The following is a 54,083-nucleotide window of genomic DNA, read 5'->3' on the forward strand; positions in this document are numbered from 1 at the left end:
CAACGCGCGGCAGCCGCCATCTCCCAATACTTGCGTTGTGCGCGGTGTAGAAAGCCCTGTGGCAAGCGCCGTGCCCGTGACACGCAGATCCGCTAGCGTAGATACGGCACGCCGATTCCCGTGGCGACCACCGACTAGGGGTATTTTGCCATCGTCTGTTACGCCGGTGCGGGCGACCTGCGTGGTGCGAAGCAGGACGGCGGATAGATAGGAGCGGCGCGTCCACGTTCGCGCGTTGCCCGAGCGTTGCGCTCACGACTCTCCATGTTGTCGCTGTGTAGCCATCTCAACACGGTGACATTGGGGGCAGAACAACGGTCGGCCATCGCGCGCCTCGACAACCGTGGGATGCAGTCCTGACGCGCGCGCGGAAGTGCTGCAAACCGGCGCCCGAACGTCGGCGCTCTAGATCGAGGACACTTAGGTCTTCTCGGGCGGAACGGACTGAGACTGTGCCCCGGCTGACGCCGCGCGTTGTGACTTAAGCGCTTCCGCTTTGGCCTTGGCCGCGGCGATGCGCTCCTCGCGGCTCACCTCGGTGACGCCCGCCGGCGCAGTTCCGGCTGATGCGGAAGCCGGCGCGGGAGTAGCAGATGCAACGCCACCGGCCGTCGCGGCGGCCGGTGGGCTTGGCGCGGCGGGAGGTGCCTTGGGAACCGGCGCCTGCCCAAGAAACTCTTGTCGCAAGTACTGTTCGACGGCCTGCCGGATCCGATCGAGCTGGTCGGCCTTGCCGGCGACCGCGTCCGTGACCCACGCCTTGTCGAGCCGATACGTCACGAGGCGCTTGCCCTGTGCGAGGTACACTACGAAGTGCCCGTGACCGTCCTGCAACACGAGCGTCCGAACCCGGACCCCGAGGCGTTCCGCGATCGGGGCAACCTGATCGAGTACCCACTTCTGCAACTCCGTCACGGGACGAGCGGTCAGCGTTTCCGCGGTCGACCGCCCGGCCAGCGGGTCCGTAAAGGCCAGGCGGGCGCTCACGCCGGTGGCCCAGCGCTTCCGAAACGCGTCGAGGAGCTCGTCTTTCGCGGAAGCTAGCGCGACAAGGACGGAAAAGCCCCAGATCGTCAGGATCGCGAACAGTAACGACCAGTACGTCAGAAACTTGCTGAGCGTCATCGACCCGGCAGCGGCTTCTTGAAGCGCGCCCGCAGCTCGTCCTTCGCGTCGACCAGCGCCACGAGCACGGAGAATCCCCAAATCGTCAGGATCGCGAACAGCAGCGACCAGTAGGTCAGAAACTTGCTGAGTGTCATCGACGCCCTCCCGCGGATGATTCGTCCGGGGCAATCGCACCCGCGGTGGTTCCCGAGCCCCCAGCCGCGCGCGGCGCGCCAGTATTCGTATTGGCGCCGGACGCACGCGCCTCCTCCTCGGATCGCGCGGCGAACACGGACAGGAGGTACGGCTCCGCCGCGCGCAGGGCGTGCGCCCGGTGGCTGATCCGGTTCTTCTCGTCGAACGACAACTCCGCCATCGTCCGCCCGTCGGGCATCGCCACGAACACCGGGTCGTACCCGAACCCGCGGCCGCCGCGCGGCGTCCATGCCACCGTTCCTTCACAGGTGCCTTCAAACACGCGGGTCTCGCCGTCGGGAAGCGCGATGGCCACCACCGCGCGATAGCGCGCGGTCCGCAGGCCGTCCGGCACGCTCGCGAGCAACTCGAGCATCCGCCGGTTGCGATCGTCATCGTTCGCGTCGTCGCCGAGGAACCGGCGCGAGCGGGGACCCGGAGCGCCGTCCAGCGCGTCGACCTCGATCCCGGAGTCGTCCGCGAGCGCCACGAGGCCCGTGGCCGCGGCGGCCGCCGCGGCCTTGCTCGCCGCGTTCTCGGCATAGGTGGTTCCGCGTTCCGGCAGCTCGCCCACCGCACGATACGCGTCCAGGGTGAGGATGTCGAGGTCCAGGTGCGCGTAGATCGCGCCGATCTCGCGGGCTTTCCCCGCGTTTCGCGTCGCCAGGAGCAACCGGTCGCGCCTCCGCGGGGAGCCGGGGACAGTCACGGCGTCGTGAGCGCGTCTGCGAGGACGTCACGCTGCCGCGCGATGAGGGTGACGATCCCACGCTCCGCCAGCGCCATCAACGCCGCGGCTTCCGGTTTCGTGAACGGGCCCCCTTCACCGGTCCCCTGCAGTTCCACGAACTTCCCCGATTCCGTCATCACGATGTTCATATCCACGCGGGCTCGAGAGTCTTCCTCGTACGTCAGGTCGAGCACCGGGGTGTTGTCGATGATACCCACGCTCGTCGCCGCGACGAACTCCTTGATGGGCAGCTTCGGGACGGCCCCCGTGCGCTTCAGCAGCAACAACGCGTCCACGAGCGCGACGAACGCGCCCGTAATCGCGGCGGTGCGCGTACCGCCATCGGCCTGCAACACGTCGCAGTCGATCTGGATCGTCCGTTCCCCGAGGCGCGCCAGATCGACCGCCGCGCGCAGCGATCGTCCGATGAGGCGCTGGATCTCGTGGGTGCGGCCCCCGACGCGTCCGGTCGTCGCGTCCCGAGGACTCCGGTCGTGGGTCGCGCGCGGCAGCATCCCGTATTCGGCCGTGACCCACCCCTGCCCGCTGCCCCGCATGAACGGCGGCACCTTCTCGTCCAGGCTGGCGGTGCAGATGAGCCGGGTGTCGCCCAGTTGCACCAACACCGACCCTTCCGCGTACTTGTTGTACTTCCGAGTCAGCATCAGAGGCCGGAGCTCGTCCGCACCTCGACCGTCGCGACGCGCCATCGTGAGCTCCTTCAAGAGGGATGGGTCGCGGGTACCTTCGGGGCGGCGCGTGAACGCTCCTCCGGCGGCCGTCGCGCGCCCAGCGGGCAGGATCGCGGTCAGTGAGACGTCATCTGGGACTGTTCGGCCAGAAACTTCTCGATGCCCCGGGCGATCGCTTCCGCGATCCGCTGGTCGACCGCCGGATCGCGGAGCATCGCTTCTTCTTTGGGGTTACTGATGAACGCAGTCTCGACGAGGATCGCGGGCATTTGCGTGTTCACGATCACGTAGAAGCGCGCGGTCTGCAATCCGCGGTCCTGCTCCCCGAGCGCCCGCGTCACCTCGGCCTGCACGAGCTCGGCCAACGCGCGGCTCTGAGGCGTGTAGTAGTACGTGGTCGTGCCCTGCACGGTGGGGTCGGCGCTGGCGTTCGCGTGGATGCTCACGAACACGATGCCGCCGTAGCGCTGCGCGAGATCCGGGCGGTCCTCAAGCGCGACGGTCGTGTTATCGGTGCGCGTCAGCACCGTGTGGGTCCCCTGGCGCTCGAGCGCATCCTTCACCATGCGCCCGATGTTGAGCGCGACGTCCGCCTCGTGCGTACCTTTCGGGCCGATCGCGCCCGAATCGTCGCCGCCGTGCCCGGGATCGATGATTACCGCAGGCGGCGGAGGGCCCTCACGCCCCGCGTCGGTGAACCCGATCACGACGGTCCGCCCGCCGTCAGCGGTCGTCATCGTATATGCGATCTTCCGGTTTAGGTGCACCAGCACCCGCGTGAGGTTGGGGTGCAGTCCAAACTGGGAGACAACGACGTTGCGAATACCCCCGCTGCCGATCTCGACGTCGGTCCGCCGGTCTCGAAACACCCCGTCGGCGATGTCGATCGCGAGGCGGTCGGGGTACGTCCACTGGTGCACCGTGACCGTCGCGCGCTGAGACGCCCGGATCACGAGCTGTCCGCTGACGTCGTCGTATGTCACCGACTGCACGTGGAACGCCCCGGGTCCGTCGGCAAACTCAGGGAGCGCCGGCAGCGCGACCGGCTCGGGCGTTCCCCCGGCGCTCGTCGACACCTGCGCCGAACCGGAATCGCCCGCGGTGCCCGACGCCGCAGGAACTGTGGCAGGAGCAGCCGCGGTCACCGCCCCGCCCGCAGCCGAAGACGCCGGGCCCTGGGCGCCGTGTCCGACCTGCCCAGTCCCCGTGGCCGTGCCGCTTGGCGCGGCGCCCGCCGTAGCGGTCCCGGACGGCGCCGCTGCCGCCGGCGGCGAACTCGACGGGTGCGTCCCAGCGACGCCGGGAGCCTGGGGTGCCGCGCCGGCGGACACTCCCGCGGTCGGCGCCGTCGGAGCGGGCGCGCTCGCGACCGGGGCCCCGGCGGCCCCCAGCGCGAGCGTCACCGTACCCGGGCTCGTCGCGATCTGAAACGGCAGGGGGTGCGCGAGATCGAAGACGAGTCGCGTCACGTAGGGTCGCACGTGAAACTGGGCGGTCCGTACCCCGATCACCGGCCCGGACCCGATCGCGGTGTCAGGGGTCTTCAACCGGATGACGGCGCTTTGCAGATCAACCACGAGCCGCTCCGGTCCGTGTAACACGCCGCCGTCCGCCCGCACGGGTCCGGTCGCCGACACGGTCACGGTCAGGCCGTCCGCGTCGCCGCGCCACACCAGCCCCGTAATCTGAGAGACCGCGTCGAGCGTTCCGTCCTCGTCGTGCTGCTTCACGTAGGCGCCGAGACCGCGCAGCACCGACGCCACCGGTCCAACCACCATGCCGCCTTGCAGTGAGGGCGCCACCGGGAGATCCCAGCGGGAGTCGCCTGCGGTAACGGTCGTTTGGCCGACGACGAGCCGGAGCGTCGCACCCGAAACGCCGCGAACGATGAGCGTCCGCGTCGGCGCATCCCACTGCGTCGATGCACCGAACGCCTGCACGATCGGGGCAAGCGGCGCCACCACGGCGCCGCCCCGTACCTCGGCCGGCTGAGGGAGCGAAACCGCAACATCATTCACGATGACGCGAATCGGCGCGGTTTGAGCGGACGCGAAGTGGGGTACCGCAAACAACAGCGACGCGAACGCGAGAGCGGCCCACCACAGCTTCATACAGTCCTCCGACGAAAAGTGCGATCCGAGCGGCCTGCCGCGGAGCGCCCTATTCGCCCTGGACCTTGAAACTCCTGCGGCCGAGGGACGTCGGGCCGGGCGAGCACGGTCGACGTCCAGCGGCCGCGCGGGTCAGAGCAGCCGACGCGGGTCGAGTGCGTCGCGCAACCCGTCCCCCACGTAGTTGATGGACAGCACGGCAAGACAGATCATCAATCCCGGGAAGATCGCCATGTGCGGCGCCATGTCGAGGTAGTTCTGCGCGTCGTACAGGAGGCGGCCCCACGTCGGGATGTCGGGCGGGAACCCCAGTCCCAGGAACGACAAGGTGGACTCGGCAATGATCGCGGACCCGACCGACAACGTGGCCGACACGATGACCGGGCTCAACACGTTCGGCAGGATGTGCCGGAAGATCTGGGAGAGCGTCCCGACCCCGAGGCTGCGGGCGGCCTCGATGAACTCCTTTTCCTTAACGGCGAGGAACCCGGCACGCACAAGCCGTGCCGTCGGCATCCAGTTCAACCCGCCGATCACGCCGACGATCAACCAGAAGATGCCGAACTGCGGCCCGAACGTCCGCGCCAACATGTCGCGGTACAGGTAGATGACGAGCAGGAGGAGCGGCAGCGACGGCAGCGAGATGAACACATCGGTGATCCGCATAAGCACGTGGTCCGCGGTCCGCCCGAAGAACCCCGAGATCGCGCCCACGAGCGTGCCGACCGTCACCGACATCAACATCGCCGCGATGCCCACGGCGATCGAGATCCGCCCGCCGTACAGCACCCGCGCGAGCATGTCCTGGCCGAGGTCGTTCGTCCCGAGCGGGTGCGCCGCGGACGGCGGCGCCATCGCCGCGTGAAAGTCGATCGTGTTGATCCCGACGTGATAGACGGCCGGGCCGATCAGCGTCGCCGCGACGAGCACGAGGAACACGGCACCGCCCGCCATCGCGAGGCGGTGCCGCCGGAACCGGCGCCACGCGTCTCCCCACATCGTTCGCGCGGGGCGCGGCCGAGTCGGGATGGCGGCCCGCGTCGCGGGCGGGGCCGCGGCGACGCCGACGACCTGCTCGGGGCGGGTGCTAGCCATAACGGATCCGCGGGTCCAAGAGGCCGTAGAGGACGTCGGCGGCGACGTTGAAGAGCACGACGAGAATCGCATAGACGAACGTGATCGCCATCACGACCGGCGTGTCGCTGTTCTGTATCGACGCGATCAAGAGCGAGCCGATCCCCGGCACGCGGAAGATCTGCTCGGTGATCACCGCGCCGACGAACACCGCGGGCAGGCCGAGCGCCAGCAGCGTCACGACCGGGATCAGCCCGTTGCGAAGGACATGGCGGATGATGACCTTGCGATGCGCCAGCCCCTTCGCGCGCGCCGTGCGGACGTAGTCCTGTCCGACATTGTCGAGCATCGAGGACCTGACGAACCGCACCAGCCCGGCCGAGTTGAACAACGCGAGCACCCCGACGGGCATCAGCGCCTGCTTCACCATGACGACGGGATCCGTCACCTCCACGTTGTAGATAAACGGCAGCCATCGCAGCCGCACGCTGAAGATGATGATGAACAGCACGCCGGTAAAGAACGTCGGCAGGGAGAACCCGATGAACGCAAACGTGGTGGCGAGTTGGTCGAACAGCGAGTATTGCTTGATCGCCGAGAGGACGCCGATCGGGATCGCGAGGATCACCGCCACGAGATACGACGAGCCCACCACCCACAGGTCGGTCGGGAGGCGCTGCAGGATCAGTCGGTCGACCGGCACCCGGCTCGAGAACGAATACCCCCAGTCTCCGTGCAGGAACGCGACCGCCCACTTCACGTACCGCACCGGCACGGGCTGGTCGAGCCCCAGCTGGTGCCGGATGTTCATGCGCACCTCCGGCGGGATGTCCGGGTTCGCCGCGAACTGGCTGAGCGGGTCCCCCGGCGCGAGCGCCAGGATGCCGAACACCACCATGCTGATCAGCACCAGCGTGGGGATCGACGTGAGCAGCCGCCGTCCGATGTACCGTGTCATGCGGGCGTCACGCGCGCGTCGGGTCCGCCTCCCAGGTTACGCCTTCCGCCGCCAGTCGGCGATGTTGCGCGTCTCGTCATCGAACGGTGACATGTTCGGCCCGACGTCCAGGCTGTTGACGTGTGCCGACACAGCCTTCCGGTCGATCAGCGTGATCGAGATCCCTTGGTCGACGACGCGGTCGTTCATCTTGATCCACAAGTCGGCGTTCTTCTTCGGGTCGAGCTCGGCCTGCGCCTGATCGAACCATGTGTTGTATTGCTTGTCCACCCACCGCGCGATGTCCAGGCCGGACCAGTCGTTCGATTTTTGGGCCACGTCCTTGGCCACGTCGCCGCTGTAGAAGCGGCCCATGTACGAACTCGGGAACGGCGAGAACGTCGCCGTAAACATTTCGACGTCCGTGTAGAAGTGGGCGTACGTGTCGTTGTTGCCAGGCGAGCTGCTGAAGAACACGCCGGCATCCACGGACTTGAGCGTCGTCGCCACGCCGAGTTGCTGCCAGCCCGCCTTGACGATCTCCTGCTCCTTCTGCCGGAGACTGTTGACGCTCGTCTGGTACGTCACCTGCATCTTGACCCCGTTCTTCTGGCGGATGCCGTCCGGCCCGCGCTGCCAGCCCGCCTCGTCGAGCAACTGGTTCGCCTTGGCGATGTCATAGGCGATCTTCGTATTCTTCGACGCCACGCTCGTCGGGGTCGTCAGCGTATTCGCCGTTGCGTCTCCTTCGAGGCCGTACAGTTGCTGCGCGATTGTTTGCCGGTCCACGCCGAGCGCCAACGCTTGCCGCACCTTCACATCCGTGAGGAACGGGTGGGGCGCCTTCACCGAGGAGCGCTCGCCGCCCACGTCCTTGTTCGGATCCGTCTGGTTGCAGAAGATCTGTTCGACGCCACCGCCCGCGCCCGTGAGCAACTGCCCCTTCCCCTCCCCGATCATGTGCTGCAGCACGGGCCACTCGACCTGGAGGTTCCACGCGTAGTCGTACTCCCCGGTCTCGAACACCGCGCGCGCCGCCGACGTCGCGTCCCCGCCGCCCTTCATCTGAACCTGGCTGAACGCGGGCTTGTTCGGATCGCGATAGTTCGGATTGATCGCGTACACGACGAGGTCGCCGGGCCGGAAACTGTCCACCACGTACGGCCCGGTGCCGAACGACTTCAGGTTATACGGCGCGTTGCGCGCGTTGCTCCCGACGTACGCATCGAGCGCGTGGCGGGGCACGATGCCGCCGGTCTCCCCGACGAACGGCAGATACCACGCCGGCGTCGGCGTCTTGAACGTGATCTTGACCGTGAGCGGATTGATGGGCTCCACTTTCGCGATGTTGACATAGGAACCGTAGGTGGTCGCTGCGGTCTGCTTGTTGGAGACGAACTGGTAGGTGAACACGACGTCGTCGGAGGTAAACGGCCTGCCGTCGGCCCACTTGATCCCCGACCTCAACTTGTACGTCACCGACTTGCCGTCCGCGGACACGAGACCGTTCGCGCGAGACGGTACTGTGGCCGCGAGCATCGGGGTGAAGTTCAACGCCGCGTCCACCGTAAGCAGTGGTTCGACACACATCCGGGCGGCGTGAAAGTCCTTCGTCCCCTGGGCCAGATGCGGGTTCAAGATCGTGGGGGCCTGCCAGTAGAGCAACTTGACCACGCCGCTCGACCCTCGCCCGCCGGCGGCCGCCGCCCGCGCCGGTTGCGCGGTCGAGGCGGCGAGTATGGAGCTGATCCCGCTCGCGGACACGCCGAGGGCCATGAGCCTCACGACGGCTTCGCGCCGGGTGAGCCGATGGTTTCGGAGGTCGCGGCGGAGCAAGCTGATGTCTCTCTTGCCCATTCCTGTCACCCCTTTTGGTTGTCGTCGAACCGGCCGGATCGTGTTCTTAGGAACGCGTCCCGCATATCCTACGCGCTAGCGTCCCACGGAGTTCGAGGTGTTACTAAGGACTCCTGCGGCCCCCCCCAAACACGCGACAGGGGCCCGCACCGGCCGGCACCCCCGGCCGAAGCGGACCCCAGCTCGTCCCCTTTCGATGATCCCGGCACTCCACGCCGGCGGCGGTCCTAGGCCTTCCGCCTCCAGTCGGCGATGTTCCACGTCTCGTCGTCGAACGGCGTCATGTTCGCCCCGGTGTCAAGCGTGTTCGCCCGCGCGGAGACGAGTTTCCGATCGATCAGCGGGATGGCCACGCCCTGTTCTACGACCCGGTCGTTCGCCTTGATCCACAGATCTGCGTTCTTCTTCGGGTCAAGTTCGTTCTGCGCCCGCTCGTACAGATCGTTGTACGTCTTGTCCACCCAGCGGGTGCAGGCGATTCCGGACCAATCGTTCTCCTTTTGCGGGATGTCCTTGGCCGCATCTCCCGTGTAGAACCGGGCCATGTACGCGCTGGGGAACGGCGATCCGAACCCGGTCGTGAACATCTCCACGTCGGTGTAGAAGTGCGCCCACGTATCGTTGTTCCCGGGCGAGCTGCTGAAGAAGACCCCGGCATCGATCGACTTGAGCGTCGTGGCCACGCCGATCTTCTCCCACCCCGCCTTGATGATCTCCTGTTCCTTCTGGCGGAGCGAGTTGACGCTGGTCTGATACACGACCTGTAGCTTCACGCCGCCCTTCTGCCGAATGCCGTCGGGACCGCGCGTGTACCCGGCCTCGTCGAGCAGCTGGTTGGCCCGCGCCAGGTCGAAGGCGATCTTCGTGTTCTTCGACGCCAGGTTCGTCGGCGTGGTCAGCGTGTTCGGGGTTGCGTCGCCCGTCGTCCCGTACAGCTGCTGCGCCATCGTCTGGCGGTCCGAGGCGAGCGCGAGCGCCTGCCGGACCTTCGGGTCTGTGAGGAACGGGTGCATCGACTTCACCGAGGACCGTTGGTCGTCGACGACCTTGTTGGGATCGGACTGATTCAGATAGATTTGCTCAACGCCACCGCCCGCGGCGGTGAGAATCTGGCCCTTACCCCCCTTGGCAATGTTCTGCAGCACCGGCCACTCAACTTGGAGGTTCCACGCGTAGTCGTATTCGCCCGTCTCCAAGGCCGCGCGCGCGGCGGACGTGGCATCCCCGCCACCTTTCATCTGGACCTGACTGAACGCGGGTTTGTTCGGATCGCGGTAGTTCGGGTTGACGGCGTACACGACGAGGTCGCCCGGCCGGAAACTGTCCACCATGTACGGCCCGGTGCCGAAGGACTTCGTATTGAACGGCGCGTTCCGCGCGTTGCTGCCGATGTACGCGTCGAGCGCGTGCCGCGGGAGGATCATCCCGTTGATGCCCACGAATGGCAGGTACCACGCCGGCGTGGGCGCCTTAAAGGTGACCTTCACGGTGAGCGGATTCACCGGTTCCACCTTCGCGACGTTCACGTAGCTGCCGTACGTCGTCGCCCCGGTCTCCTTGTTGGCGACGAACTGGTAGGTAAACACCACGTCGTCGGACGTGAACGGACGTCCGTCCGCCCACTTGACACCCGGCTTCAGCTTGTACGTGACCGATTTGCCGTCGGCCGCAATTTGGCCGTTGGCGCGGGATGGCACCGTGGCCGCCAGCACGGGGGTAAATCGCCCACTCGCGTCGACCGACAGCAGCGCCTCGCAGCAGAGGTGCGCGGCGTGGAAGTCCTTCGTGCCCTGGGCCAGGTGCGGGTTCAGAATCGTGGGCGCCTGCCAGTACAGCAGCTTGAGCACACCGCTCGCGCCGCGCCCGCCTGCGGCTGCGGCCCACGCGGGCTGCGGCGTCGGCGACGCCAGCACAGCGGTGATGCCACCCGCCGACACCCCCAACGCGACGAGGCGGGCGATCACGTCGCGGCGGCTCAGGCGCCCTTGCCGGAGGTCGCGGACGAGCAGATCGAAGTCCCTCTGTCTCATACCTGCACCTCTTCTTCTGCCGTCGTCTGCACGACACAGGATGTCTCAAACCAAGACACCGCCACATCCTGTCCCACGCACCAAGTTGAGCCCCGGAGTTCGAGGTGTTACTAAGAACTCCTGCGGACCGCCGGACGGCACCCCGGGGTTCCGGCGGCGGACGCACCGCCCGTTCGCGACGCGCAGGGGTGAGCGCAGGCGCCGGCCAACACAACACAGGCTGCGGCGCGAACACGGTGGAGGCGGACGATGCTGCTGGCAGGCGACATCGGAGGGACCAAAACCGCCCTCGGGATCTTCACCCCGGATGCGGGACCGCGGTCGCCACTGGCGCAGGCGACGTTTCCGAGCCACCACTATCCCAGCCTGGAGGCGATCATCGAAGAGTTCCTCCGCCAGACGAAGCCATCGATCGACCGGGCCAGCTTCGGCGTCGCCGGCCCGGTCATCAACGGCGTCGCGAAGATCACCAACGTCCCCTGGACGGTCGACGACGCGGCGCTGGGACGGACGCTGCGCGGTGCTCCGGTCCGGGTCGTCAACGACCTCGTGGCCATCGCCAGCGCGGTGCCCGCCCTGGAGGCGTCGGACCGCCACACCGTGAACCGGGGCACGACCGTCTCCGGTGGAGCGATCGGCATTGTCGCGCCGGGGACCGGCCTCGGCGAGGCGTTTCTGACATGGGACGGCGGCCGGTACCGCGCCTATCCGTCCGAAGGCGGCCATGCAGACTTCGCGCCCCGCACGCCCGTGCAGCGGGGCCTTCTCGCGGCGCTCGCGCGCGACGGCTCCCACGTGAGTTACGAGCGCGTCTGTTCCGGCCTCGGGATCCCGCACATCTACGCGTACCTGCGGGACAATGGCGCCGCGCCGGAGCCGGCGTGGCTCGCCCAGGAACTCGCCGCAGCGGACGATCCGACGCCCGTGATCATGCGCGCCGCGCTCGAGCACGAACCCCCGTCCCAACTCGCCGCGGACACGCTGGGCGAGTTCGTCGCGATCCTGGGCGCGGAAGCGGGAAACCTCGCGCTCAAGGTCCTCGCCACCGGCGGGGTCTATCTCGGCGGCGGCATCCCTCCCCGCATCACGGCGTCGCTCGAGGACGGGCGGTTCATGCAGGCGTTCACCGACAAGGGCCGACTCTCCACCATTCTCTCCGCGATCCCGGTCCACGTCATCACACACCCCGGCGTCGCCCTGGTGGGCGCAGCCTGCGTCGGGCTCGACCTACCCACTCGGCCGGCCTGAAGCAGGGTCCGCCGCCTCCGCCGGCCAATCGCCTCTCTTGTTCGGCACTCGCGTCGCGCGTCGGCTGGCCGGCGCGCATTCCCGCAACGGAGGTGAGGACGATCAAGTACCGTCAGCTTGGGCGCTCCGGACTGCGCGTATCCGCGTTCGCCCTCGGCACCAACGCGTTTGGTGGACGGGCGGACGAGGCCGCCTCGATTGCCGTGATCCACCACGCGCTGGACCACGGCGTCAACCTCATCGACACCGCGAACATCTACACCGACACTCGGTCCGAGACGATCATTGGCAAGGCGCTGCAGGGGCGGCGGGCGCGGGCGATCGTCGCGACCAAATGCGGCATGCGGATGGGCGACGGCCCCAACGACATGAGCTCCTCGCGGTGGCACATCATGCGCGAGATCGAGGGGAGCCTCCGTCGCCTCCAAACCGACTATGTGGACCTGTATCAGATTCACCAGTTCGACGAGCATACGCCCGTCGAGGAAACGCTCGAGGCGTTCGACGACCTGATCCGACAGGGCAAAGTCCGCTACATCGGGTGCTCGAACTTCGCAGCGTGGCAGGTGTGCAAGGCGTTGTGGATGAGCGAGCGGCATGGCCTCGCGCGGTACGTGTCGGTCCAGCCGGAGTATTCGCCCGCCGACCGTCGCATCGAGCCCGAGCTGGTGCCGGTATGTCTCGACCAGGGCGTCGGCCTGATCGTCTACTTCCCCTTGGCGGGCGGGATCCTCACCGGAAAGTACAAGCCCGGCGCGCAACCGCCCCAAGGTTCCCGCGCCCTGACGCAGCCGGCGTTCGCCCGCCGCTTGAACGAACGGAACCTCGCCCTCGCCCAGAACATGGAGCGGCTGGCCGCCGAGATCGGCGTCACGGTCGCCCAGCTCACGCTCGCGTGGGTGATGAACCGGCCGGGGATCACGAGCGCGCTCGTCGGGGCGACGCGGGTCGCCCAGCAGGAGGAGAATCTCAAGGCGGTCGATCTGGAACTGCGCCCGGACGTGGTGACTCGCATCAACGAGTTGTCGCAGGCGTTCGTCGCGTTCTAAGCGGTGTCTCTGCCCGCGCCGCGTCGGCGCGGGCGTGCTAGACTGGAGACGCCAACGCTGGAGCGCGGCGCGCGCTGTCGCGCACGGGGGCCAGGCGGTCGAGGGGGCACGGAGTGATGGACAGTCCACGGATGCACGGGTTTCTGTTCCTGCGGGTTCCCGCGGGACGCCGGACGTCGCACGAGGCGGGGCGCGCGCGGGAGGCGATCGAGTCGGCGGCCGCAACGCCGGGGGTCGCCGGCCTGTACACGTACAGCCTGGTCGGTCTGCGCGGCGATGCCGATCTCGGAGCCTGGATCGCGGCGGCCGAGCCGGACGCCTATCAGGAAGCCGCTCGCCGGCTGCTGCACACGGACCTTGAGTTGACGTGGAGCCTGTGGGGCTTCGTGCGCTCGTCCCAGTACACCGGGCGCGACGGCACGAACGTCAAGATCCCCGGGGAGCGCCGGCGCTTTCTCGTCGTATACCCGTTCAGCAAGACCCACGAGTGGTACCAGATGGCGCCCGAGATCCGGCGGACGATGATGATGGAGCACTCCCGGTTCGGCCACAGCTTCGACGACATCGAGCAGTTGCTGCTCTACTGCACGGGCCTCGCGGACTGGGAGTTCGTGGTGGGGTACGAGACCGACGACCTGACCCGGTTCCAGGAACTCGTCACCGGGATGCGCAGCACCGCCGGTCGGCCGTACACACTGCGCGACACGCCGACGTTTGCCGGTCGCTACGGATCGGTCGAAGAGACGCTGCGGCGCGTGTTCGGATAGCGGAGGCGCGAGATGTCACCCGTTCACGTCTACGACGTACTCCTCCGAGCTCGACAGAAGCTGTTCGAGTGGGTGCGCCCGCTCGACCAGGCTCAGTACGCGCAGCCGTTTCCGTTCGGGGCGCGGTCCGTCCGCGGCTGTCTCGTGGAAATCGCCCGGGCGGAACTGTTTCTCGCGATGCGGCTCCGGGAGGAGCCGCTGCCGCCGCTCGCCGAGTGGCCGATCAACGAGCAGCGCCTGCCGACATTCGCGGAGCTCGAGCGCGTGTGGACGGCGCAGTCGCAGCAGACGCGCGCCACGCTGGCCGAGACAACGGATTGGGACCGTACCGTGACCTGCCGCCTCGTGCGGCCGAACCAGACAGTACTGCTCACGGCGACAAAGGCGGACATCGCCACGCAGATCATGATGCACGAGGTCCATCACCGCGCGCAGGCCATGGCGATGCTGCGGCAACTGGGCGTGGAGGCCCAGAACCTGGACCACATCCGCTTTACGCAAACCACGGTGCCACAGAACTAAGGCGCGCGCCGACGGTCTGTGTCGTTTCGCCACGCCGCTCCGTTGCGCGGATGGTGTGGACACCCGCCCTTCTCCGACCCGCCGCCCGGGCGTCTCCCTGGCGATCGACGCCGGTCACGGGAACTTTCGACGACCGGCAATCGCTGTGAGCGTGTGAAGGTCACACGTAGGTCCAACCACACGCGACGCACTGGCCGGAGCCTCGACCGTGCGTCGCGACGCGAAGGGAGAAGGACGACCATGAGAAGCACGCTTGTGGCATGCGCCGTCGCGCTCGTCATCGCCGGGGGGGCGATCGCTCTGCCGATGACCGCGTCGGCCGTGACCGTCGTCGTCATCGCGCCCGGACCGCCGCCTGCGGCGCAGTACGAAGTGGTCCCGGCGACGCCGGGCCCCGGCTGGGTGTGGGTCGGCGGGCACTGGGCGTGGAACGGCGGCCGGTGGGTCTGGATACACGGGTATTGGGCGAGAGGACCGCGGGCGGGGGCCGCGTGGGTTCCCGGACACTGGGTCCCGCGAGGAGGCGGGTGGGTCTGGGTCGAGGGCCACTGGCGATAGGCTCGCGCTAGTGCGCGTCGCGAGGCGGCGCGCGGTCACGACGCGGACCCACATCGGCACCCGCGTGGCCGTGTGCCGCCTCGCGCACTCGCGAACCGCTAGACCCGCGCGTTCGCCCGGACAACCTCGGCGATCCCCCGGGCGCGCTTGCCGAGAGTCCCGGACGCGGATCGCCCGCGCGCGGACGAGACGTCCCTCGTCACCCCGACGTCTCGTCGCAGATCAGAGGCGTGGGGTGGGTCACCGGAGAAGACACCTACCATGCCCGGCGGGTATCGAATCGGCCTCGATATCGGCGGCACCTTCACCGACCTCGTGCTGGCGGACGAGCGTGCCGGTGGGATCCGCCTCCACAAGGTGCTCACCACCCCCGACGATCCGGCCGAGGGCGCGCTGCGGGGCCTGATCGAACTGTGCGACGCGGCGGAGATCGCCCTTGGGGACGTCGACGCGCTCGTTCACGGCACGACCCTGGTCACCAACGCGATCATTGAGCGCGCAGGCGCTCGGACCGCGCTCCTCACGACCCGTGGGTTCCGCGACATCCTCGAGATGGGCAAGGAGCAGCGGTACGACATCTACGACCTGTTCTTGCAGTACCCCGATCTGCTCGTCCCGCGGCGCTGGCGCATCGAGGTCGACGAACGCGTCACCCGCGACGGCACCGTGCTGACGCCGCTCGACCCGGCGCAGGTGCGGGCCGCGGCGCGCGATCTCGCATCCCAGGGCATCGAGGCGGTCGCGGTCGTGTTCCTCCACGCCTATGTCAATCCGTCGCACGAGCGCGCGGTCCGCGATCTCCTGCGCGAGGAGGTTCCGGCGCTCAGCGTGTCGATCTCAAGCGAGATCGATCCCGAGATTCGGGAGTACGAGCGCAGCTGTACGACCGTCTGCAACGCGTACGTCCAGCCGCTCGTAGACCGGTATCTGCGCCGTCTGGACACGGCGCTCGCTGCGCGTGGGTTCCGCGGCCGGTTCGCGCTGATGCAGTCGTCGGGGGGCACGATCGCGCCCGACTCGGCGCGCCGGTTCCCGATTCGCCTGCTCGAGTCGGGCCCGGCGGGCGGCGCGCTCGTCACGGCGTTCTTCGGCGAACAGCTGGGCCGGCGCGATCTCGTCGCGTTCGACATGGGCGGCACGACCGCAAAGCTGTGTCTGATCCGGGACGGCCGGCCCGAGATCGCGCCGTCGATCGAGGCGGCACGCGTCCATCGCTTCAAGCGAGGTTCGGGCCTGCCGGTCACCGTGCCGGCGGTCGACATGATGGAGATCGGCGCCGGCGGTGGCTCGATCGCGCGCGTTGACACGCTCGGCCTGCTCAAGGTCGGCCCGCACAGCGCGGGGGCCGTCCCGGGCCCCGCGTGCTACGGCCGCGGCGGCGTCGAAGCGACCGTCACCGACGCATGCCTCGTGCTCGGGTATTTCGACCCCGGCTACTTCTTGGGCGGGGCGATGCCGCTCGATCGGCGCGCGGCCGTCGCCGCGCTCGAACAGCTCGGCGCCCAACTGCGGCTCGACCCCGTCGCGGCGGCATGGGGGGTGCACCAGATCGTTGCCGAGAACATGGCTGCGGCGGCGCGCGTCTACCTGATCGAGCGCGGGCAAGATCCCCGCCGGTTCGCGATGGTTGCCTTCGGCGGCGCCGGGCCCGCCCACGCGTCGCGCGTCGCGCGCATTCTCGGCCTCTCCGAGGTGATCGTCCCGCCGGCATCGGGGGTCGCGTCCGCGCTCGGGTTCCTCGTCTCGCCGACGAGTTTCGACCTGGTCCACTCCCTGCCGGGCCTGCTGGACACCCTCGATTGGGACACGGTCGACGCGCTCTACGGCCGCATGGAGGCGGAGGGACGCGCGATGCTGGCAGCCGCCGGTGTCTCCGGGGATCGAGTCACGTCTACCCGACGCGCCGAGATGCGCCTCGTCGGCCAGTTCCACGATATCGAGGTCGCGGTCCCCGCCGGGCGGCTCACCCGTACCGTCGCACCGACCCTGGGCGCCGCATTCGAGTCGGAGTACCGACGGCTCTACGGCACGTTTCTTGCCGGGCGGCAAATCCAGGTTCTGAACTGGCGGGTCCTCGTGACCGGCCCGCGGCCGGAGTTCGCGCTCGCCGCCGGCCGCGTCGATCCGTCCGCGAGCGCGGCGGCGGCGCTCCGCGGGCGTCGGTCCGCCTACTTTCCCGAGACGGAGGGATTCGTGGAGGCACCAGTGTACGACCGGTACCGACTCACACCCGGGTGCGCCGTGCGCGGTCCCGCCATCGTCGAGGAGCACGAGGCGACCACGGTCGTCGGGCCGGGAGACACCCTCAGGGTCGACGCGCTGTCCAACCTGCTGATCCAGATCAACGCGGCCGCGGCGGCGACGCCGCCCGGAGGTGCCCGGTGAGCACGGCCTTCGACCCGATCGCGCTCGAGATCATGTGGAGCCGGCTCGTCAACATCTCCGAGGAGTGCTGGATCACGATCTGGCGCACCGCGTTCAGCACGATCATCGGGGAGGCGCAGGATTTCGGATGCGAGTTGTTCGACGCGAACGCCGAATCGATCGCGCACTCGCCGCGCTCGATGCCCGCGTTCAATCTGACCCTGCCGCTCGCGGTGCAGCACGTGCTCCGCGCGTTCCCGAAGGAGACGCTCGCGGACGGCGACGTGCTCGTGACCAACGACCCCTGGATGTGCGCGGGCCACCTCTACGACCTCGCGGTCGTGACGCCCGTGTTTCGGCGGGGCGGGCTCGTCGGCATCGTGGGCTCAATCGGCCACTGTTCCGACATCGGCGGCACCCGCGATTCGCTCCACGTGCGCGAGGTGTACGACGAGGGGCTGCAGATTCCGCCGCTCCGGCTCTACCGCCGCGGCGCGCTGAACGAAGATCTGGTCGCGATGATCCAGGCCAACGTGCGACGGCCGGAGATGGTGCTCGGCGACATCCAAGCCCAGGTGACCAGCAACCAGGTCGGCGCCACCCGCCTGGTCGCGTTCATGGACGAGTACGGCTTGGACTCCCTCACGCGGCTGGCGAGCGAGGTCCAGTCGCGCGCGGAGGGCGCGATGCGCGACGCGATCCGGGCCGTCCCCGAGGGCACGTATCACAGCGAGGTCGGGTTCGACGGCATCGACGAACCGCTCCGCCTGCCGTGCGCGGTGACCGTTCGCGGCGACGAGATCACCGTGGACTGGACCGGCGCACCGCCGCAGCTGCCGCGCGGCGGGATCAACTGCACGTATCACTACACGGCGGCGCACACCACCTACGTGCTGAAGTCGATTCTGACGCCGGAGATCCGGTCCAACGCGGGCTGCTACCGGCCCTTCCACGTCATCGCGCCGGAAGGGTCGATCCTCAACTGCCGCTACCCGGCGTCGGTCAACGAACGGACGCACACGGGCTGGTACCTCGGTCCCGCCGTGTTCATGGCGCTGGCCCCGGTTCTGCCCGACCGCGTGCAGGCGTTCACGGGGCTGCCGATCGGCATGCGCGCCTACGGCGTCGACCGGGACGGCCGCGTCTTCAACGACCACCTGTTCCAGGGCGGCGGACAGGGCGGCAGCGCGCACGGCGACGGCAAGTCCGCGCTGCTGTATCCGACGTCCGCCGCCAACGTGTCTGCCGAGATGTACGAGAGCCGCGCACCGTTGCTCGTCGAGTGCAAGGAGCTGATCCCGGACTCGGGGGGAGCCGGCCGCTTTCGCGGCGGACTCGGCCAGCGCGTCCGCATGCGCCTGCTCGAACCGAGCGCGCAGCCGGTGCTCGTGGAGTTCCGCCCGCACGGTCGGCTCGTCGCGACGCCGGGGCTCCGCGGCGGACTCGCCGGAGCGCTCGCGCGGGCGTACCTGCTCGAGCGCTCCGACGGTGGAGACGGCGTCCAAGAGCGCGGCGACGCCGGCGTCGTCGAGATCCACACGCCGGGGCAGCGGGCCACGATCGAGATCGCCGGCGGGAGCGGTTACGGCGTCCCGACCGACCGCCCGCTCGACGCGGTCCAAGCCGATCTTAACGAAGGGTACATCACGCCTCGGGGCGCCGCCGCGTACGGGGTCGCCGTGGATGCACGGGGCCGGGCGCGGCGTCCCGAGGCCACGCGGACCCGCCGGTAGTCCGGCTCGTCTCGCCCTCAGCGCGCCTCAGTCGTGTACCGCTCCACCCATTCGACGACGCGGCTGACCACGTCGACCCGGTGGCTCGGGCGGCCGGACCCCCGGAACGCATGGCTCTGTCCGGGATACCGGATGAACTCCGCGGGCGTCCGCCCGGCGGCGAGCAGGCCCGCGTAGAGTTCCTCGCCTTGACCGATCGGGCATCGATCGTCGGCTTCGCCGTGGACGATCAGCGTCGGCGTGACGACGCGTTGGACGTAGTTGATGGGCGACAGCCGACGGTACGTCTCCCGGTGCCCCACAAGATCGCCGCGGAGCTCCCACGGACCGAACCACAATCCGATGTCCGACGTTCCGTGAAACGACTCGAAGTTGACGACGGGTGCGCCGACGACCGCCGACTTGAACCGGTCGGTGTGCGTGATCGTCCACGCCGTCATGAAGCCGCCGTAGGAGTAGCCGCTGACGGCGAGCCGGGCCGGGTCCGCGATCCCGGCCGCGACGAGCGCGTCCACCGCGGCGAGCTGCTCCGGGAGATCGTGCTCGCCCCACCGACCCCGGATGCCGTGTGCGAACGCCTTGTCGTAGGAACCCGAGCCGGTCGGGTTCAGTTCGAGTACCGCCCAGCCGTGCATGGCCAGCACGAACGCGTGGAGCGACCCCAGCGGAAACGCGTTGCCGTGATAACTGTGCGGGCCGCCGTGGATCTCCACCAGGAGCGGCGCCGGGCCGCGGCCGCCGATGGGGTGAACGACCCACCCGTCCAGTTCCCCGCCATGAGGGCTCGCAAACGCCCTCCGCTCCACGCGGGGAAGCGCGACCTCCGACCGCCAGTCCGCGTTGGCACGCGTCAACCGGCGTTCCTCCGAACCGTCCTCCCGACTCGCGTACGCGTCCCCCGGCACGTGCCACTCCGTGGCGCAGAACGCGATCCGGCCCGCCGCCGCGGAAAACCCCTGCACTTGACGCTCCCCGCCGACGACGAGCCGCGCCGCGCCGTCTGCGACCGACACCCGCGTCACGTGCACGTTCCCGGCGTCGGCGATCGGCACCGTCACGGTGCGGCCATCCGGCGACCACCTGGGAGGCGTGGTCGCCTCGGGCGGCCGCGCCAGCGCCACCGCGCGGTGATGCGTCGCGGTGATCGCGCGGGCGGGCCCGCCCGCCGCCGGCACCACCCAGACGCGCACCATGGCGTCGCCGAGCCCGGGGTCTTGCTCGTCATGGCCGTAGAACGCGATGAGCCGGCCGTCGGGGGACCAGGAGGGGGCGACCACCCGGCCCACCGCGTCCGAGAGATGACGGGCGTTGTGGCCGTCGGCGTCCATCACCCAAAGGTCGAACAGGCTGTAGTCGGTCGTCCCGGTGCGCGCGCGGGCGAAAGCGAGGTGACGCCCGTCGGGCGACCACGCGGGCGTGAGATGCTCCGCATCCACGACGGTGCGCTGGGAGACGCTACCGTCGTCCACCACCGCGACAAAGACGTGGGACACGCTGTCGAACGTGTACCCCGCCCCGTCCGTCTTGTATTGTGCGCGGGTCACGACCCGCGGCCGCTGCGCCCACCGGTCCCGGGCCTCGCGATCGGCGGGCGGAGCGTCCTCGGCGACCCGTGCGCAGAATGCGATCCGCGAGCCGTCGGGCGCCCACACCGCCGCGCCGGCACCGCCGGGCAGCGAGGTCAGCCGGGAGGGCTCGCCGCCCGCGACGGGGAGCAGGTAGAGTTGAGCGGGACGCCCGTCGCGATCGGACAGAAACGCAATCCAGCGGCCGTCGGGCGACCAGCGCGGCGTTGAATCCCGACCGGCGCTCCGGGTGACCCGAACGTGATCACCCCCGCCGACCGGCACCATCCAAATCGCGGAACGGTACTCGTCCCGCTCGAGATCCGTCTCGGTACGCGTATACGCAACGAGACGGCCGTCTGGCGAGAGCTGCGCGTCGGACATGGTCACGATCTTCCCGATGTCGTCGGGCGTGAGGGGACGCGGGGAATCAGGCACAGGTCTTCCTCCCTCTCGGATGGTCGGTACGGGCGCATGTCTCCTTTCATGACGGCCACACCGCGGTCCTGCGCATGGACGAGACGCGCATACCCCGATGCCGCGGCGACCGATCCGGTCCGCGACATCGGGCGGCCAGCCCCCCCGAATCGGGTCCGGGCCCGATCCACCAGACGCAGCCAAGCGGGCATGATAGGGGTCAAACAACGAACCGGGGGTGGACACGATGGCCGTCGCAACATCCGCTTACACGCAGCACACCGAGAGCCTGCCCGTCTTTCAGGACACCGTCTGCCGGGTGTGCGGCCACGACGACGCCGTGGGAGTGCGACACCACGGGACCGTCCTCTGCCTGGACTGCTACCGACGGACGGCGCGCGCGGAGCGGCTCGCCAGCCGACACGGCGCCAATGCCTCGATCCGGCGCATGAGGCTCGACCACATGGGCCTCGGACGCCATCCCCAACCGGCGTCGCCCGAGCACCCGCCCACTGTCTCCGCGTAGCCCGGCCAGGCGCCACCGGGTGCCGCCGCCCGGGACGGGCCGACGGATCGGGCGCCCGCCGGATACTCAGCGCCGACGCCGCCGCCTAGAGTGGAACTGGGGAACGGGGCAGTAGCGTGACGACGGACTCGGAGGCTGGCGCATGATTGATCCGAGACAGTTGACTCAGCTTACGACGCTCGACCGCGACAATGTGCTATCGATGTCGCTCGACATCGACCCGACGAAACCGGAGCACCAGACGCCGAATCCGGCGTACCGAATTTGGCTGCACCGAGCCGTGCACGATCTGGTGGAGCGGCTTCCCGAAGGGCGTCGCGAGGAAGCGCGACGGACGGCCCGCCGGATTCTTGCGCGCGTGGACGAAACCCCGCCACGCGGCCGCGGGCTGGCAGTGTTTGCAGGTCCCGATCTGTGGCGCGAATACCCCCTGCCCATCCCGCTCCCCAACCGGGTGCGGTACGGCCGGCCCGATCTCATGGGGCTGTTGTGGGCATCCGCCGAGTACAGCCCGTACGCGATCCTCATCGTGGCCCGCGATCACGCGCGGATCGCCGTCGCATACCTCGGCGGCGTCGCCATCGTGGACGATCAAGTCCTCCATCTGGATCCGAGCGACTGGCGGTTTAAGAGCGGCCGCGTCCGCACCGCCGCCCGGCTCTCCGGCATCTCCGCCGGCCGTGGCACGCAGCGCGACGCGTTTGATGCGCGCATCGATGCGGAGCACCGCAAATTTTGGCACGAGGTCGCGACGTCGGCGACCCGCGACCTCGACGAACGCGGGATCGATCGGCTGATCCTGGCGGGCCCGGAGGAGGCGACGAGCGCGGTGCGCACGGCCCTGCCGGCACCGCTCAGGAACCGCATTGTGGGCACGATCGGGCTTGCGGCAACCGCTCCCGTGGAGGAGATCGCACGTCGGACGCTGCCGCTGGCGCTCGCAGACCGTCACCGGCATGAGGGCGCACTCGTTGCGGACGTTCTGGCCGGGGGCCCCGAAGGCGACCGAGGCGTTGCCGGTCGCGCGGCGACCTTGGAGGCGCTGATGAGCGGCGACGTTCGCGTGCTCGTCTCCGCCCGCGATGTGGACGGGAACGTCTGGGAGTGCCACGCCTGCGGGTACATCGCCGCGGCTCAGGCCGAGCGGTGCCCGATGTGCGGTGGGGCGTTTGAGAGCGCGGCGCTCGCGCAAGTGCTCCCGGTGTTCGCGCGCCGCCACGGGGCGACGCTCGAACTGATCGGGCCGCAGCAATCCGGCCGCCTCGCGGACGGCCTGGGAGGGGTGCTTCGGCATCCCCGGCTCGCGCGGCCCGCGTAGGCGCGGGGACCGGCACAGCAAAGGAGGGTACTGCGATGCGAGTAGTGCTCGCCACGGACGGCTCGCGACACGCGGAACGCGCGGCCCAGTGGGCGGTCGCATTTGCCACTAAGCTCGGAGACGTCGACGTGACGCTCGTCAACGTCGGGCACATCCCGGCCGCGCCGATCACCGGTCCGGGCGTACACGGCGTTGTGGAGTTCCGGGTCGTCACGGAGTCGCTCGAGCGGGCGGGTGCGGAGATCCTCGCCCGTACCGCAGAGTTGTTCAAGGGGAAGGCCGTCGAGATACGTTGTCTGTACCGCACGGGCGACCCGGCACACGAGATCCTCAAGGTCGCCGAGGAGGCCCACGCGGATCTGATCGTCCTCAGCCGGCGTGGGCTCGGCCGGATCGGCGGGCTGATCCTCGGCAGCGTCAGCGAACGCGTCCTCCACGGAGCCCACTGCCCTGTGGTCGTCGTGCAGTAGCGCGGGAGGGCCCTGGCCGCGGCCCGGGCGCGATCGTCGCCCTGTCGGGCCTGCGGCGGCCCGGGAGGTGGTTCTCGATGATCTTCATGGATCGCCGAGACGCCGGCCGGCAGCTGGCCGACGCGCTGATGCGACGCACCCTCGAACACGCTACGATCCTCGGGCTCGCGCGGGGCGGTGTGGTCGTCGCCCGAGAAGTCGCCCGCGCGCTCCACTCCCCCTTTGACGTCGTCGTCGTGCGCAAGATCGGCGCGCCGGGCAATGAGGAGTTCGCGATCGGCGCCGTTGGAGAGGATGGCGCGGCAACGCTCGACGCCGACACGATCGCCGCGTTGACGATCCCGACCACCTACGTCGACGACGCGATCGGACGCGCCCGCGAGGTGATCCGGCGACGCGCGGCCCTGTACCGGCGCGACGGACCGCCCGAGCTCCGCGGCAGAACGGCCGTGCTCGTCGATGACGGGATCGCGACGGGACACACGATGGAGGCCGCGATCGAAACCGTGCGGCGCTGGGGGGCCGTGCGGGTCGTCGTCGCAGTCCCCGTGGCCGCGCAAGACACGGCCCGGCGTCTGCGGGGCCTGGTCGACGAGCTCGTGGTGCTGTCCGAACCGGCCCACTTCATGGCCGTCGGGCAGTTCTACCGGTTGTTCCCGCAAGTGAGCGACGACGACGTGCAAGACGCGCTCGGGATGCCGGCCGGAACGGCCCGCGAGGCCGGCCCGCAGCCGGCGTAGCCGCGGAGAGGGTGCCGCCACGATGTCGCGGAGGTCGCCTTCGCGCAGGACTCGCCGGGCAGGAGGCGAGCGATGAGCGTCTCCCGAACGATCGCGCGCCTGCGGCGGCTCGACGCCTACCGGTGGGAGATCCCCGTGGACTACCGACCGGGGATGCGCGTACCGGGCGTCATCTACGCGGATGAGCGCGTGCTGCCCGATCTCGAGGAGGATCGCGCGATCGATCAGGTCGCGAATGCCGCGACGCTGCCGGGCGTGGTGCGTTGGGTCGTCGCCATGCCAGACATCCATTGGGGGTACGGCTTCCCGATCGGCGGCGTGGCGGCGATGCGCTTCGACGACGGCGTCGTCTCCCCGGGTGCCGTGGGCTACGACATCAACTGCGGCGTTCGTCTGCTGCGCAGCGCCCTGAGCGAGGAAGAGATCCGGCCACACCTCGCCGCGCTGGCCGACCGACTGTTCCACGCGGTCCCCACCGGTGTCGGCGCGCAGGGCGGTCTCGTGCTCGACCGAGCAGCGTTGGACGACGTCCTCGTCGGCGGCGCCGCGTGGGCCGTCGGGCGAGGCCTGGGGCGCCCGGGCGATCTCCGCCACATCGAGTCACAGGGCACCATCCCCGGCGCGCGCCCCGAGACCGTGAGCGCGCGGGCGTGCGTCCGCGGTCGGGATCAACTCGGCACCCTCGGCGCGGGAAACCACTTCCTCGAGGTGCAACGGGTCGATGAGATCTACGACCGCGACCTCGCTGCGGCGTTCGGCGTCAACCGGCTCGGGCAGATCACCGTGCTGCTCCATTGCGGCTCTCGAGGGTTCGGGCACCAGGTCTGTGACGACTACCTGCGTCTCTGCGCGCCGCGCGCGGCGGGCTACGGGATCACCCTGGTCGACCGCCAGCTGGCGTGCGCGCCGATCCGGTCTCCCGAAGGTGAGGCGTATCTCGGGGCGATGGCCGCCGCCGCCAATTACGCGTTCGCCAACCGGCAGGTCATGACGCACCGGGTCCGCGAGGTGTTCGAGGAGGTCCTCGGTCGCACCGCCGCGTCGCTCGACATCGAGATCGTGTACGACGTCGCGCACAACATGGCGAAAATCGAAGAACACGTGGTCGACGGGCGGCGGCTGACGGTGTGCGTGCACCGCAAGGGTGCGACACGCGGATTCCCCGCGGGGCACCCGGACGTGCCGTCCGAATATCGGGACGTCGGCCAGCCGGTGTTCGTCCCGGGAGACATGGGCCGGTACTCGTACGTCGTCGTCGGGACCCAGCGTGCACTCGCGGACGCGTTTGGGTCGGCCCCGCACGGCGCGGGGCGGCTGCGCAGCCGCGGGGCCGCCCGGCGCCTGTTGCGCGGCGTCGATCTCGTGGACGCGCTCGCCCGGCGCGGCGTGCTCGTCCGCGCCAAGAGCCGAGGGTTGCTCGCCGAGGAAGCGTCGGAAGCGTACAAGGACGTGGCGGATGTCGTGCGGGTGAGCGACGGGGCGGGCCTCACACGACGCGTCGTACGACTCCGACCGCTCGCTGTCATCAAAGGGTGACGCCGGAGCTCCGCTCCCGCAGGCGGACCGGAGCCGGCGTCTAGTTCAGACGTCGAGGAGGACCCGGGCTTCCCACCCGCCGTTGATTCGCGTGAGCTCGAGATTGTGATACGTTGCCGCCTTCACCACCCGACGGGACGTGTGCCGACGCTCGTCAAACGCATCCCCGACAAGATCGGCCTCGAGCGCGGTCTCGGTGAGTGACCTCACGCGGCACCGGCGCGGAAGAAATCGCCGGGCGTCCAGCAGATACAGGATCTCATTGAGCCATGCCGCGAGCAGCGTCTCACGGTCGGAGGCGGAGACGGTGACGCGCTCGACGATGGCCTCGCGGAGGCCGCGGGGATCAACGATCAGCGAGACCAGCCCGTACGCCGCGTTGACGTAGAGCGCCCGCAGCGTCCGCCCGCGGACGATCAGCCCGATATCGGCTGTGTGCTCAAACGTCTCGAACGGCCGCAGCCCGTTCCGGCGCCCCTTCGCGCTCATCGCGCCCACCCCGCGTCATCGTAGCGGCACTCGAGCGGCAGCGCCATCGGGCCCTCGATCCATTCGCGTTTCCCGCCGGGTGCCGGACCGCCCCCGTGCGCACCGGGCCGCAGACGAGCGAATCGGGCGACCGCCTGATTCCCCAGGCGCTCGCGACGGGCTACCGTGAAGATGGAACCGGAGCCGTTTTCGACGGGGGTGAGGCAGATGCAGCCTACATGCGTCGACCGCTTGTGCGCCTATCTCCGGGAACAGGGCATCGCGCACACGGCCAGCCACCATCCGACCCGATTCACAGCCCAGGAGCTCGCCCAGGTGGAGCATGTTCCCGGCAACCTGGTCGCCAAGGTCGTCCTGATCCTCGCCGACGAGACACTGGAAATGGTCGTGCTGCCGGCGACGATGAAGGTGGACGCGGAGTTGGTGGAGGCCGAGACCGGCGCCGAACGCGTCCGACTCGCCCGCGAGGACGAGTTCGAGCACGTGTTTCCGGACTGCGAAGTCGGCGCGATGCCGCCGTTTGGCCAGCTCTACCACGTCCCCGTGTTGGTGGACTCGACGTTGGCGCGGGATCCGGTGATCCTGTTCAACGCCGGCACCCACCAGGACGTGATCACGATGTCCTACACCGACTTCGAGCGGCTGGTGAAGCCGCGGGTCGGGCGCTTCTCGAGAGTCGCTCAGGCAGCCTGACCGCTTTGCGGCGGGCAGGCCACGGAGCCGCTACGCCGCCGTAGCGCGCCGCGCAACGGTTCGCAGGGCGTTGCGCGGCGCTTCGCTTCGAGGGGCAAGGAAACCCGTTACGGGGGCTGGATCTCGACCACCGGATCGCCGATCTTGACGGTGTCCCCGGGTTTGACGGCAACGCGGGCGACTTGACCGTCGGCCGGGGCGACCGCGGCAAGCGCAGGCGTGGGACTTGTCGCGGTTTGCACGTAGACGAGGGGGTCGCCCTGCTTGACCGCCTGGCCGGCGCGCACCAAGCCCTGGGCCACGACCGTTCCCCCGATCGCTGCGTGCACGACGACGGGAGATCTCTGGGCAGCCGCCCGCGGCGCCACGCCAAGCGAGGCGACCAGGAGCGCCAACATCACCGCCGCAACCGGCGTCCGCATCGGCTCTCTACTCCCCCGTCCCCGCCAAGTAACGTACAAACCACGCGCGCGCCAACAGCGCAACCGCGACCAGGGTCCCGGGCTCTTCAAACAGGTGCGTTGCGCCTGGGACGATCGCGAGCTCCTTCTCCGTCTGCAACGCACGCAGCGCGTCCCGGTTCAACGCGAGGACCGTGTGGTCTCGTTCTCCGACGATCAACAGGGTGGGCGCGCGAACTCGCGCCAGCGCGTCCCCGGCCAAGTCGGGGCGTCCTCCGCGGGACACGATCGCACCGACCGCCGGGCGTTCCGCGGCCGCGATCAACGCGGCCGCCGCGCCCGTGCTGGCGCCGAAGTAGCCGATCCGGAGCCCACGGGTATCGTGGTCGCGGAGGACCCAGTCCGTCACCGCGAGCAACCTCGCGCCCAGGAGTGCGAGATCAAATCGCAGGTGGGCGGTCACCGCATCCGCCGTCCCCTCGTCGGGTGTCAGCAGGTCCGTCAGCAGCGTCCCAAGACCGACCTCGCGGAGTGCGCTGGCGACGAGCCGGTTCCGGGGACTGTGGCGACTGCTGCCGCTCCCGTGCGCGAACAGCACAATCGCCCGGGCCCCCTCCGGAATCTCCAGCACACCCTCAAGCGTGCCGCCTTCGACGGAGATCCGGACCGCCCGCTCCCCGATAGGCATAATTCAACCCTCCGCCGCGGCCGATCCCGACCGATGACGCTCGGCCGGCATAGAGTCCAACAACAGCCGACCACGTCTTCCCCGCCGAGCTCCAGGGTAGCAACTCCTGCCTCGGGAAACGATCGGGCGGGCAACCGATTCCGCAGCCCCCCGCTCCGCGCCCTATCTGGCCGACCGACGATCGGGCCAGAAATCCGCGAAATCGGGCCGAAACCCTATGATCGGGCGTCCCGACGTGCGGTAGCATCGTCTTGGGGAAGGTCCTCAACGAGGGGGTTACATCATGACAACGACATCCGAACCGATCGTCCTGGCGCCGACTGATATGTCTGCGGCGTCGATCGACGGGGTAGCGTACGCTGTCGGGCTCGTCCGCCGCCTCCAGGCGCGGCTTGTGCTGTTGCATGTGCTATCGCAGCAGCACGTCGACGAACGGGTGGACGCCGGGGAGTTCGTTGACGTGCAACTCGAGACCGAACACGCGAGACTGCAGCACTGGTATTTTGCGTCGGTGCCGCGGGCGGCGCGCGAGTTTATCCAGGCCGACCTGAAGGTGGCCATCGGCGATCCGGCCGCGGAGATCCTCGCGCTCGCCGAGACCCTCCCGGCGGAGATGGTCGTGATGACGACGCACGGCCGCACGGGGCTGCAGCGAGCCCTGCTCGGGAGCGTTGCGGAGGCCGTCGTGCGGCAGGCACCCTGCCCCGTGCTCACGCTCCGGGCGGCCCGCGTGCTGGTCGCCGCGAGGTAGCCGGCGCCCCTCACGGTCGCACTACCAACCAGCCGGTAGGCGATACCCGCCTACCGGCTGTGGGTCAGCGTGGCTAGCTGGCTTTCCAGGGCGCCGGTCCGCCGGCGGTACTGCAACTCCGTGCGGACAGCTTCGAACACGTACTGCAAGACGGCCGGCGCCATCGAACACTGCCGTTCTCGCTCAAGCGTCCAGATCAGCTCGGCCAGTCCCTTTGCGGCATCCGCCGCGCCCAGGTTCCGGTCGGGCGTGCCGGCGGCCGCGCGCGCCGGGCGATCGCGGGCTCGCTCGTTCGCGGACCCCTCGGCGGCGCGGATCCACGGCACCCGGGCTGGTGTATCGAGGTCTCGGTCGGGAGGTCCCGGGGCTGTCCCCAGTGCGCCGCGCGGCGTTGCGGGCGCGCGATACTCGGGGGCCGGGCGCGCCCGCGGGCCCGCGTCGGCGTCACACGAAGATCCCGGCGGCGCCTCGTCCCACGGTGTGACCGCCTCGCTCAGGAACGCCACCGCGGCAAGCGGCGGCAACGTGACCACGATCGAATACGGCTGACCGTGGCACGGCACCCGCTCGCTCGGCAGCCCGCCGTTGTCGATGCCGCTCCCCCCGTACTCTCGGGCGTCGCTGTTGAGCAGTTCACGCCAGAACCCGCCGCGCGGCACGCCGACCCGGTACCCGTGACGCGGGACCGGCGTGAAGTTCAGAATCCCGACGACCACGGTGTCTGCGGACGGCCCGCGCCGCACCAGGCTGATGACGCTTTGCTCGCGATCGCTACAGTCGATCCACGCGAAGCCTCGCGGATCGCAATCCCACGCGTGCAACGCGGGTTCCGTGCGGTACACTCGGTTGAGCGTCCGAACCCAGCGTTGCAGCCCGAGGTGCGGGGAGTGCTCCAACAAGTGCCAGTCGAGACTCTCGTCGTGACGCCACTCGCGCCACTGCCCGAACTCGTCGCCCATGAACAGGAGTTTCTTGCCGGGTTGCAGATACATGTACCCGAGCAGCAGCCGCAAGTTCGCGAACTTCTGCCACTCGTCGCCGGGCATCTTCGCCAGCAGCGACCCCTTGCCGTGCACGACCTCGTCGTGCGATAACGGGAGAACGAAGTTCTCCGTGAACGCATAGAGCCCCCGGAACGTGAGCGCGTCCTGGTGGTGCCCGCGATAAATCGGATCGCGGGCCATATACTGCAGGGTGTCGTGCATCCACCCCATGTCCCACTTCAACCCAAACCCGAGGCCCCCGCCGCTCGTCGGGCGCGACACCTGCGGCCACGCCGTCGATTCCTCGGCGATCGTCTGCACGGCCGGGTAATGCCGGTAGACCTCCTCGTTGAACCGGCGCAGGAACGCGATCGCATCGAGGTTCTCGCGGCCGCCGTGTTCGTTGGGAATCCACTCCCCCGGGCGGCGCGAGTAGTCGAGATAGAGCATCGACGCCACGGCGTCGACACGCAGACCGTCGGCGTGATACTTCTCCAACCAGAACAGCGCGTTGCTCAACAGAAAGCTCCGCACCTCGTGCCGCCCGTAGTTGAAGATGCAGCTATGCCAGTCGGGATGCAGGCCCCGCCGGGGATCGGCGTGCTCGTACACGTGCGTGCCATCGAAGTAGCCCAGGCCGTGCTCGTCCGTGGGGAAGTGCGACGGCACCCAGTCGAGAATCACGGCGATCCCGTGCCGGTGGAAACAGTCGACGAGGTACATGAAATCCTGCGGCGACCCGTACCGGCTGGTCGGAGCAAAGTACCCGGTCGTCTGATACCCCCAGGAGCCGTAGAACGGATGCTCCATCACCGGCATCAGCTCCACGTGCGTGAAGCCCATGCGTCGGACGTACCCTGGCAGGCGGGCGGCGAGTTCCCGGTAGGTGAGGAAGCGGTAGTCCTCTTCCGGCACTCGCATCCACGACCCCACGTGGACCTCGAAGATGGCCACCGGGCTATCGAGCGCGCTGCGCCGGCGGCGCCCCGCCATCCAGTCCGCGTCCCCCCACACGTAGTCGAGATCCCAGACGACGGACGCCGTGCCCGGCGGTCGCTCCGCGCGCACCGCGAACGGGTCGGCCTTGTCGACCCGATAGCGGCCATCTCGGGAGACGATATGGTACTTGTAGAGCGCGCCGAGCGGCACGTCCGGCACAAAGCGCTCCCAAATGCCGGACCTCGCCCGCGACCGCATTAGGTGTGACGCATTGTTCCACCCGTTGAAGTCGCCGAACACGGACACCTGTTCCGCGCCGGGCGCCCAGACGGCAAAGTGCGCGCCCGGTACGCCGTCGAGCGTCATCGGGCGAGCACCAAGTTTGTCGTACAGACGGACGTGGCTGCCCTCGTTGAACAGATAGAGATCGTCTGCGGTCAGCAACGTCGTGTCGCGGTCCACTGTCGCTTTCATGTGCGCCACGACCTCCCCGGCATCCGCCCTACGCGCGACCGTGTATGTGTCGTGCGCTCTCGCGGTGGGCACGATCCCGTCAATGCGCAGTCAGCAACCTACCGCTGCCACAAGCAGTCAGCAACCTACCGCTGCCACAAGATGAGCCCCGCTTCCGTCGGGACGTGCGCCTCGGGGTGGAAGGGCACGATCCGCGGGGTGTAGTCCGAGGCGGGCCGCGATGTCCGGACGACGGTGCGGTAGTGATATCCGTGTCCGCCGCCCGCCGTCGGCTCGTGCCGCTCCATCTCCACGCGCTCCGCCGGTGTCCCGGCCTCGAGCGCGGGCGCGTACAACTCGACCCGCACCTGCGACGGTTCGATGGCGCCGAGCGCCACGGCGATCTCGAATTGCCACGCGTCGGCGTCGCGCTGGACCTCGAGCGGGCCGAACCGCAGCTCCGGCCAATGCGCGGCGAGGTCGCTCCACCACCCGCGCAGCCCCCGCGCGAGCCGCGCCCCGTCGGCACACCGGCGCCTCACCGCGTCCGTCGCCGGCAGATAGAACGTCTCGAGGTACTCGCGGATCATCCGATTCCCGCTGAACTGCGGCGCGAGGCGCGCCATGCTCGCCCGCATCCGGGCGAGCCACGCGCGCGGCAGCCCGGCGGCATCCCGAGTGTAGAACGCCGGAACGACTTCCTCCTCGAGCAGGCGGTACAGCTGATCCGCTTCCGCGGCGTCCCGCTCCGCATCGACGGCGTCTCCGGGTCCCCCGAGTGCCCACCCTACGTCCGGCGCGTACGCTTCGTCCCACCACCCGTCGAGCGCTGACAGGTTCAAGCCGCCGTTCGCGAGCACTTTCATGCCGCTCGTGCCACACGCCTCCCAGGGCCGCCGAGGTGTGTTGAGCCACACGTCCACGCCCTGCACGAGTTCCTGCGCCAACGCCATGTCGTAGTCCTCGAGGAAGATCGCGTGCTCCTGCACCGCGGGGTGGGCGACGAATTCGGTCCAGGCGCGCACGATCTCTTTGCCCGTTTGGTCCGCGGGGTGCGCCTTCCCCGCGATGATGAGCTGCACCGGTCGCGTGGCGTTGGACAGCAGGTGAATCGCGCGTTTGGGATCGCGCAGCAGCAGCGCCGGCCGCTTGTACTCGGTCATCCGCCTCGCGAACCCCACGGTGAGCACGTCCGGGTCGAGCACGCGGCGGGCCCGTGCGATGGCGTCCGGGCCGGCACCCTGATGCGCGAGCTGGCGGGCCAGGCGCGCTCGCGCATACGTAATGAGATCCCGACACTTCGCGACCCGTAACGCCCACAGCGCGTCGTCGGGGATGCGCTCGATCGCCGTGGTCAACGGAGCGACGTCGCCGCGCCAGCGCTCCCTGCCGCACGCGTCCGTCCACAGCGTGTCGGCCCACGCCGAGTCCCAGGACGGCATGTGCACCCCGTTTGTGACATGATGGACGGGGATCTCATGTTCCGGCCACCGCGGGTACAGCGGTTCGAAGATCCGACGGCTGACCGCCCCGTGCAACCGACTGACGCCGTTCGCCGCCGCGCACCCGCGCATCGCCAGGTACGCCATGCTGAACGGCTCCTGCGCGTCATGCGCGTCCCTGCGGCCGAGGGCCAGCAACTCGGAGGCGGGAATCCCGCCCGGCTCCAGGAGCCCGGGGAGCTGCGTGAAATGCCGCGCGACGAGGTCCGGAGGAAAGACGTCGAATCCGGCGGGGATCGGCGTGTGCGTCGTGAAGAGATTTCCCGCCCGGGTCGCCCAGAACGCGTCCCAGAACGACACCCCGGAGTCCGTCATGAACCGGCGGGCGCGCTCGATCACGACGAATGCCGCGTGCCCCTCGTTGAGATGGCAGATCGCCACCGGCACCCCGAGCGCCTCGAGCGCACGCCAGCCGGCCACCCCCAACACGAACTCTTGCAGAAACCGCTGCTCGATGCCGCCGCCGTACAAGGTGCTCGTGATGCCCCGGTCCGGCGCGCCGTTCCACGGGTCGTTCGTATCGAGCAGGTACAGCGCCAGCCGCCCCACCGTGGCGCGCCAGATGCGGACCCACAAGGTCCGCCCCGGCAGCGCCAACGGAATGCGCAACCACGTCCCCTGGGCCGTGCGGGCGGGCTCGACCGGTAGGCTCGCCGGATCACTATAGGGGTAGGACTCCTGCTGACGCCCGTGTGCGTCGAGGACCTGGCGAAAGTACCCGCTGTGATAGAGCAGCCCGACGCCGACCACCGGCACGCCCAGGTCGCTCGCAGTCTTGAGGTAGTCTCCGGCCAGCACACCGAGGCCGCCCGCGAACACCGGCAGCGCGTCGCTGAGCCCAAACTCCATGCTGTAGTACGCGATCGGGCCGATTGCGGCGCCGGGATACGCGCGGACGCACCAGCCCGGGTCCCGCAGATATCGCCGGCGCTCGTCGGTGAGACGCCGCAGCGCGTCCAGGAACTGTCGATCTCCCGCGAGCCGTTCGAGCGTCGGCCGGGGCACGTCGTGCAGGACGAGCCACGGGTTCCGAAACCGCGCCCACGCTTCCGCGCTCAACGCCCGCCACAACGCGTCGCCGGCGTGGCTCCAGGTCCACCGAAGATCCAACGCGAGCTCGTGGAGTCCTTCGAGCCCCGTGGGCAGATCAACGCGCAACGCGGCGTGCAATCGGTCTCACCCACCCGTCCTGCAGAGACAACGCCGCCCGGCGTCGTCCCCGCTCGCATGTGTGGTCACGGCTAGCGGCGCGGACGCCTTGTCCGGCACCTTGACAGAGGTGTTCTCGCTCGTGGATTCCCGGGCGCTCGCACCTTGTTCTTCGGTGCCCGCACCAGACGGCGCCCGGCCCGCATCCGGCGCACACGGATTGCTCGTCGTCGAGTATTTCCTCTCCTGGTCCGGTTATTCCCCTCGCGGCACCACTATACAAGGTGTCGCGGCGACTGTGGATGTGTGGCCCGGACGCCGGGGGTGCGCCCGGGTCCTGAGGAAAATCGGGCCCGTACCCGATACTCGCCGATGGGAATGGTTCGTACCGTGAAGATGGAGCGTATCGGCGCCGGGATCGTCGCCGGGGCGCGGGTGTGTGCGCGGGCGCGATGGATCCACACCGACGCGGTGTGAGAGGACGGTGAACCATGGACGCACCGGTTGACACGGCCCTCGATCTCTACGAACGTTGCGTGGACCGCGCCCGGCGGGCGCTCGCAACCCTGCGGCCGCCGAGGTTCGCACCGCCGGACGAAGCCATGATCCAAGCGCTGGCGGCCGCCACGGTCCCCGATCGCCCCGTCCCCGCGCCGCAGGACGTGCCGCTGCTGATCGATCACACGCTCCTGCGACTCGACGCCACGCCCGCCGAAATCGAGGCCGTGTGCGCCGAGGCCGCGCGGTACGGGTTCAAGGCCGTGTGCATCAACCCTCGCTACGTCCCGCGCGCAGTGGAGGCACTCGTCGGCACGGGCGTCCACGTCTGTACGGTGGTGGGCTTTCCGCTGGGCGCATCGGCGACCGCCGTGAAGGTCCTGGAGGCCCAGCTCGCGATCGAACAAGGCGCGCAGGAACTGGACATGGTGCTCGCCGTGGGGGACCTCAAGGCGGGCCTGTTCGAAGACGTGCGGCGGGACGTCGCCGCGGTGGCGGTGGCCGCCCACGCTGGGCAGGTGCTGCTCAAGGTGATCGTGGAGGCCGGACTGCTCACCGCCACGGAACAGGTGCGCGCGTGCCTCCTGGTCCGCGACGCCGGAGCCGACTTCGTGAAGACAGCGACGGGTTTCGTCGGGCGCGGCGCGACTGAGGAGGACGTCCGCCGACTCCGTGCGGCCGTCGGACCCGCGATGGGGGTCAAGGCGGCGGGCGGCATCCGCACGCGGGCCGACCTGGAACGCATGATGCGCGCCGGAGCGACGCGGATCGGAACGAGCAGCGCCGTCGCGATCATGCGCGAATACGCCACGTAGGAACGCCGTCGTCCGTGCAGGCCTAGGCCACGCTCACGGCGCACGAAGCCGCGGCAGACTGTTTAGACTGCGCCTACCCAGGATTTGCCGCCGCATACGCGGTGATTTACCGAATGGACACGACCGAACCCGAGATCACGTCGTGACGTCGACTGAGGCCGGCACCCGTCGATCCAGAGTCAGTAGCGCCCCTCATCCAGGCGGTAGACGTCGGCGGCAGAGCGTTCGTGCGGCCCGGGCGCCTCAGACGGCGGCGTCTCGGTCGATATCGCGCGGAGCCGCCGCACCAACGCCCGCGCATCCGAGACTGAGACGCTGCGACGATGGACGGAGTAGGCATGCCAGATGTACGCTCTCGCGGCGTCGTCCGCCGTGCCGGAACACACGCGCGCCCCACACACACACACAACCTCGAAGCCCGTCCGCCGCTGAGACTCGGACCGTTCCGCGACCCCAACGCCGCCACTGCCGCCGGCGCGAGCGCCCTGCGTCGACACCGCCCCACCCTCCGCACTGTAATGTCTTTCACGTCCAAGGCTACGCGCGGGCGGCTGGGGTGACTATCCGGCGAACACCCGATTATAGAGGTACTGCCGTGCCGGCACGAGCCGCCGCCCGGCGTCCTAGTGATTCGGGACTCTGGCAAGCGTCTTGCACGTGCCCTTGAAGCCGCCCTGGTTCCACTGCACCATCATCAGATCGCAGTTGTGTTTTGTCGTAAAAGGGCCGAGGTAGATTGATCCGGTGTCATTAAGCGTCGCAGTGTTCGGCGGAACGGGAGACACGACCCACCACGCGAACATCAGACCGAGCACCAAGAGTCGCTTCATGCTGATCACCTCCCTCCGCGAGTCGGCCCTGACTATCGAAAGTTGCCCGCATAACGCACTACGGCCCCGGCTTCCCAATTTCGAGGGTGCCGAGGCCATAGTGTCTTACGCCGAATCGCGTCCCGCTGTTAGCGGACAATGAGATGGCCAGTTAGCAGCAGCACGCCTGCTCCTAAGAGCAGCAACGCAACTAACATAGCCGTGTACCTCCCTACTCTGCCGTACCCTTCACCCACATTGTCCCCGAATCAGAGATACGCTTAACGGCTGTAGATGTTGACGGCGCGGTCGGCGAGGAACACAGGTCTCCTGGCTTCAGCCTCAGCGTACCAGCACGCGATGGCGACGGACATCACCATGTCGTCGTGTCCCGAGACGGCGGGCGTAACTCGTCTTGCCGCGAGGGGTCTGCGATGCGCAGAAGTTGCTCATCTCGCGGTGGAACTGCGGGAGCAACGTCAGCTCTCGGGCAATTTTGAACCGGCCACTTTGAATCAACATCAAGAGTCCGTGCACGACATCCGCCTTGGGCACGTTCGTGTAGTGCTGTTGCTTCCCGGTCGTCAAGGTGACCGCGAACGGACGCAATCCGATGGCGTTCAAATAGTCGATGACGGGCGCGCCAATGCCGGTCCCATCGACGGCTAGCAGCGGCGGTGCCGGTGATGTCCGCACCCCCTGACCCCCGCCGAGTATGGCGCGGCGTTCGAGAAGGCGACGGGTCGGCGGTACCGCCCGGCGGGCAAGCTCAACTACAACGCCCATCGCGCCGAGCATTTGAACCTATGAATCGGGCGGTTGCTTAGTTTATTCACGAATGAAGGACTGATGCAAGTAGCCCAACTCGTACCAAAGAGCTACCTCGTCTGCAAATCGTTGACCTTCATGGATGGGGCGCTTCAGCAATGCCCGCATTGCGTTCTTTCCCACCCTCAGTGCTGAAGAGAGAAGAGACGGCCGCCTGCGCACGCCAATGAGAAACACTGTTCTCCCGTGCCAGTAGGCGCGGCGGCGGAAGAATCGGCGCTTGAGGCGCGATGACGGAACATGATGCGTCACCACGGCACGTCCAGTGTAGAAGACGCCACCGCCCGCGCGTTGGATCCGCCAGCATATCTCAGTGTCTTCACCACGCCCAAGGCGCGGGAGAAACGCGCCCGCGCGATCAATGGCGCTTCTGGCGATCGAGAAATTGGAACCGTAGAGCTCTCCATGGTGAGGGAGCCTGATGACCCCTTCGCCAAGATCGAGCTCGCCCAGGTACCCAGTCAGGTACCTTATGGACGGGTCAAACCAGCGGGGAAGCTTGTCCGGAAGATCCAAGACGATCTTCCCACCTACACACCAGGCGTCGGAGAACTGTTCATACACTCGATGCAACTCCTCAAGCCAATCCGGGGCAGCTATCGCGTCATCATCCACAAAGGCGATAACCTCGCCGCTGGAGTGCGCGATCCCTGTGTTCCTCGCGTAGCTAGGGCCTTGCTGACCCTCGAAGACATAGCGGACTCTGTCGAGAGAACGCACCATGGCTGCCGTAGAATCTGACGAGTTGTTGTCAACAACGACGACCTCAAAATCGCATCGGGTATTCTGTCGAAGCAGGCTGTTCAACGTAGCCGTGATTTGATCGGCCCGGTTATACGTGGCGACTACGATAGAAAAGGAGAGCATGCGTCTCCCCCTTGCCCACTGCACACACGTCAGCCACTCCTCTGAAGATTAAGCTCCGTTTGTAATCGGGCAATATCGAACATCAAAGCCGTTCCGCGATTTCGTCCTCTTGAGTGCCCCGTATCGTCCTCTTGAGTGCCCGATACCGTGCCCACCGGGCCTCAACCGCCTTGCACGCCAGGGCTTTGCGTTCCGCCGGGCTCCGCTTCCGATTGGCCGCCTGGGCCCCTAGACGGCCCAAGGCCGTGGCCGCCGTCTTGATTAGGTCCTTCTGCTGCGGATCACCGTTCTTCATCTCCCTACGGTGCGCCGAGACATTCCTGAGTCGTGGAATCGTATCTCCGCTCAGACCCTAACGCGTCACGTTTGCGACCCATTTCCACGAGCGGGTCCGGAGCTCGTATGCGTTCCCGGGGCGAGGTGGCGGTGACTATCCGGCGAACACCCGATTCCTGAGACGGGCGGCGACGCGGGCTTCGCGGCTGGACCCCACGGCGTAGATCGTCAGCACGGCGGCGAGGATCATGCCGAGCCCGAGCAGTTGCGCGGGGCGGATCGGCGCATGCCGGGTCGCGGCGACGAACAGCGTGGTCACGATCGGCGCGCCCGCGGAGATCGCCATGACCCCCGTGGCCGACGCATGGCGCAGCCCCCAGAGCTCGGTCAGCGTGAACGCCAAGAGGATCCCACCGGTCACCAGGGCAAACGCCCACTGGACCGGCGATAGGTGGAGGGCCGCGCCGAGCCGTCCGGTCGCCGCCGTGTACGCGAGCAGGAGCGCGGACCCGACCGTCATCTTCATCGCGACGACGACCGCGACCGAGATCGTCCGGAGCGCCGCTTTGATGAGGAGCGCGCCCAACGCAAACAGCACGGTGCTGGCCACCAGAAACGGGACGCCCGCGTCCATGTGGACGGCCCCGAGCCTCAGCCCGAGCGCCAAGCCGCCGGCCAGCACGGCCAGCGCGCAGACGACCGCGCGGCCCGGCCGCTCCCCCAGCAGGACGGCGGCCAACACGGCAACCAGGAGGAACTGGGAGTGGTCGATCACCGCGGCCGTCGCCGCGGTGCTGATCTGGAGCCCACGGAAGTCGAGCGCGTAGGCGACGCTGCCGGCCACGAGCGCGATGAGCGCGAGCAGGCCCCACTCGCGCCGACCCAGACCGGCCAGTTCGCGCCGGTGGGCCGCGCTAAACAGCAGTGGCAGCACGACCGCGGCGCCGACGACGCCGTTCTTCAGCGTCGTGTACAGCGTCGAATCCGCGAACGCCCGTACCCCGATGCTGTTGATGAAGATCGCGAACCCGCTGATCAGCGCGTTCAGCGCCGCGAACTGATATCCGAGGCGCGGGTCGGCGGCGTCCGCCGCGTCTCCACCGCGACCGCGCACCGCGCCGGTCAGGCGCGGCACCGTGCGGACCGCTTCCAGGACAGCCCCGCTTCGAGGCGGGCGAGCCACTCCGCCATCCCCTCTCCGGTTCGAACCGACACCCGGACGACGTCGAGCCCGGGCCGGACCGCGTCGAGCGCCTGCCGCGCCAGGATGTCGTCGTACCCGGCCGGCCCCGCCAAGTCCAGCTTCGTCACCACGACGAGGTCGGCGGTGCTGAAGATCGTGGGATACTTCTGAGGTTTGTCCTCGCCCTCGGTGACGGAGAGGAGCACCGCGCGCAGGTCTTCGCCCAGATCGTAACTCGCCGGGCAGACCAGATTCCCGACGTTCTCCAGAAACAGCAGGTCCAGCGCCGAGAGATCCCAGTCCCCCAACGCGCGCGCGACCATCTCCGCGTCGAGGTGGCACACCGTCCCCGTCGTGATCTGGCGCACGGGCGCGCCGCTCTCCCGCAGCCGCATCGCGTCGTGGTCGGTCGCGAGATCGCCGACCAGCGCAGCGACGCGGTACCGCACGCGCAAGCGCCGCAGCGTTTCACACAGCAGCGCGGTCTTCCCCGCGCCGGGGCTCGAGACCAGGCTGACCACGCCCACGCCGGCCGCGCTGAACCGCCGACGCAGATCTCTCGCCAGCGCGTCGTTCTTCGTGAGGACGGCCTGTCGCACTTCAACGATCCGCGGGGTCATCGCCAGACACCTCCAACGCGGTCAATTCCAGTTCGCGGCCGCGTACCACGTCCACCACGGGCTCCCCGCACACGGGACACCGCAGGGGAAACCCGTCCACCACGCGCGCGTCCCGGCAGCGGCCGCAGAACACCGCGACCGGCACGTGCTCGATCACCAGCCGCGCGCCGTCGAGCGCCGTACCCCGGCACGCCACATCGAACGAGAATCGGAGGGCATCCTCCACCACCCCGGCCAGCGCGCCGAGCCGGAGGTGCACGGCCTCGACGCGGGCGCCGCCGTCGAGCGGCCCCGCGTGCTCCGCGGCCAGATCCACCAGGCTCATCGCGATCGACAGCTCGTGCATCCGGCGCTAGCCCCCGGCCTCGAGCAACAGGCGGCCCCGCCGCTGCCGGTTGGCCAGGCCCAGATGGTGGCGGGTGTAGCGCACGAGGTCGCGCAGCTGCCGCGCCGTCAGCGTGTGGCACGCGCATCCCCAGTGGACGGCCACGACGTCCCCGGCCGCGGCGTTCGCGAGCAGCGCGCGCCCGTCGAACGTGTGGAAGGCGCGGGTCGGCACCGGCGACCCCAGGACGATCTCCTCGCCGGTCAACATCAGCGGGCGCCGTTCCACCAGCAGCGCGTCGTCGTGGACGCCGAGCACACGCCCCCAACTGATCCGGCACGCGTCCATCGTGGCCAGGTCGTGCTCCTGCACCCGGTGCCCCGTCCGCACCGGCATGCTAAACACGTGGAAGTTGTGGTGCGGGCGCGCGCCGGCCGGCACGTGCCCCAGCACCGAGCGCAGCAGGGCCGTCGGGAAGCGCTTCTGAAACCGGGCCTCGAGGTGCTGCCACAGATCCGCCGCCTCGACGCGGTCGAGGAGCGCGTTGCCGATCCAGTACGCCTCGATCACGCTCGGGTGGAACGGATCGGAGATGCCGTTCGCCGCGGCGATGAACGTGTAGTAGGGAAACGCGCCGGCGAAGCGGGCCAGAATCTGTTCGAGGCCCCGGTCGCCGTGGCCGTCGGCCAGGTACTGGAGCATCGTCCGGTTCTCTTCGGGACCGCAGTAGCCCAGCCGGTTCGGCATGAAGCTGAACCGCGCGGCGAGGAGCGCCCCCTCACGGCTCACGGTGTTGCCTCCGCCGCGCCGGGTTCCGCGGCGTCCGCGAGGACCGTCCCGAGCTCCTCGAACAACCGCACGGTCTCTGCGGCGTCCGTCTCGCTCATCCGTGACACGGCGAAGCCCATCTGCACCAGCACCCACTCCCCCGGAACGACGCCGTCCAGCAGGGTCAGATCCACGTCACGCTCCGCCCCCAGGACGTCGACGCGTCCGGACGTCCCCTCGCGATCCACGCTCAACACGCGCCCCGGCATCGCCAGGCACATCGTCATCCCTCCTGCGGTCGCGGGCCGCGGCGCGCCGCGTCTGCGTCGATCTCGGCGAGCGCCCGGCGCACAACCCGGGCGACCCCGCGCTCCACCGCGGGCGAGAGCCCGACGCCCGCGGTGAAGTCCTTCCCTTCGATCCCGAAGACGATCAGCCGGTCCGGGAGGCGCCCCAGCGCCCGGCCCAGCTCCACGGCCTCGGCCACCCCGAACGCGTGGGTCGAGTACCGAAAGAACCCCGCCGGGACCGCCTCCGCCCTCGCGTCCACGCGGCGGACGGTGCCGGCGCGGGCGCCGGAGTGCACCGCGTCGATCAGAATCACGAGACCGGCGCCCTCCCACGCGTCCAGCAGCCCCGCACCCTCTCCGGACGCTTCGCGCACCGTCACCCGTCCCGCGGCCGCCGCCGCGAGCCGCCGTCCCGCCACGAGCCCTGCGGCATCGTCGCGGCGGTACGCGTTGCCCACCCCGATGACGAGCGCGCGCTGCGGATGGAACGCTACACCCGCTCGATGTGCAGCGTGAGGAAGTGCGTCGCGCATGAAATGCACGGGTCGTAGTTGCGCACGGCCTGTTCGCACCGCCACGTCAGCTCGTCGTTCGGCAGCGCGAGCGACGCCTGCACCAAGCGGCGCAGATCGGCCTCGATCTGCGCCTGGTTCTGGGAGGTCGGCGGGACGATCGTCGCGTCCGCGATCCCGCCCTCGTCGTCGATCGTGTACCGATGGTACAGGATGCCGCGCGGCGCCTCGGTGCAGCCGTGGCCGGTGCCGGCCCTCGGCGGCACGTCCGCCGCGGGCGGGTCCGGCGGCTCGTACGCGTCGATCAACCGCAGCGCCTCGTCGCACGCGTACAAGGTCTCGACCGCGCGCACGACGATGCTCTGGAACGGATTGCGGCACACCGCGCCGAGGCCCGCCTCGCGCGCAGCGTCCCGCGCGATCGGCGACAGCGCGTCAGCGTTCAGGCTGTACCGCGCGAGCGGCCCCACGCAGTACGCGCCGCGTGTCTGGAGGCGCGAGTGAAGCGCGTTGGAATGCGGAACGTGCTCCTCCGCAAAGTGGTCGCCGTAGTCCCGGACGTCGATGTCCAGCCCGTGATCGGAGACGATTCGGCCCCGGTCGATCGGGTACTCGCCGGGCTGCCGCAGGGACACGAACTCATAGTCCTGCGTGAACTCCGGGCACGGGAACGTCGCCACCCACCGGACCGTCTCACGCGCCGCGTCGCAGGCCCACCGCAACCGCTCCGCGATCGCCGTGAACTCGCGGCGGGCGGGGGCCCGGTAGAACCCGCCGACCCGCTCGTTGATCGGGTGCACCTCGCGGCCGCCGATCAGCGTCATCAGGTCGTTGCCGACCTTCTTCAGCCGCAGCCCCCGCTCCACGACCTGCGGGTGGTCGCGCGCCATCGGGATCACACCCGCGTACCCGAGGAAATCGGGCGCGTGGAGCATGTAGATGTGCAGCACGTGACTCTCGATCCACTCCCCGCAGTACAGGAGCCGGCGCAGCGCGCGAATCCGGTCGTCCACCTCGACGCCGCACGCGTCCTCCATCGCCGCGCACGCGCTCATCTGGTATGCCACGGGACAGATCCCGCAGATGCGCGACGTGAGGTCCGGGGCCTCCACGTACCGCCGGCCCCGGAGGAACGCCTCGAAGAAGCGCGGCGGCTCGTAGATGCGCAGCCGCACCTCCTGCACCTGATCGTCCTTGATCTTGACGTACAGCGCGCCTTCGCCCTCGACGCGCGCGAGGGCATCGACCTTGATCGTCCGCGTCCTACTTGTCATGCGCGTCGCCCGCCTTTCGAAACGCGTCGGCGCCGGCGTTGATCCCGCGGAACGCCCGCAGGAGGTCGGCGTCGGCCACGCCGAGGCGGCGCCATCCCTGGCCGAGCGAGGCGGTGTTCGGCGACTCCATCGGCCCGTAGCAGCCGTAACACCCGCGGGCGTAGGCGGGGCACAGGGCACCGCATCCGGCGTGCGTGACCGGGCCGAGGCAGGGCGTCCCGTGGGCCACCATGACGCAGACCGTGCCCCGGCGCTTGCACTCGACGCACACGCTGTGCGCCGGGATCCGAGGCCGGCGTCCGTGCACGAACGCCTGAATCACCTCGAGCAACTGCACCTTGTTGATCGGACACCCCTGCAGTTCGAAGTCCACCGGGACATGGTGGGCGATCGGGGTGGAGGTCGCGAGCGTGTCGATGTACTCGGGCTTCGCGTACACGACCGCGGTGAACTCGCGCACGTCCCGGAAGTTCCGGAGCGCCTGGATGCCCCCGGCCGTAGCACACGCGCCGATCGTCACGAGCGCCTTGGACGCCCGGCGCACCTGCTGGATCCGCTCCGCGTCGTGCGGGGTCGTGATCGACCCCTCGACCAGGGAGAGGTCGTACGGCCCGCGGACGGTCCCGCGGGATGCCTCGAGGAAGTACGCGACCTCGACCTGACCGGCGAGCCCGAGGAGCTCGTCCTCGCAGTCGAGCAGGCTCAGTTGACAGCCGTCGCACGACGCGAACTTCCACACCGCCAGGCGCGGTCGCCGTCGCGCGGCCATCAGAGTTCTCGCACCCGCAGCAGCGGCTCCACGCGGTCGTACCGAAACACCGGCCCGTCCCGACAGACGAAGGTGGGTCCGAGCTGGCAGTGCCCACAGAATCCGATCGCGCACTTCATGTTCCGCTCCATCGACAGGTAGATGCGGCCCGGGGGCACCCCGCGGCCGAGCACGTCGGCGATCGCAAAGCGCATCATCACCTCGGGACCGCACACCATGACCGTGGTCGCCGCCGGCTCGAACTCCGCGCGGGCGATGAGCGTGGTCACGACGCCCACGTGCCCTCGCCACGACTCGGACGGCGCCGCGTCCACGGTCGCCTCGACCTGCACGTCGAACCGGCCGCGCCAGCGGGCGACCTCCCGCTGGTACAACAGGTCGGCGGGCGTGCGCGCCCCGTAGAGGAGCGCGACCCGCCGGTAGCGGTCTCGCTGCGCGAGCACACGGTAGAGCACGGGCCGCAACGGCGGCAGGCCGACGCCGCCGGCGACGATCACCAGGTCGCCGCCGGCCGCCTCGTCCACGGGCCAGCCGCTCCCGAACGGACCGCGGACGCCGAGCACCTGCCCCTTCCGGAGATGGCAGAGGGCGTCGGTCACCGAGCCGACGGCCCGGACGGTGTGCACCAGCACCTGCGGGGTCGCCGGATCCCCGCTGATCGAGATCGCGGCCTCGCCGTGCCCGAACAGGTAGAGCATGTTGAACTGGCCCGGCGCAAAGACGAACTCCCCGGAGCCGGCCGCCGGCTCGGCCTCGAGCGTCACGACGTCGTGGCTCTCGCGCCGGGTCCGCCGGACGCAGAACGGCGTCGGCGCCATGGGGTCCGCGGCCGGCGGCAGCGCCGCCGTCTGCCTAGCCCCAGGTACCGTAGACATCCAACAACTGCATCCGGGTCGCGCGAAGTCGTTGCCCGATGATCTGCGCGAACCGCTTGAGGAGCTCGTAGCCCAGCCGAGGGTCCTCCTCGCACTTCTTGCGAATGCAGGCGCCGTCGAACGCCGTCGCGCGCACCAACTCGAGCGCCCGCGAATCCGACTGCTTGCGGTACGGCGGCACGAGCCAGGACCAGCCGAGCATCTCCCCCGGCCCGAGGGTCGAGATCGTCATGCGGCCGCGTCCGGGCGATGAGATCTCGATCGCGACCCGTCCGTGCCGGATCAGATAGAACCGGTCCGAAGGATCGCCCTCGTGGAACAGGTAGCTGCCGCCGTCGAAGCGCACGTTGGATGCGCATCCCGCGATCAACGCGAGATCGTCCGGCGGAAGACCGCGGAAGAACGGGTGGTCTGCAAGAAGATCATCAATCTCGCGCATGGTCGTCCTCCTGTGCCGGGGCCGCGGACGGCCGCGGCTCGCTCTCACGGATGGCCCGGAGTTCCTCCGTGATGTCGATCCCGACCGGGCACCACGTAATGCACCGGCCGCACCCCACGCAGCCGGATGATCCGAACTGATCGATCCAGGTCGCGAGTTTGTGGGTCATCCACTGACGATACCGCGACCGCGCTGAACTGCGCACGGACCCGCCGTGGATGTAGGAAAAGTCCATCGTGAAGCAGGAATCCCACTTCCGCCACCGCTCGGCGTGGTCGCCGGTCAGATCGGACGTGTCCTCGACGGTCGTGCAGAAGCAGGTTGGACAGGCCATCGTGCAGTTGCCGCAGGTGAGACACCGATCGGCGACCTCGGCCCAACGCGGGTGCTCGTAGTTGCGGTACAGGAGGTCCTTGATATCCGTGGTATCCATCGTGCGGCCCATCTGCGCGGCCGCGCGGTCGACCGCCTGCTGTGCCGCGCCTCGGTCCTCTGCGTCCGCATCGGTGCGAGGCACGTCTGCGAGCACCTCGGCGCCGCGCTCCGAGCCGACCTCGACCAGAAACCGGTGCCGGCCGCCGTCTTGGATCTCGGTGACAGCCAGGTCGAATCCCGACTGGGCCTTCGGCCCCGTCTTCATCGAGACGCAGAAGCAGGTCCCGCCGGCCTGCCCGCAGTTGACCGCCACGATGAACGCGCCCTCCCGGCGCGCCCGATACACGGGGTCGACGTGTGGGCCGTGGAGAAACACCCGGTCCTGGATCGCGATCGCGTGAAGCTCGCAGGACCGCACGCCGATGAACGCGTAGCGCGGTGGCTCGGCGGGTTGCTCTTCCATTACGAAGCCCCCGGTCTCCGTGCGACGGGCGTTCCACAGCCGCACGGCCGGAGGAAACAGGAACTTCTTCCACGAGTGGGGGCCGACGACGTAGCCAAACACCGCCTGGTCGTCCCGACGTCGCACGCGGTACGTTCCGGCCTCCTGTTCGTCGGTCCAGCCCACCGGGAGGTCCGCGGGCGTCTCGATCTCGCCGTACGCGATCGCGCCGTCCGCGAGCGTTGGCCCGATCAGGCGGTACCCGCGGCGACGCAGCGAGTCGAACAATACGCCGAGACCCTCCAGCGTGAGAACGAACGGCCCCGGTGCGTCATGCTCTGACATCGGTCTCCTCGCCACCGACACAGGAATGCAGTACCCACTTTGGCTTACACGTCGCCCGCGCAAGTCCCTCTGTACCTGTCGTTGGTTGGCGCCAGGTACGCCGCCAAAATACTCTCGGCACCCGATGGCGATTCGGGGTCCACCGCGATACACTGCTCATGGAGCGCACGCGGCGACGTGCCGAACCGACCGCTGCGGTCCCGCGATACGCCGGCAGCATCGTAGCCGGAGAGCGTTTCGGCCGCGTCGGCGAGGGATCCGCAGGGAGCATTTGGGGCGGCACCGGCTGCACAGGTGCGCTCTCCATTTGTATCACCTTGTATCACCGCTCCCCGCCGTACAGCGCAGATTCCACGGGCCGCACACTCCTCCACCGAGAGGACCGCAAACGCAGACGAGCCACGAAACGCCGCCGGCCCGCCCCTACCGGACCACGAGGACCGGCAGATGCGCAGCGTGCAACACGCGCTCGCTCACGCTACCGAGGATGAGCCCGCCGATCTGGCCGAGTCCACGGCTCCCCAGGATGATCATGTCCGCCCCGAACTCCTGGGCGGCCTTGACGATCTCCGCCGAGGGGTCGCCCGTCCGGTACGCGGCGGTCACCGACCCGCTGATGCCCTCGAACTGACGCTTCGTCTGCTCGAGGACGCCCTGGCCGGCCTGCTCGAGCCCCTGCTCCACGATCTCGAGATCGACCATGGCGTCGGGCCCCGGTCCGCCCATCGCGAACGTGGGGATGTGTCCGACCGTCACCAGGAACACCTCGGTCTTGCTGAGTTCGCGGGCGAGACGCGCGGCAAGCGCCGCGGCGCGGATCGCGTGCGGGGATCCGTCGGTAGCGACGAGCAACTTCATCGATGTCCCCTCCCTCGGGTGCACCTCTCGGACGCGTCCGGTGTCTTGTGCTCGTCGGCGTGCGCCCCATCCCCATCCCTCACGACGACCACGGAGCCGACCCCCTCGTCCGCTGGCGCGCGCCCGGGGTCCGCTGGACCGTAGTCAGGGTACCACGGCCGGCGGGGATTCACGATCCGGTCGAGGATCGATTCTCCACACGTGCCCGCAGCCGCGGACGGACGCGATCGGCAGCCGGGCGCAAGGTCGGTTCGAGGACCGATGGCGCTGGGCGGTCGCCGTGGTCCATACTGAGGCTGGCAAGGCAGTAGACTGCCCGTCTTCGCAGTCGCGCCGGGGTCTGGCCAGTGATCGCCGGGCACTAGAGGGGGGCGTTCGATGAGGAACCTCAGAGCACGTGAGATCATGTCCGCGCCGGCCGTCACCGTCTCGCCGGACACGCCGGTGCGAGAGGTCGTGACGCTCATGGTCCGCTTCGGCATCAGCGGGCTGCCAGTCGCCGACGAAGAGGGGCGGCTCGTGGGCATCGTTACCGAGGCGGACGTCCTCCGCAAAGAGGAGCGGCCGCAACCGACCCCGCCGATCGTCTCGTGGCACGGCCGGTCCCTGTGGCTCGAGCGCCGCGTGGACCAGTACCAAAAGCTGACGGGGACCACCGCAGGGGAGTTGATGACGGAGAACGTCCTGAGCGCGACCGAGGACACCCACGTGCGCGAGCTCGTGCACCTCATGCTCGCCCACGGCGTCAACCGCATTCCGATCGTCCGCGACGGCCGCGTCGTCGGCATCGTCAGCCGCGCCGACGTGCTCACGGTGTTCCTGCGGGACGACGAGGAGATCGTCAACGAGGTCCGCCGCTCCCTGGCGCAGGATGCGGGCATCGACCCATCTGCGCTCACGATCACCTGCACGGACGGCGTCGTCGCGGTGACCGGACAGATCGGGCGCCGCAGCGATCGCGACCTGGCCGTCACGTGGATCAGGGCGGTGGACGGCGTCATCGGCGTGCAGGCGGCCGACTTCACCTACGTCGTCGACGACGTCGCACTCGGCCGGATCACCGCCTGAGCGCGACGACGCTGCTCCACCCGATGCGATCGACGGCGCCGGACTCGGCCGCCTAGCGTCGTGTCCGGGATCGCAGGAAGGCGATGACGTCGTCGAGTTCCTGCGGCGTGATGTTGTTCGCAAACGCCGGCATGTTCGTGCCCCCGTTGAGAATCCGCCACGTCATCTGCGCGGACGTGAGGCGGTCGCCCACGTCGGTGAGATCGGGACCCCGCTGACCGCCCCGCCCCGCGATCGCGTGGCAGGCCTCGCACCCCTTGTCGTGAAACAGGCGTGCCCCGACCGCGACCGGTCCGCCGGAGGCGCCGACGACCCGAGACGTGAGCGGCGCGGCATCAAACGCGGGCGACCACGGCGCCTTGGCGCCGGCGATCCAGAGCGTCGCGATCATGAGACACACCACGAGCACGCTGCCGACCGCCCACGGCCGCCGGGCGGGGCTCCGTTCGCCACGGTTCGAGACGAACGGGATCACCAACAGCACCACGCCGGCGATCATCGGGCCGAGGATCATGAAGTAGTTCTCGAGATCGGGCGGGATCAGCGCAAGCGCGCCAAAGTACCAGAGCAGGTACCAATCGGGCCGGGGGTCGGCCTGGAGCACCGTTGGGTCGGGCGGCCTGTCCAACTCGGGCGCGCCGAACACCACGGCGGCGAGCACCACCGCCGTGACCATCGCCACACCGAAGACGACGTCGCGCCACGCCGCGTCCGGCCAGAACGGTCGGCCCTCCCGATCGAGCATCGCGTGGTACCACGCCCGGTAGGTCTTTGGCTCGACCGGGCGGCCCGGCGTCGGCGGCTCCGAGATGCCGTGGTGCAGCACGAGCCAGAGGTGCACGCCGATGAACACGAAGATCACCGCGGGGATGAAGAAGACGTGGAACGCAAAGAACCGGCTGAGCGTCTGCCCGCCCCACGTGTCGCCCGCGAGGACGAAGTGGGCGATCGCCTCGCCGACGAACGGGATCCGCCCCACCTGCTCCGCCACCACCGCCACCGTCCAGACGGCCGTCTGGTCCCACCGCAGCAGCTGACCCGTGAACGCGATGACGATCGTCACCATGAACAGCACCACCCCGGTGAGCCAGTTGGCTTCCCGAGGATACTTGTACGCCCCCATCAGGAATGTGCGCGCCATGTGGAGGCCGATCAGGAAGACCATCGCCGACGCGCCCCAATAGTGGATCCCGCGGAGCACGCCGCCGAACGGGGCCTGGTGCGTGATGAACTGCAACGTCTGGTACGCGTCCGATGTGGACGGGATGTACGCGAGCGCGAGCGCGATCCCGGTGACGACCTGCACGAGGAACGCGAACAGGGTGGCGCTCCCGAACACGTAGTACCACCGCGCAGACGACGGCACGGGGTGCCGGAGCACCGGACCCATCACCTTCGACAGGCCGGTGCGGTCGTCGATCGCTTCCCATGCGCGCCTCACAACCCCCATCGGCAGCCTACTTCACCGTGGTCGTGATCGGCAGCGGGCTGGTGAGGATCTCGACCTGCCCGTTGCGGACGCGCACCGGATACTGCGGCAACGGCTTCGGCGGCGGGCCGGCGGCCACGGTGCCGTCGTTATAGTAGACGCCGCCGTGACACGGGCACATGAACAGGTTGGCGTCCGGCAACCACCGCACCGGACAGCCGAGATGGGTGCAGTTCACGGAAAACGCGATGAAGCGGTGTTCCCCGTCCCGGCGCAGCCACGCCGCCGTCCTGGCGACGACGCCCGCCCACGGCAGCGGCGACGAGTCGGCGAACGTGACCTCGGACGTCGTCCCCACGGCGAACCGGTCGACCGGACCGACCGCACGCCACACCTGCGCGGTCCGCTCGAACAGGGGCGCGACCAGAAACCCCACGAACGGGATCGCGACGATCGCGGCCGCCCACGCGGTGAGCACGAGGCTCAGCCGCGAGAAGAACTCGCGCCGGCGCACCTCCTCGGGCCCGTCGCGCCGCGCCGCGCCGGTCGTGTGGTCACTCATGAGACGTCCCCTCACGCCGGATCTCGCGGATCCAGCCGACGACGGCCAGCGAGAGGACCCCGACGCCGACGGCAAAGATCAGGTACGAGGTCACCACCCCCCAGAAGATGAACACGGTGCCGAGCGCGGCCGCGATCGGCCACGGCGTCCGCCGGGGCAGATGCTCCGGTTTGGGCACGTTCCATCCCTCGCGGTCGACGGCGATCCCCGTGACGGCCCCGGCGCCGCGCGCATCCCCGCCCCGGCGCCGTTCAGGCGACACGCGGCGACCCCTTGCGCCCCCGGTCGGGCGCGGTCGGGCGGTCGACGGCACCGAACGGCTCCGCGTCCGCCTCGCGGTACCAGCGCCCGAGCGTCCCGAGGATCGCGCACAAGTACACGAGCCCGCCCGGCACCCACATCAGCAGGCCACCGAGCTGCTGGTCCGCCGCGGGCGACAGTCCCCACCCGCCGCGGATCGTCGGTAGCAGCCCCTGCGGGTCCGCAGGGTGCAGGTACGCCGGGTAGAGCCCCGGCGGCGAAAACGTGAGGACGATCCCCAGGCCGCTCGACGCCAGCGCGGCGGCCAGGAGATACACGACCGCGCCGAGCGCCGGCAGCCGCGCCTCCGCGAGCGGGGCGCACACCGGCCACCAGAAGATCGTGCTCGTCACGAGGAAGCTCAAGTGTTGTGCGACGTGCACCAGCCCGTGCGCGAGCGCGGCGTTGTACAGGACGGGCACGTGCCAAGCGCACATCGTGCCGATGCCGAGCACCCAGGCGGCGACCGGGTGCCCGAGGCCGCCCTCCGCGCGCCGGAGCGCGGGCACCCGCAGCGCGGCGCGCGCCCACTCCGGGGGGATGCCCAGCAGGAGCAGCGGCGGCACCACCAACATGAGCAGCATGTGCTGCAGCATGTGCACGCTAAAAAGATACCGGTCGCCGAGCCCATCGAGCGGGGAGTTGAGCGCCAGCAGCAGAACGGCGACGCCGCCGAGAAACCACCCCGCCCGGCGCGGCGCGGCCCGGCCGGCCAGGCCCAGGTAGGCGCCGGCGAGCACGGCGCACCCGGCCACCGCCGACGGCTCCCACGACCATGTCGAGGCGAGCACGCGCCAGACCGTCATTTGACGAACGCCCAGACGTAGATCAGGGTGTAGAGCACGATCCACACGGCGTCGACGAAATGCCAGTACAGCGAGACCACCTCGACGCCCACCGACGTCGGCCCCCGAAACTGGCCGAGCAGCGCCAGGACGAACAACGTCCCGAGGAGGACCAAGCCCAGGAACACGTGCAGCCCGTGAAACCCCGTCAGGGTGAAGAACGTCGCACCGAACAGGTCCCGGGCCACGGTGACGTTCTCGTGGAGCAGCCCCAGCCACTCTTGCCCCTGCCCAAACAGGAAGAGCGCCCCGAGCACGACCGTCGCGCCCAGCCAACCGATGAAGGCACTCCGCCGTCCCCGCCGCTGCTCGCGCATGCCCCACCAGAGCGTCACGCTGCTCGCGATCAGGAACGCGGTGTTGAGCCCCGCGGCGGCGGGGTGGAGCACCTGCGCCGCGGTGGGGCCGGGCGACGGGTTGAGATGGTAGTACACGTACGAAATGATCAGGATGAGAAAGAACGTCGCCTCCGACCCGATGAACAGCAGCATCCCGATCTGCGCCGGGGGCATCGCGGGTCCCCGCGTGCGCTGCGCCAGTTCCCGCCACCACGCCGGTCGGTGCGACTCCTCCGGGTGGGCCAGATCCCACAGCGGCCGGCGGCCCCACACCGGCGGCACAAGATCGAAGTTGTGCTCCGGCGGCGGCGACGAGGTCGCCCACTCGAGACTCCACGCGCCCCAGGGATTGTCGCCGGCCCGCTCGCCCCGGCGCACGCTCTGGAGCACGTTCCAGATGAACACCAGCACGGAGAGCGCGAGGATGTAGGACCCGATCGTGGAGATCAAGTTGAACACGCCCCAGTACGGCAGGTCGGGGTACGTATACACCCGACGCGGCATCCCCATCAACCCGAGGACGTGCTGGATCATGAAGGTCACGTTGAACCCGATCAGCATCAGCCAGAAGTGCCACTTCCCCCACGTCTCGTCGAGCATCCGGCCGGTCATCTTGGGCACCCAGTAGTAGAACCCGGCGAACATCGCGAACGCCGTCCCGCCGAAGAGCACGTAGTGCATGTGGGCGACGACGTAGTACGTATCTTCCGCCTGCCAGTCCACGGGCACGGCGGTGAAGCTCACGCCAGTGATGCCCCCGATCGTGAACATCGCCAGAAACGCGAGGCAGAACAGCATCGCCGTGGTCAGGCGCAGGGACCCCCGCCACAGCGTCGCGCACCAGTTTAGGATCTTGATGCCGGTCGGGATGGCGATGAGCATGCTCGCGACCGCAAAGAACACGTCGGTCGCGAACCCGAGCCCCACCGCGAACATGTGATGCGCCCACACCGCCAGGCTGAGGAACGCGATCGCCGCGGTCGACGCGGCCACGAACTCGTACCCGTAGACCGGCTTGCCGCTGAAGACCGGGATGACCTCGGAGATGATGCCGAACGCCGGCAGCACCATGATGTACACTTCCGGATGCCCGAACGCCCAGAAGTAGTGCTGCCACAACACCGCGGAGCCGCCGCCCTGCGGCGCGAAGACGTGGGCGTTGAGGATCCGGTCGATCAGCAACTCGCACAGCGACCCGTTCAACACCGGAAGCGCGAGGAGGATGAGCACCGAGTTGACCAGCACCATCCACGTGAACAGCGGCAGGCGCGTCAGGCTGAGGCCGGGCGCGCGGAGCGCCAGGATCGTCACCATCAAGTTGATCGACGCGGTGATCGTGCCGATCCCGGTGGCGAGCAGGCCGAGCGCCCAGTAGTCCACCCCGCTCGTCGAGCTGAACGGGCGCTCGCTGAGCGGCGCGTAGCTGAACCATCCCGCGTCCGGCGCGCCGCCGGCGAGATAGCTGTAGTACAGCAGCAGCCCCCCAAACACGAGGAACCAGAAGCTCATCGCGTTCATCCGAGGAAACGCGATGTCGCGAGCGCCGACCTGGAGCGGCACGATGTACGTGGCGAACCCGATCAGCATCGGCATGACGACGAGGAAGATCATCGTCGTGCCGTGCATGGTGAAGATCTCGTTGAACGCCTGCGGGCCGAGGAACGTGTTTTCCGGGCGAATCAGCTGGGTACGGATGAGGAGCGCCTGCACCCCGCCGGCCAGGAAGAAGATCAGCGTCGCGATCAAGTACATGATCCCGACCTGTTTGTGGTCGAGCGAGGCGATCCAGCTGAACCACCCCGCGGCGGGCTCGTCGGCCGCCGGCGCGGCGACGTCGCGCGGGAGCGAGAGGTCGCTCACCGGCGCGTCTCCAGATAGGCGACGAGATCCCGGACCTGGTCGCCGGTCAGGTGAAAGTTCGGCATCAGCGTCCCGGGCTTGAGCGCGTTCGGATCGGCGATCCAGCGCGCCAGGGTCTCCGGCGTGTTCACGATCCGGCCGCCGGCGAGCGTCGCGCGCGTTGCCACGTGCACCAGCTCGGGGCCCACGGCGACCCCGGTGGCGTGGCAGCTGTCGCAGGTCAGCGCGCGGTACAGCGTCATCCCGGCGACCGCGTCGGGCGCGGTCGGGGCCGCCGCCGGCTGCTGCCGCGCGCGCAGCCACGCGTCAAACGCACCCGGCGCCTGCGCGATCACCGCGATCCGCATCCACGCGTGCTGAACGCCGCAGAACTCGACGCACGCGCCGAGATACGTCCCCGGCGCATTCGCCTCGAGCCAGATCGCGGCCGGGTATCCGGGGGTGAGATCCTCTTTGCGCGCGAGCTGCGGCACCCAGAAGTCGTGGATCACGTCCGCCGATATCAACCGCACCAGCAGCGGCCGTCCGGTGGGGATGTGCACCTCGTTGGCGGTCACGACCCCGGATGCGGGATACCGGATCTCCCACCACCATTGGTGGCCGATCACGACCAGGTCGGGCGCATGCGCGCCCCGGGCGGGATCCGCCGTCCGCATCACGGCGATCGTGGGGATGAGGATGACAGCCAGCAGCAGCGCCGCCGCCCCGGTCCATACGATCTCCCACTTGGGCCGCCCCTCTTCCTGGGGCGCCTCCGAGCCGCCCGCGCGCGCGCGGAACCGGATCGCCGCGGTGAGCACGAGCCCCGCAACGATGACGAACACGCCCAAGCCGAGCCAGAGGACGAACAGGAAGAGGGACTTGATGGCCAGGGCTTGGGGCGATGCTGCGTTGAACGGCGAGCTCATCGGCATCGGGC

Annotated in this window: 51 protein-coding genes and 1 pseudogene; 16 read left to right on the plus strand and 36 right to left on the minus strand. The window is 69.1% G+C overall.

Annotated elements, in window-relative coordinates; genetic code table 11:
- Nucleotides 1-420: 420 nt before the first annotated feature.
- The 9 genes from VKZ50_00280 to VKZ50_00320 form a co-directional block, all read right to left on the minus strand.
- Nucleotides 421-1,125 (minus strand): hypothetical protein, encoded by a 705-nt coding sequence (locus VKZ50_00280; GenBank protein ID HLJ58151.1) that lies wholly within the window; start codon nt 1,123-1,125, stop codon nt 421-423.
- Complete coding sequence (locus VKZ50_00285; protein ID HLJ58152.1) at nt 1,122-1,262, minus strand: hypothetical protein; 141 nt, start codon at nt 1,260-1,262, stop codon at nt 1,122-1,124. The genes VKZ50_00280 and VKZ50_00285 overlap by 4 nt, the downstream gene beginning before the upstream one ends.
- Nucleotides 1,259-1,975 carry an RdgB/HAM1 family non-canonical purine NTP pyrophosphatase gene (gene rdgB, locus VKZ50_00290; protein ID HLJ58153.1) on the minus strand — a complete coding sequence of 239 codons (717 nt, stop codon included), beginning with the start codon at nt 1,973-1,975 and terminating at the stop codon, nt 1,259-1,261. Before rdgB ends, VKZ50_00285 begins: the two co-directional genes overlap by 4 nt.
- A 32-nt stretch (nt 1,976-2,007) precedes the next feature.
- Nucleotides 2,008-2,742, minus strand: coding sequence for a ribonuclease PH (gene rph, locus VKZ50_00295; GenBank protein ID HLJ58154.1), 735 nt, complete (start codon nt 2,740-2,742; stop codon nt 2,008-2,010).
- 98 nt (nt 2,743-2,840) lie between these two features.
- Complete coding sequence (locus tag VKZ50_00300; protein HLJ58155.1) at nt 2,841-4,835, minus strand: N-acetylmuramoyl-L-alanine amidase; 1,995 nt, start codon at nt 4,833-4,835, stop codon at nt 2,841-2,843.
- Nucleotides 4,836-4,967: 132 nt separating this feature from the next.
- The gene (locus tag VKZ50_00305) at nt 4,968-5,834 is read right to left on the minus strand and encodes an ABC transporter permease (GenBank protein ID HLJ58156.1); all 867 of its coding nucleotides are present in this window, start codon (nt 5,832-5,834) and stop codon (nt 4,968-4,970) included.
- An 88-nt stretch (nt 5,835-5,922) separates the two neighbouring features.
- The gene (locus VKZ50_00310) at nt 5,923-6,867 is read right to left on the minus strand and encodes an ABC transporter permease (protein HLJ58157.1); all 945 of its coding nucleotides are present in this window, start codon (nt 6,865-6,867) and stop codon (nt 5,923-5,925) included.
- Between the two features lie 36 nt (nt 6,868-6,903).
- Nucleotides 6,904-8,703: a peptide ABC transporter substrate-binding protein gene (locus VKZ50_00315; GenBank protein HLJ58158.1), complete on the minus strand. Its 1,800-nt coding sequence runs from the start codon at nt 8,701-8,703 to the stop codon at nt 6,904-6,906.
- A gap of 227 nt (nt 8,704-8,930) precedes the next feature.
- Nucleotides 8,931-10,733: a peptide ABC transporter substrate-binding protein gene (locus VKZ50_00320; GenBank protein ID HLJ58159.1), complete on the minus strand. Its 1,803-nt coding sequence runs from the start codon at nt 10,731-10,733 to the stop codon at nt 8,931-8,933.
- Between the two features lie 249 nt (nt 10,734-10,982).
- Here VKZ50_00320 and glk point away from each other — a divergent pair, with 249 nt between their 5' ends.
- From glk to VKZ50_00355, 7 genes are all read left to right on the plus strand, one after another.
- On the plus strand, nt 10,983-11,981 hold the full coding sequence (gene glk / locus VKZ50_00325) for a glucokinase (GenBank protein ID HLJ58160.1): 999 nt from the start codon (nt 10,983-10,985) through the stop codon (nt 11,979-11,981).
- A gap of 101 nt (nt 11,982-12,082) precedes the next feature.
- Entirely contained in the window at nt 12,083-13,030 is a 948-nt protein-coding gene (locus VKZ50_00330) for an aldo/keto reductase (GenBank protein HLJ58161.1), read from the plus strand.
- A gap of 116 nt (nt 13,031-13,146) precedes the next feature.
- The gene (locus tag VKZ50_00335; protein HLJ58162.1) at nt 13,147-13,797 is read left to right on the plus strand and encodes a chlorite dismutase family protein; all 651 of its coding nucleotides are present in this window, start codon (nt 13,147-13,149) and stop codon (nt 13,795-13,797) included.
- A 12-nt stretch (nt 13,798-13,809) separates the two neighbouring features.
- Nucleotides 13,810-14,319 (plus strand): DinB family protein, encoded by a 510-nt coding sequence (locus VKZ50_00340; GenBank protein ID HLJ58163.1) that lies wholly within the window; start codon nt 13,810-13,812, stop codon nt 14,317-14,319.
- Nucleotides 14,320-14,559: 240 nt separating this feature from the next.
- Nucleotides 14,560-14,877, plus strand: coding sequence for a YXWGXW repeat-containing protein (locus VKZ50_00345; protein HLJ58164.1), 318 nt, complete (start codon nt 14,560-14,562; stop codon nt 14,875-14,877).
- Nucleotides 14,878-15,138: 261 nt separating this feature from the next.
- Nucleotides 15,139-17,262 (plus strand): hydantoinase/oxoprolinase family protein, encoded by a 2,124-nt coding sequence (locus VKZ50_00350; protein ID HLJ58165.1) that lies wholly within the window; start codon nt 15,139-15,141, stop codon nt 17,260-17,262.
- Nucleotides 17,259-18,974 (plus strand): hydantoinase B/oxoprolinase family protein, encoded by a 1,716-nt coding sequence (locus VKZ50_00355; GenBank protein HLJ58166.1) that lies wholly within the window; start codon nt 17,259-17,261, stop codon nt 18,972-18,974. Before VKZ50_00350 ends, VKZ50_00355 begins: the two co-directional genes overlap by 4 nt.
- 17 nt (nt 18,975-18,991) lie before the next feature.
- On the opposite strand, the gene VKZ50_00360 is transcribed toward VKZ50_00355, so the two are convergent.
- The gene (locus VKZ50_00360; GenBank protein HLJ58167.1) at nt 18,992-20,977 is read right to left on the minus strand and encodes a S9 family peptidase; all 1,986 of its coding nucleotides are present in this window, start codon (nt 20,975-20,977) and stop codon (nt 18,992-18,994) included.
- Nucleotides 20,978-21,203: 226 nt separating this feature from the next.
- Here VKZ50_00360 and VKZ50_00365 point away from each other — a divergent pair, with 226 nt between their 5' ends.
- The 5 genes from VKZ50_00365 to VKZ50_00385 all read left to right on the plus strand — a co-directional run bounded on the left by VKZ50_00365 (nt 21,204) and on the right by VKZ50_00385 (nt 25,546).
- A complete protein-coding gene (locus tag VKZ50_00365) occupies nt 21,204-21,482 on the plus strand; it encodes a hypothetical protein (GenBank protein ID HLJ58168.1) in 279 nt (92 codons plus the stop codon).
- Nucleotides 21,483-21,624: 142 nt separating this feature from the next.
- Nucleotides 21,625-22,800: a VLRF1 family aeRF1-type release factor gene (locus VKZ50_00370; GenBank protein ID HLJ58169.1), complete on the plus strand. Its 1,176-nt coding sequence runs from the start codon at nt 21,625-21,627 to the stop codon at nt 22,798-22,800.
- A 35-nt stretch (nt 22,801-22,835) separates the two neighbouring features.
- The gene (locus tag VKZ50_00375) at nt 22,836-23,270 is read left to right on the plus strand and encodes a universal stress protein (protein HLJ58170.1); all 435 of its coding nucleotides are present in this window, start codon (nt 22,836-22,838) and stop codon (nt 23,268-23,270) included.
- A 77-nt stretch (nt 23,271-23,347) separates the two neighbouring features.
- A complete protein-coding gene (locus VKZ50_00380; GenBank protein HLJ58171.1) occupies nt 23,348-24,010 on the plus strand; it encodes a phosphoribosyltransferase family protein in 663 nt (220 codons plus the stop codon).
- Nucleotides 24,011-24,082: 72 nt separating this feature from the next.
- Complete coding sequence (locus VKZ50_00385; GenBank protein ID HLJ58172.1) at nt 24,083-25,546, plus strand: RtcB family protein; 1,464 nt, start codon at nt 24,083-24,085, stop codon at nt 25,544-25,546.
- A gap of 45 nt (nt 25,547-25,591) precedes the next feature.
- On the opposite strand, the gene VKZ50_00390 is transcribed toward VKZ50_00385, so the two are convergent.
- Nucleotides 25,592-26,035 (minus strand): archease, encoded by a 444-nt coding sequence (locus VKZ50_00390; protein HLJ58173.1) that lies wholly within the window; start codon nt 26,033-26,035, stop codon nt 25,592-25,594.
- A 207-nt stretch (nt 26,036-26,242) separates the two neighbouring features.
- On the opposite strand from VKZ50_00390, the gene VKZ50_00395 reads away from it, so the two are divergent.
- Nucleotides 26,243-26,728, plus strand: a complete 486-nt coding sequence (locus tag VKZ50_00395) for a YbaK/EbsC family protein (GenBank protein ID HLJ58174.1) — start codon at nt 26,243-26,245, stop codon at nt 26,726-26,728.
- Between the two features lie 107 nt (nt 26,729-26,835).
- On the opposite strand, the gene VKZ50_00400 is transcribed toward VKZ50_00395, so the two are convergent.
- Together VKZ50_00400 and VKZ50_00405 are read right to left on the minus strand one after the other, a co-directional pair.
- A complete protein-coding gene (locus VKZ50_00400) occupies nt 26,836-27,150 on the minus strand; it encodes a biotin/lipoyl-containing protein (GenBank protein HLJ58175.1) in 315 nt (104 codons plus the stop codon).
- Between the two features lie 7 nt (nt 27,151-27,157).
- Nucleotides 27,158-27,817 (minus strand): dienelactone hydrolase family protein, encoded by a 660-nt coding sequence (locus VKZ50_00405; protein HLJ58176.1) that lies wholly within the window; start codon nt 27,815-27,817, stop codon nt 27,158-27,160.
- Between the two features lie 283 nt (nt 27,818-28,100).
- Here VKZ50_00405 and VKZ50_00410 point away from each other — a divergent pair, with 283 nt between their 5' ends.
- Complete coding sequence (locus tag VKZ50_00410) at nt 28,101-28,568, plus strand: universal stress protein (GenBank protein ID HLJ58177.1); 468 nt, start codon at nt 28,101-28,103, stop codon at nt 28,566-28,568.
- Between the two features lie 497 nt (nt 28,569-29,065).
- Here VKZ50_00410 and glgB read toward each other — a convergent pair.
- Nucleotides 29,066-30,964, minus strand: a pseudogene (glgB, locus tag VKZ50_00415) (1,4-alpha-glucan branching protein GlgB).
- 125 nt (nt 30,965-31,089) lie between these two features.
- Entirely contained in the window at nt 31,090-33,615 is a 2,526-nt protein-coding gene (glgP, locus tag VKZ50_00420; protein HLJ58178.1) for an alpha-glucan family phosphorylase, read from the minus strand.
- 470 nt (nt 33,616-34,085) lie between these two features.
- Between glgP and deoC the strand changes: the two genes are divergently transcribed.
- A complete protein-coding gene (gene deoC / locus VKZ50_00425; GenBank protein HLJ58179.1) occupies nt 34,086-34,907 on the plus strand; it encodes a deoxyribose-phosphate aldolase in 822 nt (273 codons plus the stop codon).
- 623 nt (nt 34,908-35,530) lie between these two features.
- Here deoC and VKZ50_00430 read toward each other — a convergent pair.
- The 15 genes from VKZ50_00430 to VKZ50_00500 all read right to left on the minus strand — a co-directional run bounded on the left by VKZ50_00430 (nt 35,531) and on the right by VKZ50_00500 (nt 46,762).
- Entirely contained in the window at nt 35,531-35,737 is a 207-nt protein-coding gene (locus VKZ50_00430; GenBank protein HLJ58180.1) for a hypothetical protein, read from the minus strand.
- Between the two features lie 321 nt (nt 35,738-36,058).
- On the minus strand, nt 36,059-36,412 hold the full coding sequence (locus VKZ50_00435; GenBank protein HLJ58181.1) for a hypothetical protein: 354 nt from the start codon (nt 36,410-36,412) through the stop codon (nt 36,059-36,061).
- Nucleotides 36,413-36,544: 132 nt separating this feature from the next.
- Nucleotides 36,545-37,411 carry a glycosyltransferase gene (locus VKZ50_00440; protein ID HLJ58182.1) on the minus strand — a complete coding sequence of 289 codons (867 nt, stop codon included), beginning with the start codon at nt 37,409-37,411 and terminating at the stop codon, nt 36,545-36,547.
- Between the two features lie 430 nt (nt 37,412-37,841).
- Nucleotides 37,842-38,870 (minus strand): DMT family transporter, encoded by a 1,029-nt coding sequence (locus VKZ50_00445; protein ID HLJ58183.1) that lies wholly within the window; start codon nt 38,868-38,870, stop codon nt 37,842-37,844.
- Nucleotides 38,810-39,490, minus strand: a complete 681-nt coding sequence (hypB, locus tag VKZ50_00450; GenBank protein ID HLJ58184.1) for a hydrogenase nickel incorporation protein HypB — start codon at nt 39,488-39,490, stop codon at nt 38,810-38,812. Before hypB ends, VKZ50_00445 begins: the two co-directional genes overlap by 61 nt.
- Nucleotides 39,471-39,836 (minus strand): hydrogenase maturation nickel metallochaperone HypA, encoded by a 366-nt coding sequence (locus tag VKZ50_00455; GenBank protein ID HLJ58185.1) that lies wholly within the window; start codon nt 39,834-39,836, stop codon nt 39,471-39,473. Before VKZ50_00455 ends, hypB begins: the two co-directional genes overlap by 20 nt.
- A gap of 6 nt (nt 39,837-39,842) precedes the next feature.
- On the minus strand, nt 39,843-40,604 hold the full coding sequence (locus VKZ50_00460) for a DUF6390 family protein (protein HLJ58186.1): 762 nt from the start codon (nt 40,602-40,604) through the stop codon (nt 39,843-39,845).
- Nucleotides 40,601-40,864 carry a HypC/HybG/HupF family hydrogenase formation chaperone gene (locus tag VKZ50_00465; GenBank protein HLJ58187.1) on the minus strand — a complete coding sequence of 88 codons (264 nt, stop codon included), beginning with the start codon at nt 40,862-40,864 and terminating at the stop codon, nt 40,601-40,603. Before VKZ50_00465 ends, VKZ50_00460 begins: the two co-directional genes overlap by 4 nt.
- A gap of 2 nt (nt 40,865-40,866) precedes the next feature.
- A complete protein-coding gene (locus tag VKZ50_00470) occupies nt 40,867-41,406 on the minus strand; it encodes a hydrogenase maturation protease (protein HLJ58188.1) in 540 nt (179 codons plus the stop codon).
- Nucleotides 41,364-42,659 carry a Ni/Fe hydrogenase subunit alpha gene (locus VKZ50_00475; GenBank protein ID HLJ58189.1) on the minus strand — a complete coding sequence of 432 codons (1,296 nt, stop codon included), beginning with the start codon at nt 42,657-42,659 and terminating at the stop codon, nt 41,364-41,366. Before VKZ50_00475 ends, VKZ50_00470 begins: the two co-directional genes overlap by 43 nt.
- Complete coding sequence (locus tag VKZ50_00480) at nt 42,649-43,428, minus strand: oxidoreductase (protein ID HLJ58190.1); 780 nt, start codon at nt 43,426-43,428, stop codon at nt 42,649-42,651. The genes VKZ50_00475 and VKZ50_00480 overlap by 11 nt, the downstream gene beginning before the upstream one ends.
- Nucleotides 43,428-44,303, minus strand: coding sequence for an FAD/NAD(P)-binding protein (locus VKZ50_00485; GenBank protein HLJ58191.1), 876 nt, complete (start codon nt 44,301-44,303; stop codon nt 43,428-43,430). Before VKZ50_00485 ends, VKZ50_00480 begins: the two co-directional genes overlap by 1 nt.
- The gene (locus tag VKZ50_00490; GenBank protein HLJ58192.1) at nt 44,281-44,742 is read right to left on the minus strand and encodes a cyclic nucleotide-binding domain-containing protein; all 462 of its coding nucleotides are present in this window, start codon (nt 44,740-44,742) and stop codon (nt 44,281-44,283) included. Before VKZ50_00490 ends, VKZ50_00485 begins: the two co-directional genes overlap by 23 nt.
- Nucleotides 44,729-45,904 carry a 4Fe-4S dicluster domain-containing protein gene (locus tag VKZ50_00495; protein HLJ58193.1) on the minus strand — a complete coding sequence of 392 codons (1,176 nt, stop codon included), beginning with the start codon at nt 45,902-45,904 and terminating at the stop codon, nt 44,729-44,731. The genes VKZ50_00490 and VKZ50_00495 overlap by 14 nt, the downstream gene beginning before the upstream one ends.
- 423 nt (nt 45,905-46,327) lie before the next feature.
- Nucleotides 46,328-46,762, minus strand: a complete 435-nt coding sequence (locus tag VKZ50_00500) for a universal stress protein (GenBank protein ID HLJ58194.1) — start codon at nt 46,760-46,762, stop codon at nt 46,328-46,330.
- Nucleotides 46,763-47,140: 378 nt separating this feature from the next.
- Here VKZ50_00500 and VKZ50_00505 point away from each other — a divergent pair, with 378 nt between their 5' ends.
- Nucleotides 47,141-47,830 carry a CBS domain-containing protein gene (locus VKZ50_00505; GenBank protein ID HLJ58195.1) on the plus strand — a complete coding sequence of 230 codons (690 nt, stop codon included), beginning with the start codon at nt 47,141-47,143 and terminating at the stop codon, nt 47,828-47,830.
- 52 nt (nt 47,831-47,882) lie between these two features.
- Here the strand turns inward: VKZ50_00505 and VKZ50_00510 are convergent, their stop codons facing one another.
- The 6 genes from VKZ50_00510 to coxB all read right to left on the minus strand — a co-directional run.
- Nucleotides 47,883-49,280: a cytochrome b N-terminal domain-containing protein gene (locus tag VKZ50_00510; GenBank protein ID HLJ58196.1), complete on the minus strand. Its 1,398-nt coding sequence runs from the start codon at nt 49,278-49,280 to the stop codon at nt 47,883-47,885.
- 7 nt (nt 49,281-49,287) lie between these two features.
- Nucleotides 49,288-49,821, minus strand: a complete 534-nt coding sequence (locus tag VKZ50_00515; protein ID HLJ58197.1) for a Rieske 2Fe-2S domain-containing protein — start codon at nt 49,819-49,821, stop codon at nt 49,288-49,290.
- Nucleotides 49,814-50,083 (minus strand): hypothetical protein, encoded by a 270-nt coding sequence (locus VKZ50_00520; GenBank protein ID HLJ58198.1) that lies wholly within the window; start codon nt 50,081-50,083, stop codon nt 49,814-49,816. Before VKZ50_00520 ends, VKZ50_00515 begins: the two co-directional genes overlap by 8 nt.
- Nucleotides 50,073-50,927 carry a cytochrome c oxidase assembly protein gene (locus tag VKZ50_00525; protein HLJ58199.1) on the minus strand — a complete coding sequence of 285 codons (855 nt, stop codon included), beginning with the start codon at nt 50,925-50,927 and terminating at the stop codon, nt 50,073-50,075. Before VKZ50_00525 ends, VKZ50_00520 begins: the two co-directional genes overlap by 11 nt.
- On the minus strand, nt 50,924-53,164 hold the full coding sequence (gene ctaD / locus VKZ50_00530; protein HLJ58200.1) for a cytochrome c oxidase subunit I: 2,241 nt from the start codon (nt 53,162-53,164) through the stop codon (nt 50,924-50,926). The genes VKZ50_00525 and ctaD overlap by 4 nt, the downstream gene beginning before the upstream one ends.
- Nucleotides 53,161-54,083 (minus strand): cytochrome c oxidase subunit II (coxB, locus tag VKZ50_00535; protein ID HLJ58201.1); only part of this gene is annotated, 923 nt, incomplete at its 5' end. The genes coxB and ctaD, both read right to left, overlap by 4 nt.

The sequence above is a fragment of the bacterium genome, from assembly GCA_035295165.1.
Taxonomy (GTDB): Bacteria; Sysuimicrobiota; Sysuimicrobiia; order Sysuimicrobiales; family Segetimicrobiaceae; genus JAJPIA01.

Bases quoted from the DNA above. Each gene is read 5' to 3' on its own strand.
- VKZ50_00280 (HLJ58151.1), bottom strand. From the start codon at position 1,125: ATGACGCTCAGCAAGTTTCTGACGTACTGGTCGTTACTGTTCGCGATC.
- VKZ50_00285 (HLJ58152.1), bottom strand. From the start codon at position 1,262: ATGACACTCAGCAAGTTTCTGACCTACTGGTCGCTGCTGTTCGCGATC.
- rph (HLJ58154.1), bottom strand. From the start codon at position 2,742: ATGGCGCGTCGCGACGGTCGAGGTGCGGACGAGCTCCGGCCTCTGATG.
- VKZ50_00300 (HLJ58155.1), bottom strand. From the start codon at position 4,835: ATGAAGCTGTGGTGGGCCGCTCTCGCGTTCGCGTCGCTGTTGTTTGCG.
- VKZ50_00305 (HLJ58156.1), bottom strand. From the start codon at position 5,834: ATGTGGGGAGACGCGTGGCGCCGGTTCCGGCGGCACCGCCTCGCGATG.
- VKZ50_00310 (HLJ58157.1), bottom strand. From the start codon at position 6,867: ATGACACGGTACATCGGACGGCGGCTGCTCACGTCGATCCCCACGCTG.
- VKZ50_00315 (HLJ58158.1), bottom strand. From the start codon at position 8,703: ATGGGCAAGAGAGACATCAGCTTGCTCCGCCGCGACCTCCGAAACCAT.
- VKZ50_00320 (HLJ58159.1), bottom strand. From the start codon at position 10,733: ATGAGACAGAGGGACTTCGATCTGCTCGTCCGCGACCTCCGGCAAGGG.
- glk (HLJ58160.1), top strand. From the start codon at position 10,983: ATGCTGCTGGCAGGCGACATCGGAGGGACCAAAACCGCCCTCGGGATC.
- VKZ50_00335 (HLJ58162.1), top strand. From the start codon at position 13,147: ATGGACAGTCCACGGATGCACGGGTTTCTGTTCCTGCGGGTTCCCGCG.
- VKZ50_00340 (HLJ58163.1), top strand. From the start codon at position 13,810: ATGTCACCCGTTCACGTCTACGACGTACTCCTCCGAGCTCGACAGAAG.
- VKZ50_00345 (HLJ58164.1), top strand. From the start codon at position 14,560: ATGAGAAGCACGCTTGTGGCATGCGCCGTCGCGCTCGTCATCGCCGGG.
- VKZ50_00350 (HLJ58165.1), top strand. From the start codon at position 15,139: ATGCCCGGCGGGTATCGAATCGGCCTCGATATCGGCGGCACCTTCACC.
- VKZ50_00365 (HLJ58168.1), top strand. From the start codon at position 21,204: ATGGCCGTCGCAACATCCGCTTACACGCAGCACACCGAGAGCCTGCCC.
- VKZ50_00370 (HLJ58169.1), top strand. From the start codon at position 21,625: ATGATTGATCCGAGACAGTTGACTCAGCTTACGACGCTCGACCGCGAC.
- VKZ50_00375 (HLJ58170.1), top strand. From the start codon at position 22,836: ATGCGAGTAGTGCTCGCCACGGACGGCTCGCGACACGCGGAACGCGCG.
- VKZ50_00380 (HLJ58171.1), top strand. From the start codon at position 23,348: ATGATCTTCATGGATCGCCGAGACGCCGGCCGGCAGCTGGCCGACGCG.
- VKZ50_00385 (HLJ58172.1), top strand. From the start codon at position 24,083: ATGAGCGTCTCCCGAACGATCGCGCGCCTGCGGCGGCTCGACGCCTAC.
- VKZ50_00390 (HLJ58173.1), bottom strand. From the start codon at position 26,035: ATGAGCGCGAAGGGGCGCCGGAACGGGCTGCGGCCGTTCGAGACGTTT.
- VKZ50_00395 (HLJ58174.1), top strand. From the start codon at position 26,243: ATGCAGCCTACATGCGTCGACCGCTTGTGCGCCTATCTCCGGGAACAG.
- VKZ50_00400 (HLJ58175.1), bottom strand. From the start codon at position 27,150: ATGCGGACGCCGGTTGCGGCGGTGATGTTGGCGCTCCTGGTCGCCTCG.
- VKZ50_00405 (HLJ58176.1), bottom strand. From the start codon at position 27,817: ATGCCTATCGGGGAGCGGGCGGTCCGGATCTCCGTCGAAGGCGGCACG.
- VKZ50_00410 (HLJ58177.1), top strand. From the start codon at position 28,101: ATGACAACGACATCCGAACCGATCGTCCTGGCGCCGACTGATATGTCT.
- deoC (HLJ58179.1), top strand. From the start codon at position 34,086: ATGGACGCACCGGTTGACACGGCCCTCGATCTCTACGAACGTTGCGTG.
- VKZ50_00430 (HLJ58180.1), bottom strand. From the start codon at position 35,737: ATGAAGCGACTCTTGGTGCTCGGTCTGATGTTCGCGTGGTGGGTCGTG.
- VKZ50_00440 (HLJ58182.1), bottom strand. From the start codon at position 37,411: ATGCTCTCCTTTTCTATCGTAGTCGCCACGTATAACCGGGCCGATCAA.
- hypB (HLJ58184.1), bottom strand. From the start codon at position 39,490: ATGACCCCGCGGATCGTTGAAGTGCGACAGGCCGTCCTCACGAAGAAC.
- VKZ50_00455 (HLJ58185.1), bottom strand. From the start codon at position 39,836: ATGCACGAGCTGTCGATCGCGATGAGCCTGGTGGATCTGGCCGCGGAG.
- VKZ50_00465 (HLJ58187.1), bottom strand. From the start codon at position 40,864: ATGTGCCTGGCGATGCCGGGGCGCGTGTTGAGCGTGGATCGCGAGGGG.
- VKZ50_00470 (HLJ58188.1), bottom strand. From the start codon at position 41,406: ATGCGCGACGCACTTCCTCACGCTGCACATCGAGCGGGTGTAGCGTTC.
- VKZ50_00475 (HLJ58189.1), bottom strand. From the start codon at position 42,659: ATGACAAGTAGGACGCGGACGATCAAGGTCGATGCCCTCGCGCGCGTC.
- VKZ50_00480 (HLJ58190.1), bottom strand. From the start codon at position 43,428: ATGGCCGCGCGACGGCGACCGCGCCTGGCGGTGTGGAAGTTCGCGTCG.
- VKZ50_00485 (HLJ58191.1), bottom strand. From the start codon at position 44,303: ATGTCTACGGTACCTGGGGCTAGGCAGACGGCGGCGCTGCCGCCGGCC.
- VKZ50_00490 (HLJ58192.1), bottom strand. From the start codon at position 44,742: ATGCGCGAGATTGATGATCTTCTTGCAGACCACCCGTTCTTCCGCGGT.
- VKZ50_00495 (HLJ58193.1), bottom strand. From the start codon at position 45,904: ATGTCAGAGCATGACGCACCGGGGCCGTTCGTTCTCACGCTGGAGGGT.
- VKZ50_00500 (HLJ58194.1), bottom strand. From the start codon at position 46,762: ATGAAGTTGCTCGTCGCTACCGACGGATCCCCGCACGCGATCCGCGCC.
- VKZ50_00505 (HLJ58195.1), top strand. From the start codon at position 47,141: ATGAGGAACCTCAGAGCACGTGAGATCATGTCCGCGCCGGCCGTCACC.
- VKZ50_00510 (HLJ58196.1), bottom strand. From the start codon at position 49,280: ATGGGGGTTGTGAGGCGCGCATGGGAAGCGATCGACGACCGCACCGGC.
- VKZ50_00515 (HLJ58197.1), bottom strand. From the start codon at position 49,821: ATGAGTGACCACACGACCGGCGCGGCGCGGCGCGACGGGCCCGAGGAG.
- VKZ50_00525 (HLJ58199.1), bottom strand. From the start codon at position 50,927: ATGACGGTCTGGCGCGTGCTCGCCTCGACATGGTCGTGGGAGCCGTCG.